The organism is Kribbella sp. NPDC056861 (assembly GCF_040687575.1).
Taxonomy (GTDB): Bacteria; Actinomycetota; Actinomycetes; order Propionibacteriales; family Kribbellaceae; genus Kribbella.
In genome coordinates this window covers 278,370-333,261 of sequence record NZ_JBFBNQ010000006.1, presented here as the reverse complement: position 1 = coordinate 333,261, position 54,892 = coordinate 278,370, and the positions used below count along the sequence as shown (strand labels likewise).

The window sequence follows — 54,892 nt, the reverse complement described above, 5'->3', positions numbered from 1 at the left end:
CGTCGTCTCGATGCTGCCGGCCTCTTGCCAGCCACAGGTCCCGCCGAGCTTCACCGCAGCGTTGGGCGCCGGCGTGATTGGCCCGGTAGGGATCGTCTCCGGCGCTGAGGACTGACTCGGCGGTGGTTTGTCGTTGCTCGCTTGGTCACCGTCGAGGGTCAGTACTGCGATCACAGCGGCCGCCGCCACGATGACGACACCGGACACGGTCAGTACGACGGCCCGGCGTCTCCTCGGAGCAGGCGAGGAACTCGCGGGAGCCGCCGAGAGACTCCCCGAACTGGGCGATGGGTTCGGTGAACCTGTCGGTGACGTCTGCGGCGAGGGCTCGATGCTCGCCGCCGGGTGATCTGGTGAAGCAGGTCGTTCGGCGCGGGCCGCGGACGGCGCGGGCGGAGGTGCGGCAGGTGTTTCTGCACGGGCCGCATATGGCTTGGGGAGTGGGGGGAGTTGGTCGAAGACCTCGATCGGCTCGCCGTCGCGGGTGAGTGCCGGGAGGTTCAACGGCTCTGCCAGCAGCGGTGCCAGCTCCGCCAATGCCTCGTCGGCGGAGCTGGTTCGGTCGGTGGCCTCCGGGCGTAGTAGGCCTTCGATGACCTGCCAGACAAGGCTTTCGCGGGGTGCGTGCAGAGGGCGGGTCGGTGGCGGGCCGGAGGCTGGGGGTTCGTCACCGGTCAGGAGTTGCCAGCCTGTGACCCCGGCGGCGTACAGGTCCTGGCTGATGGACGGCGGTTCGCCGGCAAGTGCTTCGGGGGCGACGTAGCCCGGCGTACCGACTACGGCGCCGTGTTGGGTGAGACGTGGTTCGCCCAGCGACAGGGCGATACCGAAGTCGCTCAGCCGGAGTACGGGGCGCTCGGTGCCGGTGGTTTCGAGCAGGAGGTTGGCCGGCTTGACGTCACGGTGCACCAGCCCGGCTGCGTGGACGTAGCTGAGTGCGCCCAGAAGTTGTGCGAGGAGCTCGGCTGCGTACCGCTCCGGCAATGCGCCGAAGTCGGCAACCAGACTGCTGACCGAACCGCCGCCGACGAGATCCATCGCCAGCAGTGCTTGGTCGTCTTCAGCTACCCAACCGTAGGGACTCAGCACATGCGGGTAATCCAGCCGCAGCCCTTGCTCGCGGACGAACCGCAGCAACGCCCCCGCATGCCGCTGCCGGAGGACCTTCGCAGCACAGAACCGCTGCAGGCGGCGATCCCAAGCCCGCCAGACCATGCTGTTGCCACCCGCACCGACAGGATCGATGAGCTCGTACCGCCCGGCGAACACGTCAGCCACAACGACCCTCCTCTCACCTGGTCCGGAGCACCCTGACGATAGAGCCAACAAACCCCACCGAGGAAACCGCGACCCGCGAATGGTGATCGGGATGGGGCGCCCGGCGGCAGCTTCCCGTGATGAGCGAGGAGAGGCTGCGCGAGGCAGGCTCGACTGGCGCGGCGCAGGAGCGCAGGTCTAGGTCGCTCGGGGCGACACGATGGGCCGGGGGCAGTCGCTGGCCGCCGGCCACGCGCTACTGGTCGGGGGGCAGCTGTCACAACCGCGACGCGGGGTGGCGGCGGCGCCGGGCGCGACCTGGGTGACGTCGAAAGAGAAACAGTCACAACCCGCGCAACGCAGGAGCAACCACCACAGTTCGGGTGGGTGGGAGCAGCCAGAGCCGCAGCGACGGAGGAGCGAAGGCGCCGGCGGCGACGGGCGCGACGCTTTAGCTGGCGATGGTTTTGAGCAGGCTACGGAGGTCTGAGCCAGACACCAGCACGCCTTCGCGAAGCCAGGTGCTCATGACCGGGTCGCCGATAGCGAGATGTTCGTGAAGTTCGCCAACAGACAGGTCGTGGGTCCGGAGCGTGTTGCCGGTCCAGCGAAAGACCTGGGCGGTGAGCGACGCAACCTGCTGCGACCACTCCGGCGAGGACTCCTCATGGATCAGCAGCAGATCGACGACGCTCTCCAGGTCTCCATCGCCCCGGGCGGCCGCGCCGAAGAGGCTGGCATGCACCGCCCGCACCGACCAACCGGTCTCGATCACATCCTGCAGTCGCCGAACAAGAGCCTGGCGCAGGTCGGTCAGCTCGATCACCGCGCCGGCAGCCAGGTGGTCGCGGTTCAGCGAGTACTGGATGCTTGAGCCAACCTCGGTCGCGATCACCAGCCCGGTGGCGGCCAACCGCGTGAGCACCTTGCGGGTGCCGCTCTCGCTCCCAGTCCCGGCGAGCTGATGAACCTTCCGGCCGGTCAGCGGCGCCCCGGCCCGGACCAGCACCCCCAGCACGGGTCCGTCCAACGTCGAGATTGCAGTGCTAATCGGCCTGCTGAGGTCCATAATCCCCACTATAGTGCGATCATCCCCACTATAGTGAGCAGGCCAGCACTATAGTGGGGATTAGTTGCTGTGAGGCAGCACCGTCGCGGCGGCGATCGCGCTGTTCACAATGGCGGCGGTGATAGTCCGAGTAACAGCCTCAGCAGCCGCCCCGGCACCCCAGTTACCCCGCTTGAATTCCTCCGCCCGCGCGATCACCGCGGAGTTCCAAGGGATCTCACGATGGAACTGCGGCAGCGTCCCGCTCCCCGAGATCAGCGCCGCCAACGCAGCGACCCGCGCGGTCGGCTCGACGCCATCCACCAACGCAGCCCGTACTGCGGCCAGCAGCTCGCCCCTCCGCCCAGTGCTGCCCTCGCTCAGCGCCTTCGTGGTGAACACGATCAGCGTCTTGCGCTCGACCTGCACAAGGTCGCCGCGGTCGATCAACCGCTGCAGCATCGGCTCGCGCAACTTAGGCCCGATGGCGGCAAGCACGGTCTGCACCCGACGAGGCTTCTCCGCGATGTAATCCCAGGCCGAGCGAAGGCTGTCGTCGACGGGGACCTCGGTCCCGACCGTCGCCAGCTTGTTCCCAGAGCCCTCGTTGACGGTCACCTGCCCATGCAACGCAAGGTCAGCAAGCACCGCACCACCGAGGGCGTAGAACAGGGTGTTCTCGCCCGCGATAGTGCCGGAAGCCGGCTGGAAGAGCAGGAGCAGCAGGTCCTCTGCCAGGGTCGGTACGTCGTACTGCGCCACGGTTGTCCTCCAGATAGCCGGAAAGCAAAGGCTAGGACCTGGCGCGGTACAAATCGCGAAGGAGGGCAATCTCGGCGCCGTGATGAAGCAACTCGCGCTGAACATGCAAAACGATCGACGCAGTGCTCCACCCGTCGTACGCGGGCTCATCCGGGTAAGCGGGCAGGGTCAGGCCCTCAGTACCCAGAGACTCCACCCCCTCGCTCCACACCCGATAAGCCTCGTCGAGTTGGGTCAGGGCGGTCGCGGCGGTTCCGGCGTACGGGAAGGTGCTGAAGTCGACGGCTGGTCCGCCGAAGCGGGGGAGCGCTCGCATGCCGAGCATGACCACGATCAGATGGCCGAGTCGCCAGGCGATGGTCGTCACGGGAGCCGGCTCCGGCGGCGGAACGGTGAAGTCGACCATGAAGCCGTCGTCCTTCGGTCGCACGTTCCACGCGCCGGGCGCCGGCTCCCAGAAGTACTCGTCGTCGGTCAGCCCTTCCAGGCGGGGCCGCAGCTGGGCGGACCAGTGGGTCTCCAGCTGCGCGCGGATCTGGCTGTTCCAGTCGAAATTCATCCGCCCACCCTCTGAGCTGCGGCAGAGCCGGTCAACTCGATTAGCGCACCAGCCGCAGATGGATGTCCGCCACTCCCACCTCCAGCCGCTGACCCCAGCCGATGCTCAAGCTGTCGGCTTCGATCCCGTCGCCGAAGACGACCAGATCGGCCTCGGCGGTGATCGTCAGGTGATCAGCAGCAGTCAGCAACCCCTCCGTGCAACTGGTGCCGGTCGCCGGTGACGGCCAGGCCTCGCGGACGAACCAGCACAAGGCTGCTTCCGACGGCGATGGCAAGCGCAGCAGGCTTCCGCGTTCCTGCCAGGCCGAGCGGCACCACCCCGTGGAACCTGTTCCGGTGCCGACCAGCAAGCCTGATGACGACTGCCGTTCCTCCAACCCCTCCGGTGACGCCAGCCGGTAGCGCGCCGACTGGTGGGTCCGGTTGCCGATGTAAACCTCGTTCAGAGCAAGGAGTTTCTGCCCGTCATCGGTGCTTGCGGCAACCATCGTGCGTTCCTCCACCGTCCGCCGGACCAGCAGATCCGGTACTGCGGAAGGCTCGTGCGGCACCAGTACGCCGGGGTTCCAGCCGGGCTCCGGGTTGACCCCGATCACCGGCTGGCCGTCCAGGTACTTCGCCACGTTGGCGACCAGACCGTCCTGCCCGACCGCGATCACCACATCCTCGGGACCGAACACGAACCGGTCGAGATCGTTGCGCTCGGCAACGGCTCGCCGCCAGTCCAGCGGGATCGCGGCCGACACCGTGGCCAGCGCCTTCTGCTGCGCCTCGTGCCGGTCCTCGAGCGAATCCAGCGACCGGCCGCGACTCGACAGGAAGAACCCGGCCTGTTGCCGGGTGCCGTGCCGGGCGACCAGCTCGGTGAGCTCGGTCGCCCGGTGGACCACGACTGCCCGGGGAGGCAGGCTCATGCGTTGCTCCCGGACGTCAGCTTGGTCAGCAGCGGAGTGAGCAGGTCCGGCGTCAGGTTGAGCGTGCCGATCTCCGGCAGCGCACCCTGCTTGATCGCCATCGCCAGGATCGTCCCCTGGTCTAGATCGGCGTACGCGTCCAGCATCGCCTTCTCGGCCGCAGCCTCCGCCGCGCCGAGCACCCGCTTGGCGTCGGCGTCAGCGTCGGCCATCAACCGCCGGCGCCCAGCCGCTGCCTCGCCCTCGATCCGGCCGGCCGCAGCCGCCTCGGTCGCACGCTGACGCTCGTTCTGACCCTTCTGGGTCACCAACTGCTCTTCCCGCCGGGCAAGCTCGATCTGGTTCTGCAGCTCGTTCTCCGCGATCGAGCGTTCCCGCTCGACAGCCATCGCCCGCCGCTCGTACGTCGCCTTGTCGGCCGCCTGTTGCACCATCTCCCGAGTGGGAGTCTGCAACGCCCGCTCGACATCCGACTCAGCCCGTACTGCGACCACGCGCACGTCCTCGACGCCGATCCCCAGCCCGGTCAGCCGCTGGTCGTCACGCAGCCCGCTGCTCATCGCGAGCCGCAGTGACGCCATCCCCTCGGACAACGCCTGGGTCAAGCTCAAGCCGGCCAGCAGATCCAAAGCCGTCTGCTGAGCAAGCTCGGTCAGCAACCCGCCGAGCTGCTCCAGCGGAGTCGCCCGCCACAACCCCGTGTCGGGGTCGATCCCGAAGTCGAGCCGGGTCGACGCCAGTGCCGGGTCGGTCACCCGGTAGGTGACGGTCGCCTGGACGACGACGTCCTGGAAGTCGAGTGTCCGGCCGTGGAACAGCAGCGGCTGCTCGCGGTCGTCGATCGGCACCTCGCTGAGCGAGGAGTTGAGGGCCCGGAACCAGAACGCCTGCCCCGCGCCGTCGTGCGCCACCTTGCCGTTGCGCAGGTGCCGGACGTGCGTGGTCGGGTTCGCCCGCAGGTGGCTGATGAACCGGAACCGGGTGATGTCTGCCATCTCGTTCTCCTTCGCCCACCGGTTCTGCCCGGCGGGACTCTCTAGCTCTTGTCGTCACTTTGACGATAAGGCCTGAGGTGGCTTTTCGTCAAGATGACGATTAGAGTCCGTCGACATGGACTACGAGCCGCTGGGGGTAGCTGCCGACCTGGTGATCCTGACCGTGCGAGACGGGTCGCTGCAGGTGCTGCTGATCAGCCGCGGCATCCCGCCGTACCAGGGTCGGTGGGCGTTGCCGGGCGGATTCGTGCGCCCCAAGGAAGACCTGGAGGCGACCGCGCGACGCGAGCTGGCGGAGGAGACCGGGCTGGTCTCCGACCGGATCCACCTCGAGCAGGTCGCGACGTACGGCGAACCAGGGCGCGACCCACGCGGCCGGGTGGTCAGCGTCGCGTACCTCGCCCTGGTGCCGGACCTGCCGACGCCGGTGGCCGGCACGGACGCCGCCTCCGCGGAATGGGTCGCGGTAGCGGAGCTGCTCGACGACGCGCGCCGGCTCGCCTTCGACCATCACCGGATCCTCACGGACGCGGTCGAGCGGGCCCGGGCCAAGCTGGAGTACTCACCGCTCGCGGCGGCCTTCTGCCCCGACGAGTTCACGATCTCGGAGCTGCGGGGGATCTACGAGGCGGTCTGGGGCGTGCAGCTCGATCCGCGCAACTTCCACCGCAAGGCCACCAAGACCGACGGCTTCGTCATCCCGCTCGGCGCCACCACCACTCGCGACGGCGGTCGTCCGGCGCAACTCTTCCGCCGCGGTCCAGCAGCGACCCTGCACCCACCACTGGCGCGAGCCTGAGCTAACGGTTGAGCAGCATCAATTGTTCGGCGGTAATGAGATCGGTGTGGGTACCGCGAGACCCGCAGGCCCAGGCGCCGGCGATCGTCCCCGCCGTGGCAGCTTCGTAGTACGAGCGACCGTCGAGCCAGGTGGTCAGGAAAGCCGCCACATAGGCATCCCCGGCTCCGTTGGTGTCGACTACCGGCCGGCCCGGGATCTCGACGGCCGGGATGTGCACAGGCGCATCGCCGCGAACATGCAGGTAGCTGCCGTCGGCGCCGGCCATCGCGACGACGACCTCCGCCCGCCCGCTGGCGAAGATCCAGTCGACCGCCTTGTCGCGCAGCGCGCTGGTCGACACGAACACGACGTCCGCGCACTGCGCGAAGTCCCGGTGGTACTCGTTGTCGCCGTCCCAGTCGTGCAGATCCGTCGACAGCGTGCACCCGGCAGCCAGTACGTCGGGAAGCGCGAGGCGCGCGAAATCCATGATCGACACGTGCACGTGGCGCGCCCGGTCCACCCGCCGGCGCCAGAGATTGGGATCGACTCGCATGCCCGCCGGGTGGCGGCCGTCGTACAGGGAGACCCGGCTGCCGTCAGGCGACACCAGGTTGACGCTGCGCCTCGTGCCGCTCGGGTGGTAGGCGACTTCGAGCGGCAGGCCGAGCTGCTCGTACGTCGAACGGATCCACCAACCCTCGGCGTCGTCGCCGATCACGTCGGCGAGCCCGGGATGCAGCCCGAGCTGGTGACAACCCAGTACTACGCCGTGCCCGGTCTGGCCGACGTACGCCTCGACGGGCGGGACCGGGATGGTCTCCTGGTCCGCCAACGGCAGGCCGGGGACGCGCACGATGGTATCGATTCCCACGCCGCCGATCACGAACACATCCAGGTCCATGCGGTCCATCCTCACCGAGCCGAACAAGCGGCAAGCGTGAAGGGTAGCCAGCAACAGCAGTCGGCGACAGAGGTCACGCGGGGCGGTCGACACATGGTCATCGGACGACCACTCTTCGCCGCCGCACCGCGCGACCCGAAGGCCCGGATCAGTAGCCGGGGAAGATCTCGAGCAGGGTGTCCACCGTGACCGGACCGGTCAATTCGACGGCCTTGTCCTGGGCCGGGTCGAGCCGCCCGGAGACCAGCCGGAGCCACGCCTCGCCGGTCAGGGTGAGGGTGCCGTCGGCCTTGGCGGCCGGGGCGAGCTCGATGCTGACCGGGTCGGTCAGGTGCAGGGTCAGTTCGGTGGCCGGCTCGGTCGTGGTGACCGCCAGGTCGACGGACTGACCGTTGAGAGCGGCCGGCTTGGAGATCCAGGCCAGCAGGTCGCCCGAGCTCTGCAGCAGCTCCGGCACCGCCTCGGGAGCGAGCGCGGCCTGCGGGTCGAGGGCCTTCCGCACATCCCACGAGTGCAGGGTGAACTCGCTGAGACGGCCTCTCGCGATGGTTGCCACGTCCACAGGCTCGGGCAGGTAGCTCAGGGTGAGGCGAAGATCTTCTCGCTGCCCGGCGTCCAGGGACTCGAACAGCGCGACCAGGTCCTCGTTCTTCTCGAGGAAGCCGACCGCCTGCTCGCGGCGCGTCGATCCGTCCCAGCGGGCCCAGACGGACTGGTTGAAGTCCCCGTCCGGGGCCGGCGTGCCGTCGATCGCGGACCGCACCGTGGCGGTCATGATCTCGGCGCCGCTGCCCAGGTGGCTCAGCACCTGCGCGAGGTCCCACTCGGTCGCGGCCGACTGCTGGGCCAGATCCTCGTCGTTGAACTTCTTCACCAGGTCCGCGAGCCCGTCGTACCCGGTACGAAGGGCGGCGATGACCGAATCGGCGTTGCTCAAGTGGTTCCTCCAGAAAGACGACCCCGCACAGCGATTTGTTCAGGGTTCAACCAGGCCAGTCTGCCCGTCATTCCTGATCCGCGGCGCCAATCACAGCTCGGAGGTACTGCGCGCTCGCCCGGCCGAGGGTGTTGTGGAGCTCCCACAGCAACTCGGAGACCGCCGGATCACTGCGGTTCTCCCCGACCGTCCCGGCAGCTGCTCCCTCGTCCACCGGCAGGCCGCCGACGAGCGCCCGGAGCTGCGCGACCGGGAGCGGATCGACGGCCTCGGCGACAGTTTCCTCGGTGACGAACTGGACCAGCTCGGCAACGTCCTCCTGCAGCACGACGATCGGAGCGGAGAGGTCGAGCTGTCCGTCACGGGCCGCGTTGCGCACGATCTGCTCGGAGCGGCGCCGGAGTACCGTCCAGAGCTCGGGCCAACCGGGCTGGTCGATGTCCGAGCTCAGCGCCTCGGGGGCTTCGTGGCCGACAGCGCCGAAGGCGGCATCCAAGTCGATCGAGGGCGGCTTCGCGCGGCTCTCTTCCTCGGCGACGGCCGCAGCGACCCAGGCTGGAACGTGCTCCGGGCTCCGCGGGTAGAGCTCGAGGTCGCGAGCGAATTCCTTCGCTGTCGGCCCTTCGTCGAAGAGCTCCCAATGGGTGTAGGGAGCGCCCGGCAAGGAGTGCCAGTAGAGCCGGTCGTCGTAGTGGAAGTGGAAGGAGGAGGTGCCGTTCCGGGCGACCTCCACGTCGACGGCCCACCAGGCGCCGCGCTCCGGATCGGCCATCGCCGCGCGCAGTTCGGATAAGCCCTCCGGGTTGCGGAACGGGGGAAGGTTGACGGCCTTCCCCTCCGCGTCCAGGACCCACTGCCACAGGGTGTTCCGGCCGTCGACCTCGGACCAGGTGACCTTGACGGTCGCCCACTCCTGGCCGCGTGGGCTCGCGATCTTCTCGACGGACTCCACGAGCTGCCGGGCGATGTCCTGCTGCTGGGGGAGGCTCACTGCTTGATCGGCGCCCCGGTCTTCTCCTGCAGTTCGTCGAAGCTGACGCCCTCGGCCAGCTCGACCAGCTGCAGCCCGTCGTCGGTGATGTCGAGGACGGCCAGATCGGTGATGATCCGGTTGACCACGCCGCGGCCGGTGTAGGGCAGGTCGCACTCGGCCAGGATCTTGTGCGAGCCGTCCTTGGCGACGTGCTCCATCAGCACGATCACCTTCTTGGCGCCGTGCACCAGGTCCATCGCGCCGCCCATGCCCTTGACCATCTTGCCCGGGATCATCCAGTTCGACAGGTCGCCGGTGGCCGAGACCTGCATCGCGCCCAGGATGGCCGCGTCGATCGCGCCGCCGCGGATCATCCCGAAGGACAGCGACGAGTCGAAGAAGGATGCCCCCGGCAACGTCGTGACGGTCTCCTTGCCGGCGTTGATCAGGTCCGGGTCCTCGTCGCCGTCGAGCGGGTACGGGCCGACGCCGAGGATGCCGTTCTCACTCTGCAGGACGACGGTGACGCCCTCGGGGATGTAGTTCGGGACCAGCGTCGGCAGGCCGATGCCGAGGTTGACGTAGGAGCCGTCCTCCAGCTCGGCGGCGGCGCGGGCGGCCATCTGCTCACGGGTGAGTGGCATTGCTCAGGCCTCCTTGGGCTGCACGGTGCGCTTTTCGATCCGCTTCTCGATGTCCTTGCCAACAGCAACAACGCGCTGGACGTAGACGCCGGGCAGGTGGATCTCGTCCGGGTTCAGCTCGCCAGGCTGAACCAGTTCCTCGACGGTGGCGATGGTGATCTTCCCGGCCATCGCGGCCAGCGGGTTGAAGTTGCGCGCGCTCCGGTCGAAGACCAGGTTGCCGTGGGTGTCGCCCTTCAGCGCGTGCACCAGGCCGAAGTCGGTGGTGATCGACTCCTCCAGCACGTACGTCGTACCGCCGATCTCGCGGGTCTCCTTGGGCTCCGAGGCCTTCGCCACCGACCCGTCGGTGTTGTACTTCTGCGGCAGTCCGCCGTCGGCGACCTGGGTGCCGACACCGGCCAGCGTGAAGAACGCCGCGATCCCGCAACCGCCGGCCCGCAGCTTCTCGGCCAGCGTGCCCTGCGGGGTCAGCTCGACCTCCAGCTCGCCGGACAGGAACTGCCGGGCGAACTCCTTGTTCTCCCCGACGTACGACGAGGTCATCTTGGCGATCCGCTTGTCGGCCAGCAGGATGCCCAGCCCCCAGTCGTCGACGCCGCAGTTGTTCGAAACGACGCTGAGACCGCTCACGCCCTTGGCGTGCAGGGCGCTGATCAGCTGCATCGGATTGCCGCACAGCCCGAAGCCGCCGACCGCGAGGCTCGCGCCGTCGCCGATGTCGTCGACCGCGGCCTGCGGTGAGTCGTACGTCTTGTCCATCAGGCTGCTCCATTGCAGGTCGGTGTCCGCCCCGACTCTAACCAGCAGCCGCTGATCCGGCGAGGGTCACCCACTGTGGCCAGAGCCACAGCCCGACGAGGCGCTACAGACCCGCTGGGCGGTACTGCTCTGACACCAGACCTGCCTTGAGTCGCCACGAGTGGGCCTCGTCCGGGCGGCCCGCCGCGGCTGCGATCGCGGCCAGCTCGCCCAGGGCCTCGGTCATGGCCAGATCGGCGTCGTCCCAGTCTTCCGGGCAGCGCGACAGGGCTACCAGGGCCAACTCCTGCGCCTTCGCCAGGTCGCCGCCGTACCGAGCTGCCCTGGCTAGGCCGAGCCGGGCAGCAGCAGAGGTGTCCAGGACGCCGACGCGGTTCGCCCGGACCAGTGCCTGGCGGTAGTCGTCACTGGCCGTGTGGAGGTCGCGCAGCCGCAGGCGGAGGTCAGCACGGCGGCACAGCAGCGACGCGGCCTCCTCCTCGTTGCCCAACCCACCAGCGATCACCAGGGCCTCGCTGATCAGCTCAGCAGACCGTTCGTACTGCGTAGCCCAGGCTGCCTGCTCAGCCAGCGCGCTGAGCGCCAGCGAGCTGCCCCACCGGTCACCGACCAGCTGGAACCCGGCGTACGCCGACTCCAGGGTCGCCTCGGAGCCGGTAGTCAGGCCGGGGTACGCATGGCAGATCTGTAGCGCCGCCAGCGTCCAGGGATCGGTACTGCGCTCGTTGCGGGCCAGTACCTCGTCAACCAGCTCAGGTGACGTGAACGGGCCGAGGACCATCGACCAGAGCAGCACCGTCACCGGCCGCCGGAACGGCTCGCTGGTCTGCAGCACGATCGCCTGGGCCTGCTCGACCTGGTCTGCTCGCGCATCGGCGGCAGCGTGCAGTACTGCGAGCAGGTACTCCTCGGCGAGGCCGTCAGGCACCTCTGCGCCCAGCGCGTCGAGCAGACGGCTCGCTGCCTGTGCCGCCTCGTTCCGGAGCCCGTGCATCCACCAGTACGTCGACAGGCCGGCTACCAGCTCGAGTGCGAGCCGCTGATCCTGGCTGGTCGCCCAGTCGATCGCATCGTCGAGGGCGTCGCGTTCCTGCCGCAGTACCGTTGCCCAGTGCAACTGATCGGGGCCGCGCAGATGCTGGTCGGCCTCCGTGACCACCTGCAGCAGGTCCGTCGCGTGCCGCGCCTGCCTGCCGATGTCCACGTCACTCATTGTCACCCCGCCCGGGGACGTACCTCGGGCGGGGTGACAGCGTGTCGGCTCCGTGATCAGCTGATCACGCGGAATCCGCGTCTCTTGCCCAGCTTCTCCAGGCTCTTCATGCCGGGAATCCCGTCGAACGGCGGCGGCACGGTCGCCTTCTGCCACAGCGCGTAGGCCTTGCGGAAGTCCTTGCCGGCGAACCCGTCGACGTTCATCGGGTCCTTCAGGCCCTGTTTGAGCAGCGCTCGCTCGACGATCACGATGTCGCTCTCGTGCAGCCCCTGGCCCGGCGGCCGGAACTGGTCCTTGGCGGCCGCCTCGCGGACGTTGCTGAGATCGACGGCGGGCAGCGTGTCCATCGCGCCCGGACGCCAGATCCGGACTCCGTTGATGTCCTCGCTCCAGCCCTTGTAGGTCTTGCCCCACAGCCGGGTGATCTTCGAGATCGGCACCTTGTCGACCTTCCCGGTCCGCAGGATGTCGCTGCTGAAGCAGTTCCCGTCGCCGGTGCTGATCGCGACGTGCCCGTGCGGCGCGCCGGTCCACCAGAGCGGGACCCCGAGCGGCGGCGTACCGCCGGTGCCGTGCTTGAACTTCGCCGCCTGGTAGCCGGCTGCCGCGTCCGGAGCGGCCGGTCCGACGTTGAAGCACATCCGGACGAAGATCAGGCAGATCCCGGTCCAGTCCCTGGTCGCGTTGCTGGCCTGGGCGGCGGCGAAATCGACCGCGGCCTTGCCCATCCGGGCTGCCATCTCACTCACCCACCGTTCCGGGCTCCTCGTCGGGCCCGAGCGGCTCGGTGTCCTCGATCGGGTCCTGGAACGGCGCCGCGTCGGCCGGATCGTCCAGCTCCGGATCGTCGCCCTGGATGCCCGGCGAGTCGGTCAGCGGCACCAGCGTCGACTCGTCCAGCACCTCCGTCAGCTCAGACGTGTCCTCTGGATCACTCATAACTCCCCCTGTTGGTCGCAACGTGAGCCGTCGCCAATCCGCCCCCAGTCCGGCGACAGCCGTCACTGGCAGTTTGGCACCGGCTCGCCGCTGCGACCAGAGGTCATTCGAACCGGAGTACGCCCCACTGGTCGGGCTTGTGCATGTCCAGCACGTACTGCGGCGACCAGACCCAGAAGTCCTGCTGCTTGCCCTTGCGGTACTCGCCGTCGACCACCTCGTGGTCCCACTCGATCCGCATCAGGTTCATCCGCCACTCGTCACCGGGGGCCGGGGGAGTCTGGTTGCGGTTGTACTTCGCCAGGTCGGCCCAGGGGAACGCCGCCTCGACGGTCCAGCCGGTGTCGGTGTCGGCCGGATCGTTGAGGGTGCCGTCGATGTGCAGCGCGGTGCGCAGGCCCGGCAGGTTGTCCGGGTCGACCGGCACGCCGCCCTCGGAGTACGGCTTGGGGAGGGAGAGCTCCCAGATGGTGCCGAGCGGATTGATCTCGAACTCGTAGTAGTTCTGGCCGTCGCCGTCCGGGTCGAGGAACAGCTCGAAGTTGTTCTCCTCGTACAGCCAGGTGTTCGGCTCGGTCATCGTCGACCAGACGTGCGGCTCCTCGAGTTGGCCGCCGACGTACAGGTACTGGTCGTCGTACAGGAGCTTGGCCCTGGTCCGGAACCTCGGTGTGGTCGCGTCCGGCCCGATGATGTCGACGAAGTCGCTGGTCCACGGCGCCTGCTCCCACGCGGGGTGCGTCAGGGTGCCGTCGAGAGGGAGAGGGGTGGTGGTGCGGTGGCAGGGGTAGCGGGGCAGTTCAGGCATCGGCTCGCTCCAACCGTCCGGCGATCAGGTGTGCGACTAGGAAGGTGACAGCGGTGAGCACCGGGACGATCACCAGCGTCCAGGTGGAGAACAGGTCGTTCGACAAGAACCCGAGCACGATCAGCAGCATGAACCCGACCCCGAGGAACGCCACCAGCTTGTGGTTGGGCATCGCGAGCCGCTTGAGCGCGATCGCCCCGAACACGACGGTGATCACCACGGCGAGCACCAGCAGTGGGAATCCGGCGGAGCCGCAGTTGGGCGACCCGCGGAGCTGATCGCAGCCGCGCTCGCTGACCCAGACCAGGGCGACGGCAACGAACCCGGCCAGCAGGCCGACCAGAGCGAGAATCAGCAGCGGTGGCAGCGGCGGTACTTCGAACCGCGGGCGGTCGGCTTCGGCCTCGTCGTCCTCAGCCTCGTCCTCGAACTCGGCCTCTGCTTCGTCAGGCTCGTCTGCCGGCTCACCGTCGACCTCGGTGTCAGCGGCCTCCGCGAGATCGGTCTCCTCGAGCTCGACCTCTGTCGCGTCGTCCTCGGCGCCCGGCTTGTCGTCGGTCATGGGCGCAGGTTATCCGTTGCGGTGGCGTCCAGGCTGGTGCCCGCCGGGGAATGACGAAGGCGGTGGCTCCGAAGAGCCACCGCCTTCTCCTGTCGGGCTGACAGGATTTGAACCTGCGACCTCGTCGTCCCGAACGACGCGCGCTACCAAGCTGCGCCACAGCCCGAATTCGGCGTTAGCTTACATGTGCCCACGGCCAGGACGAAATCGACTTATCCGACACCGTCGCCGACCCGCGGAACGAGCGTGATCAAGGTCGCTTCCGGGCGGCAGGCGAACCGCACCGGGGCGTACGGCGAGGTGCCCAGACCGGCCGAGACGTGCAGTGCCGCCTGACGGCCTTCATAGCCCCAGGTGGACAAACCCTTCACCCGGGACGCGTCCAGGTCGCAGTTGGTCACCAGCGCGCCGTAGAACGGAACCGCGAGCTGCCCGCCGTGAGTGTGGCCGGCCAGCACAAGCGGGTAGCCGTCGCCGACGAACCCGTTCAGCACCCGCTGGTACGGCGCGTGCGTCACGCCGATCGACAGGTCGGCCGTCGGGTCCACCTCGCCCGCCACCTCGTCGTACCGGTCGCGCTTGATGTGCGGGTCGTCGGTGCCGGCGAAGTCGAGGCGCAGACCGTTCACCTTGAGACTGGAGCGTGCGTTGTTCAGGTCGACCCACCCCGCGCTGGTGAACGAGGCGCGCATCTCCTCGTACGGCAGATCCGGGCCGTGCGGCTTGTGCCGCTGCTTGTCCGCCGGCAACAGGTACTTCGCCGGGTTCTTGAAGTGCGGCTTCCAGTAGTCGTTGGAGCCGAACACGAACACCCCCGGTACGTCGAGCAGCGCGCCGTACGCCCGCAGCAGCGGCAGCACCGAGTCGGGATGCGAGATGTTGTCACCGGTGTTCACGATCAGATCCGGCTCCAGCCCGGCCAACTCGTTCACCCAGCGAATCTTCTTCTCGTGGTTCGGCATCAGGTGCAGGTCCGACAGGTGCAGCACCTTCAACGGCGCCGTACCGACCGGCAGCACCGGCACTGTCACCCTGCGCAGCGCGAACCACCGCACCTCGACAGCCGCCGCATACGCAACGCAGGCAGCGCCCACACCGGCGATAACAGCCGCGGACTTCAGAGTCGTTGTGGCAAGCCCCCGAATACTCATTGCTCCAGCCTGCCACAATCGTGGGTATGTCCAACTCCGAACTGAAGCAGCGCCTGCACGACGACATGACCGCCGCCCTGAAGGCGCGCGACGATCTCCGCAAGTCGGTCCTGCGGATGGCGCTCACCGCCGTGACCAAGCAGGAGGTGGCCGGTAAGGAGGCCCGCGAGCTGTCCGACGCGGAGGTTCTCGAGGTGCTCACCGCCGAGGCGAAGAAGCGCCGCGAGTCGGTCGTGGCGTACCGCGACGCGGGCCGCGAGGAGCTGGCGGTCAAGGAGCAGGCCGAGGCCGAGATCCTCGCCGAGTACCTGCCCGAGCAGCTCACCCTCGAGGAGATCACCGCCCTGGTCACCGAAAGCATCGCCGCCACCGGCGCCGCCGAACTCGGCCCGCGCGGCATCGGCAAGGTGATGGGCGCCCTCCAGCCCAAGGTCAAGGGCAAAGCCGACGGCGGCACCGTCTCCGCCGAGGTCAAACGCCAACTCGGCGCCTGAATCCGTAAACCAAGAAGGGCCCCGTCCGGGTGGACGGGGCCCTTTCTGGTGTCGGCCTGGAGCTAGCGGCCGCCGCAGTTCGGGTACTTCGGGTGCCACGGCGGGCAGCCTGGGGTGATCGGACCGCCGCCGGGCTTGCCGGTGTTCGGTGGGTTCGGCGGCTTGGGGATGCCCGGGGTGGCGGGCGGTGGCTGGGTGGTTTGGCCCTTGCTGCCGTCGGAGACGAAGATCGTGACCTTCGAGCCCTCCGGGGCGCCGTCGGCCTGCCGGGGACCGGTGTAGGCGACAGTTCCCGCGGCCTCGGCCGAGGGGACCTGGCCGGGAGCGATCTCGGCCTCAAAGCCCATCGAGCGGAGCCGGTTGGCAGCCTCTTCGGGGTTCATCCCGTTCACGAACGGAAGGTCCTTCACGTCGCCGCGCCGGGTCTTGTCGGTGGGGGCAGTGAACTTGGTCGTCGGCAACCCCGCGAGCGCGCCTTGCATAGCGGTCTCCCAGAGCGGACCGGCGGTGCCGGAACCCGAGGCGTCGTACATCTTCTTGCCGTTGAGGGTTTGCCCGATCAGGTTCTTGTACGGCGGTGAAGCATCCGCCACCACGGCCGCGCTGGCGAGCTTGCTGGAGTATCCGGCGAACCACACGGCCTTGTTGTCCTGGATGGTTCCGGTCTTGCCGGCCAGGTCACTGCTGCCGAACTTCAGCGAGGCGCCGGTGCCGCCCGACTCCATCACCTGGTGCAGCACCTCGTTGACGCCGTCGGCGACCTCGGCGGTGAGCACCTGCTTGCAGTTGGCGCCGTTGTTGACCAAGGTCTTGCTGTTGTAGCTCTTGACCGTCGTGATCAGCAGTGGCGTGCAGTACTTGCCGCGGGCCGCGAAGGACGCGTAAGCGTTCGAGAGCTGCAGCGGGGTCACGTTCCCGACACCGAGGGTCATCGACGGGACCTGCTTGAGCGGCTCGTTCTGGTTGGCGTCGTACATCCCGAGCTTGGCGGCGATGGTCGCGATCGGGCAGAGCCCGGTCCGCTGCGAAAGCTGCAGGAAGTAGGTGTTGGTCGACGCGCGGGCCGCGTCGATCATCGTGATGTCACCGGACACCTTGGTCGAGTTCTTCGGGATGTAGGTGCCGTAGGCCTTGGTCGTCCCGTTGCAGGTGCTGAACTTCGCGTCCGACATGTCCAGCTGCATCGGAGAGTTGATCCGGTAGGTGAGCGGGAAGCCCTTCGAGATCGCGGCGGCGATGGTGAACGCCTTCATCGTCGAACCGTTCTGGAATCCGCCGTACCCACCGGCGTAGGCCTTCTCGACGTTGTAGTTGTACGCCGTCTGGTTCTTGCCGCTGCCGTAGGGCCTGCTCTGCACCATCGCCTTCACCACGCCGGTGCCCGGTTCGACGATCGTGATCGCCGCGACCGACGAGTCGGTCGGCTTGGAGTGCTTGTCGATCGACTTCTGCGCGGCCTTCTGGATCTTCGGGTCCAGAGTGGTCTGGATCGTCAGGCCGGCCGTCTTCACGTAGTGGTCGCGGGCCTTGTCGGTCTTGCCGAAGGCCGGGTTCTCGACCAGCTTCGAGACGACGTACTCGCAGTAGAACGGGTACGGCGAGTTGGCGCAGCCGTTCGGGACCTTCAGGACCGGGCCGGACAGCACCGGGGTCTTGATCGCGTCGTTGGCCTGCTTGGCGCTGATCACGTTCAGCTCGGCCATCCGGCGCAGGACGACGTCGCGGCGCTCCTTGGCGCGCTTGGGGTAGTTCGTCGGGTCGTAGCCGGTGGGGTTCTTCACCAGACCGGCCAGCATCGCGGACTGCGCCAGCGTCAGCTTCGCCGCGTGCACCCGGAAGTAGTGCATCGACGCCGCCTCGACGCCGAACGCGCCGTCACCGAAGTTCGCCAGGTTCAGGTACTTGAGCAGGATCTCCTCTTTGGAGAACTCCTTCTCGATCGCGATCGCGTAGCGCAGTTCGGCGATCTTGCGCTCGTAGGTGTCGGCCGTCGCGTCCGCGATCGCCTCGGTGTCGTTGGCCGCGTTGGCCTTCTCCACCAGGCTCAGCTTCACGTACTGCTGGGTGATGCTGGAACCACCCTGCTGGACGCCACCGCTGTTCTGGTTGCGGATCAGCGCCCGCAGGGTGCCTTTGGCGTCGAGGGCACCGTGCTCGAAGTACCGGTCGTCCTCGATCGCGACGATCGCCTTCTGCATGATCGGGCTGATCTGCGCCAGCGACGTCAGCGGCACCCGGTTCTGCTCGTAGAGCTCGGCGATCCGGCTACCGTCGGCGGCCAGGATCGTGCTGCGTCGGGTCAGCGGGACGGTCTTCAGTTCCTGTGGCAGGTCCTGGAACGTCTCCGCGGTCTTCTCGGTACTGAAGCCCGCCAGACCCGCGAACGGGATCGCCAGACCCGCTGCCAGCGCGCCCGACAGGACGCTCACCCCTAAGAACAGAACCACCGACTGGACGACGCCTCGATCGTCTTTATCCCTTACGCGCATGCACTAGAGCCTACGGGATCACAGCGCCACGCCAATTCCTCAAATGTGTTTTATGTCACGTCAACCTGAGCGTGAATCAGAGCGTCTACAACGGGATAAACGACAACCGGCGAGACCCCGTAGAAGGGTCCCGCCGGTTGTCGAGAGCAGGTCAGGCAGCGAACTGCCGGGCGTCCACCTGGGCCGGCTCGAGGGCCAGTTCCAGTACTTCGCGGACGTCGCTGACCGGGTGGACCGTCAGCTCCGACAGCACCGACTCGGGCACGTCTTCCAGGTCCGGCTCGTTGCGCTTCGGGATCAGGATGGTGGTCAACCCGGCCCGGTGGGCGGCGAGCAGCTTCTGCTTCACGCCACCGATCGGCAGCACCCGGCCGGTCAGCGAGACCTCGCCGGTCATCGCGACCTCGGAGCGCACCGGTCGGCCCGACAGCAGCGACGCGAGCGCCGTCGTCATCGTGACACCGGCCGACGGTCCATCCTTCGGTACTGCGCCCGCCGGCACGTGGATGTGGGTGTTCCGCTCAGCGAGATCGCCGACTGGCAGACCCAGTTCCGCGCCGTGTGACCGCAGGTAGGACAGCGCGATCTGCGCCGACTCCTTCATCACGTCGCCGAGCTGTCCCGTCAACGTGACTCCGGTCGGGCCGGTCTCCTTGTCCGCCAGCGACGCCTCGATGAAGAGCACGTCACCACCGGCGCCCGTGACCGCCAGTCCAGTGGCCACACCGGGTAGTGCCGTCCGCTCCGCCGAGTCCGGCGTGAACTTCGGCGACCCCAGATAGGCCTTGAGCTCAGCAGCACTGATGGTCAGCGCACCCAGCTCCTCGCCCATCGCCAGCTTGGCCGTGACCTTCCGCAGTACGCGGGAGATCGACCGCTCCAGCTGCCGTACGCCGGCCTCACGCGTGTACTCGCCGGCCAGCAGCCGCAGCGCCGAGTCGTCGATGGCGACCTCCTCGACGGACAGACCGGCCCGGTCCAGCTGACGCGGGAGCAGGTGGTCGCGGGCGATGGTGACCTTCTCGTCCTCGGTGTAGCCGTCCAGCTGGACGAGCTCCATCCGGTCGAGCAGCGGCGCCGGGATCGAGTCGAGCACGTTGGCCGTGGCCAGGAAGACCACGTCCGACAGGTCCAGCTCGACCTCCAGGTAGTGGTCCCGGAAGGTGTGGTTCTGCGCCGGGTCGAGGACCTCCAGCAGCGCGGCCGTCGGGTCGCCCCGGTAGTCCGCACCCACCTTGTCGATCTCGTCCAGCAGCACGACCGGGTTCATCGAACCCGCCTCGGTGATCGCCCTGACGATCCGCCCGGGCAGTGCCCCGACGTACGTCCGGCGGTGACCGCGGATCTCGGCCTCGTCCCGTACGCCGCCCAGTGCGACCCGGACGAACTTCCGGCCCATCGCACGAGCCACGGACTCACCCAGCGAGGTCTTACCCACACCAGGAGGACCCACCAGCGCCAGTACTGCGCCACTGCGGCGTCCACCGACCACTCCCAGCCCACGGTCCGCCCTGCGGCGGCGTACAGCCAGGTACTCGGTGATGCGCTCCTTGACGTCGTCCAGGCCCGCGTGGTCCGCGTCCAGGATCGCCCTGGCCTCACGGAGGTCGTAGCCGTCCTCGGTCCGCTCGTTCCACGGCAGCTCGAGCACGGTGTCCAGCCAGGTCCGGATCCAGCCGACCTCGGGAGACTGCTCCGCAGTACGTTCCAGCTTGTCGACCTCGGCGAGCGCGGCCTTGCGGACGTGCTCGGGCAGGTCGGGGGCCTCGACGCGGGCGCGGTAGTCCTCTTCCTCGGACTCGGCCTTGCCGTCCAACTCGGCCAGCTCCTTGCGTACTGCGGCCAACTGCTGGCGCAGCAGGAACTCGCGCTGCTGCTTCTCCATCCCCTCCTGGACGTCCTTCTGGATCGTCTCGGAGACCTCGAGCTCGGCCAGGTGGTCCTTGACCCAGCCGATCAGCTTGGTCAGCCGCTCGGACACCTCAGGGGTCTCCAGCAGCCAGCTCTTCTGCTCATCGGTCAGGTACGACGCGTAGCCGGCCAGGTCGGCCAGCTCCGCGGGGCTCGTCACCTGCTTGATCGAGTTGATCACCTGGTAGGCCTCGCGGCGCTCCAGCACGGTGGTGACCAGGGCCTTGTAGTCGCGGGCCAGCTCGGCCGACTTGCTGTCGGTGATCTCGTCCAGGACCGTCGCGCCGACCCACAGGGCCGCACCGGGACCAGTGGTCCCCGCGCCGATCCGGACCCGGGCCACACCCCGGATGACGGCTGCCTGGGCTCCGCCCGGCAACCTGCCGATCTGCTCGATCTCGCCGAGCGTCCCGGCCTTGGCATATTTTCCGTCCAGCCGCGGCACCAGGAGGACCTGGTCGTGCCCGGAGGCCTGTGCGGCGTCGATGGCGGCGCGTGCCTCGGTGTCGGCCAGCCGGACCGGCACGACCATTCCCGGCAGGACCACGACGTCGTCGAGCGGCAGTACAGGAAGATTCAACGTCTCAGTCACGCTGTCACACCCTCTGTTGAAGATTGAGTCTGACAGGCTCAACCAGGGCCCTCGCCTGCTCATTCCCAGAGTTGAGCGACGTTCGCTCAGGGTGAAACAGCTCACTTCAGGCGGTCAGCAGGTCACCGATCGCACGCAGCCCGGACAGGTCGTGGACGTCGTCGGCCAGGGCCGGTACGTCGACGGTGGCGATCGAGCGGTGGCCGCGACGGAACCGCTCGGCGCGCTTGCGGTCGCTGACCACCTGCTGCATCCGGTCGGCGTGCAAGCGCAATACGGCGGCTGTCAGCGGTGACTTGTCCGCTGACTCCAGCTTCTCGGCCGCGGCCAGCGACTGCTCGGCGGACAACTCCGGGACGTGAGTGGTCGTCACCCGGTTGAGGACGACGCCGGCCAGCGGCATGTTCTCCTGCCGCAACCGCTCGGTGAAGTACGACGCCTCGCGCAGCGCGTCGTTCTGCGGGGCCGCCACCACCAGGAACGCCGTGTGCGGCTCCCGGAGCAGCGCGACCGTCTTGTCGGCCCGGTCCCGGAACCCGCCGAAGAGCGTGTCGAAGGCCGCCGCGAAGGTCTGCACATCGGTCAGCACCTGCGCGCCGAGCACCTTGTTCATCACCGACATCGCCAGGTTCACGCCCGCCGACATCAGCTTGAACGGCCCGCGGGCCGGTGCGAGCAGCAGCCGTAGGAACCGCCCTTCGAGCAGCGAGGAGAGCCGCTCCGGGGCGTCCAGGAAGTCCAGTGCCGACCGCGACGGCGGGGTGTCGACGACGATCAGGTCCCACTCGCCGGTCCGCTCGGACTGCTTGTACAGCTGCCCGAGCTTCTCCATCGCCATGTACTCCTGCGTCCCCGCGAACGAGGACGAAAGCGCCACGTAGAAGGGATTCGCGAGGATCTGCTCGGCCTTCTCCGGCGTCGCGTGCGAGAGCACCACCTCGTCGAAGGTGCGCTTCATGTCCAGCATCATCGCGTCCAGCCGGCCGCCGTTCGCGCCGTCCACGTCGGCGACCGCCCGAGGAGTGTTGTCCAGCTCGGTCAGCCCGAGTGCCTGCGCCAGCCGGCGAGCCGGATCGATCGTCAGTACGACGACCTTCCGCCCGCGCTCGGCGGCCCGCAGCCCGAGGGCGGCGGCGGTCGTCGTCTTGCCGACCCCGCCGGAGCCACAGGTCACGATGATCCGGGTGCCCGGGTCGTCGATCAGCGCATCCAGATCCAGGGCGGTCATGTGCGCAACTCCTCGGCCAGGTCGAACAGGGCGCCGTGGTCGATCCCGTCCGGCAGCAACGCCAGCTCGGTCACTTGCTTGCCCAGGGCATCGATTCGGTCGCGGTTCTCGCGCTCCAGCCCGACCCGTACGGCGTGGTCGTGGGCCTCTCGTGCGAGCGCCGCGTTCAACTCCTTGGTGGCGGTCAGCCCGGCCGCCTTCAGCCCCCGGGTGAGCTCGGCGGCGGGCAGTTTCTCCTTCACCGCAAGGGCCAGCGAGTCGTCGTCGAGCGGGCTGTGCCGGACCATGTTGACCACGATCGAGCCGACCTTGAGGTCCAGCGCCTCGAGCTGCTCGACCGCGTCCAGGGTCTCCTGGACCGGCATCTCCTCCAGCAGCGTGACCAGGTGGATCCGGGTCACGTCCGAGCGCAGCATGCCCATGATCGCGTCGGCCTGGTTGCGGATCGGCCCGACCTTGGCCAGCCCGGCGACCTCGTGGTTGACGTTCAGGAACCGCCCGACCCGGCCGGTGGGCGGCGCGTCCAGCACGACGGCGTCGTACGCGAGCCGGCCGTGCGCCTTGCGGCGGGTGGCCTCGTAGACCTTGCCGGTGAGCAGCACGTCGCGCAGGCCCGGCGCGATGGTGGTGACGAAGTCGACGGCGCCCACCTTGTCCAGCGCCTTCCCGGCGCGGCCCAGGTGGTAGTACATGTCCAGGTACTCGAGCAGAGCCGCCTCGGCGTCCACCGCGAGCGCGTAGACCTCGCCGCCGGCCGGGCCGACGGCGATCTTGCGTTCGACGTACGGGAGCGGCGGTACGTCGAAGAGCTGGGCCAGCCCCTGCCGCCCCTCCACCTCGACCAGCAGCACCCGCTTCCCCCGGTCGGCGAGCGCCAGTGCCATCGCGGCAGCCACCGTCGTCTTGCCGGTCCCGCCCTTGCCGGTGACCACATGCAGCCTCGCCATGCTCCCCAGACTAGGTCGTGGCCCACATCACCCTCGGGAGGCCGCCCGTTAGAGTCCATCCCATGAAGAAGTTCGAGTACTCCACCGTGCCGCTCCTTGTCCACGCGACCAAGGAGATCCTTGACAGCTGGGGTCAGGACGGCTGGGAGCTGGTCCAGGTCGTCCCGGGCCTCAACCCGGAGAACCTGGTCGCCTACCTGAAGCGGGAGATCACCCAGTCATGAGCCACCCCGAGGAGAAGCTGGCCGAGCTCGGCCTGAAGCTGCCCGAGGTCGCCAAGCCGGTCGCCGCGTACATCCCCGCGGTGCGCACCGGCAACCTCGTCTACACCTCCGGCCAGCTGCCGCTGCGCGACGGCGCCCTGATCGCCACCGGCAAGGTCGGCGCCGAGGTCACTGCCGAGGTCGCCGCCGAGTGCGCGCAGCAGTGCGCGCTGAACGCTTTGGCCGCGGTCAAGGCCGAGATCGGAGATCTGGCGAACATCAAGCGGATCGTCAAGGCGGTGGCGTTCATCGCCTCCACCCCCGACTTCACCGGTCAGCCGCAGGTCGCCAACGGAGCCTCCGAGCTGTTCGGCCAGGTCTTCGGCGACGCCGGCCAGCACGCCCGCTCCGCCGTCGGTGTCCCGGTGCTGCCGCTGGACGCCCCGGTCGAGGTAGAGCTCATCGTCGAGGTCAGCTGACGGTCTGCCGGCGATGGCCCTGGATCTGAAGTCACAACTCATGTCCGGCCGGATGGCCGATGCGGCGCTCTCGTTCGTGCGAGAGCGCCGTACGCCGGTCGAGGCGCGTCCGGCGTCCACTGTGATCCTGCTGCGCGACACCGCGGCCGGGCCTGAGGTCTACCTGCTGCGACGCCAGCAGTCGATGGCATTCGCCGCTGGGATGACGGTGTTCCCCGGCGGACGAGTGGACGCCACCGACTCGTCGATTGCCGACTCCTGGTCCGGGCCGTCGCCTGAGTGGTTCGGCGAGCGCATGGGGTGCTCTGCCGAGACTGCTGCGGCGTACGTGGCTGCCGCAGTACGGGAGACGTTCGAGGAGTCCGGTGTGCTGCTTGCCGGTCCCGACACCGAGTCTGTGGTCGGTGACACCACCGGCGACGACTGGGAGGCCGACCGGGTCGCCCTGGAGTCGCGGGACCTCGGTTTCGCCGACTTCCTGCACCGCCGAGGCCTGGTACTCCGTGCCGACCTGCTCGGCGTCTGGACGCACTGGATCACCCCTGAGTTCGAGCCCCGCCGCTACGACACCCGCTTCTTTGTCGCCGCGCTCCCGGCCGGTCAGGTGACTCGTGACGTGACCAGCGAGTCCGACCAGGTCGCCTGGCTGCCCCCTGCCGAGGCAGTGCGAGTCGTGGAGGCCAGCGAGATGCTCATGCTCCCGCCCACCTACCTCTGCTGCCGAGACCTGATCCCGTACGCCGCTGTTGCCGACGTACTGGCTGCGTCGGCCGACCGGGAGATCCGCCCGATCCAGCCGACTGTTCGGATCGAGAACGACCAGGCCTACCTGGAGACGCCATGACAGCCGAGCAGGTCACCCACTACGCCTCCCGGGTACTCGCGGCCAACCCTGGCCCGATGACGCTCGACGGCACCAACACCTGGATCCTGCGGGCTCCTGGCGCCGACACAGCCGTAGTGGTCGACCCGGGACCGCTGCTGACCGACCACCTGCAGGCGGTGCTCGACGTAGTCGCGGAGTACGGGTGCAGGGTGTCGACGGTGCTGCTGACCCACGGGCACTTCGACCACTCCGAGGGCGCAGCGTGGTTCGCCTCGCAGGCCAATGCCCCGGTGCGCTCGGTGGACCCGACGTTCCGGATCCCGACCGACCATGCGCACGGGCTGGCTGAGGGCGACGTGATCACCTCAGGGGACCTGCGGATCGAAGTACTGCCGACTCCTGGCCACACCATGGATTCGGTCTGCTTCTGGCTCCCGCAGGACGGCTCACTGCTGACCGGCGACACCGTCCTCGGCCGCGGCACATCGGTAGTGGCCCACCCGGACGGCGAGCTGGGTCCGTACCTGGACTCCCTGGAGAGCCTGCGAGCCTTCGCCAACTCCCCGGCAGGCGTGCAACGCCTGCTGCCAGGGCATGGGCCGGTCATCGACGATCCCGGCGCAGTACTGACCTACTACCTCAAGCACCGCCAGGAACGCCTTAACCAGGTCCGTACTGCGGTCGCTGACGGCCACACCACCGCCGGGGCGATCGTCCAGCACGTCTACGCCGACGTCGACCCGATCCTGTGGCCGGCAGCTGAGCGCTCGGTGCGCGCCCAGCTGGACTACCTCAACTCCTAGTTACCGGGCGCGCTTCTGCAGCCGGTCCAGGTCGAGCAGCACGACCGAGCGCGGCTCCAGCCGGACCCAGCCGCGGGAGGCGAAGTCGGCGAGGGCCTTGTTGACGGTCTCGCGGGAGGCGCCGACCAGCTGGGCCAGCTCCTCCTGGGTCAGGTCGTGGTGGACGTGCACGCCGTCGTCCGCGGTCCGGCCGAAGCGGCTGGCCAGGTCGAGCAGCGCCTTGGCCACCCGGCCCGGCACGTCGGAGAAGACCAGGTCGGCGACCACGTCGGAGACCTTGCGGAGCCGGGAGGCGAGCTGCAGCAGCAGGCCGCGGGCCACCTCGGGGCGGCCGGCCAGCCAGCGGAGCAGCTCGTCGTGGGTCAGTGCCATCAGCGAGGCGTCGGTGACGGCGGTGACGGTCGACTGGCGCGGTCCCGGGTCGAACAGGGACAGCTCGCCGAACATCTGGCCCGGGCCGAGCACGGCCAGCAGGTTCTCGCGGCCGTCGGCGGAGGTGCGGCCGAGCTTGACCTTGCCCTCGACAACGACGAACAGCCGGTCACCGGAGTCGCCTTCGTGGAACAGCACCTGGCCGCGGCGCAGCCTGCTCTCCGTCATGGAGGCGGTCAGCGCTTCGGCTGCCTCCTCGTCGAGCTGGCTGAAAAGCGGTGCTTGTCGGAGCACTGCGGCGTCCACGAATGGGCCTCCTTGGACCTGAACTGCAAGCTTCGAAGAGGCTGCGAGCCCCCTCGGCGCCAGGCGGATCGCACCCGGTCGCACCAAAACCGTAGCCCCTCCCCGTGGGGAACCGCCACGTAGGCCCGCCGGGGCGCGCCGGAAGCTCCCCCTGGCGGCGCTCCCAGTGGTGAGGATGAGGGATGTTCGAATGGCTCAGGAAGCGTCGCGCCCGTGCTCGGGCCAAGGCGCCCGCGGTGTACCGGGACGAGCCCGCCCAGAAGGCCTGGCTGCTGGCCAAACAGGGCTACCTCGACGACGCCTCCGCCGTACTGCGCGCCAGCGACGACCCGCGGCACGAGGGGATGCTGGCCCTCCTGCTGCGCGAGTACGGCCGCTTGGACGACGCGATCGAGGTCCTGCAGGCCAGCGCTGACCCAGCGGCGATCCCCAAGCTGGAGCAGTTCCGCCGGGAGCGCGGCGGCCAATTGGCACAGCTCACGCTGATCCGCTCGCTCGACGGCAATCCGCCCGAGCGCACCCATGAAGTGGACCGGCTGCTCGAAGACGGCCGCCTGGACGAGGCGATCGACCAGTTGAAGGGCAGCCACCTACCCGCCGACCGCACCAGGCTGCAGGCCCTGCTCCGCGAGCTAGGCCGCACCGACGAGCTCCGCGACCTCGCGAACCACTCGATCCGGCTCGCGACGCTCCGGGCCGAGGGGCGGCTGGACGAGCTGCGATCCCGTGCCGATGCCGGTGACCGCGAAGCCAGGACGCTGCTGGACGAGGCCCTGGCCGAGCAGGAGCCCGCCACCGTCTTCGACCCGTACGTCGATGACAAGGCCCTCGACGAGCTGATCAAGCAAGGCCTGGTCGACGAGGCAGCCGCCACGCTGGCCACCCGGCCGGGAGCCTCCGACGACGTCCGCTACCAGGTAGTGAAGCTGTATGTCGATCAAGGCCGGCCCGAGGAGGCGATCGCCATCCTGCGTAGCCGTCGCTTGCTCGCACCGGACCTGCTGGCCGAGCTGCTGGTCGAGACCGGGCAGGTGGCTGAGGCCATCGCAGTACTGGATGCCTCGACGCAGCGCGGGGCACAGCGGCAAGCTGCCCGGCTCCGGGCGGAGTACGGCTACCTGGACGAGTTGCGGGTCCGTGCAGATGCCGGTGAGCGACTGTCGGCAGAGCAACTCGCTGACTACCTCGCAGTGCACGACGAACTCGATGAGCTGCGTGCCAGAGCGGCCGCGGGGGACGCTGTCTTCCAGCTACAGCTCATCCGCGTACTGAGCCGGCTCGGCCACCTGGACGAGTTGGCAGCGCTGGTTGCGAGTGTTCCCGCTGCAGGTCCTATGTGGTGGGCAACGATGCTGGCGACAGCCGATCCTGACGCTGCCTTGGCCGAGCACGACGACAAGGCAAGCTGGTACGCCGGGGAGAACGCGACGGGCGCTGTCATCAATCTGCTGGTCGAGAGGCGCCGCATCGGCCCGGCTATTGCGTTCGCAGAAGCCCGAGTGGCCGCTGGCGACGAGTGGGCCGGTCGGTGGGTACCTCGGCCGCCGCAGCCTCGCTTCCCGCGGGAACAGGTCGCCATGTGGCAACTCCTGACCACCAAAGTCATCGACGCAGTACCGGAGCTGCTGCCGGCCAGCAGCACGACGGTGAGCATCGCCGACGCCGACTACGCCCTGTACGCCGACGTACGGGTCGCCTTGCTGTCACCTGATCGCGCCAAGATCTCCCTGGCCTGTTGGACCGTCTACACCGACGCTGCCCGCTACTTCGGCGACCACCCACCCGAGGACGCTGAGCAGAGGCTGGACCCGGAGGGCACCGCGCTCCCGGAGCTGGACCTCACTGTCGGGGTCATCGACGACCTCGCCGTCCGCCTGAAGTCTCGCGACCTCCCCCAACCACACCCCGGTGGCCGCCACCTGACGGTCACCGTCCCGCTACCCCTGGCCTGAGGTCAGTCGGTGAGCCAATTGCCGTGGAAACCGAAGGGCACCCGAACAGGGAGCTCAATGGTCGCCACCGGCGGCGCTGCCAGATCTGTGGCGTCGAGGATGACCAGGTCACTGGTGTCGGTGGCGGCGTTGTGCACGTAGGTCATCAGCCAGCCGTCGCCACCCGGGCGATCATCAGCCGGGGCAAACGCGGCCTCGCCAGGGACGCGGCCCGGACCGAACTCGTGGGAAGTCACCAGGCCATCGCGTAGGTCGTAGCGAACCAGCGCGCCGGTGTCGGGACCACTGGACGGAGTACGGGACACAGTGGCGTGGCCGTAGCGCGCCGCAAGGCCGGCCAGCCGGTCGTCGATCCGGGGGAACTCAGCAGGCCGGTCATGCAACTGCTCTTCCCGTACGACGCCTGCCGTCAGGTCGATGGTCCAGCGCCACAGTGTTGCCTGCTGGGGATCGCTGCTGCCCTTGCGCCACAGCTCCGGGTAGCGCATGACGTGCAGGACGATCTGGTCCTGGCCCTGGTCGTGGGCATTGAGGGTGTGGAACACGTAGCAGGGATCGATCTCGAACCAGCGGACCGCGCCCTGCGGGTCGTCGCGCCGCAGTACGCCGAGCCGGGCGCCGTAGCCGTCGCTCCAGGCGAAGGGCATCTTGCCGGTCTTGGCGGTCTCCAGGTCGAAGACGACCGGCAGGTCCATGAAGACGACATGGCTGGCAGACAGCATGAAGTCGTGGTTCATCGTGGCAGCTGGCACGTCGATCGGGCGGCTGACCACCAACTCCCCGGTCGCGTCGGCGCGGTGGTAGGTCAGGTACGGCGGGGCCAGGCTGTAGCCGAAGAAGTGCAGCTCGCCGGTGCTGGGGCAGGTCTTCGGGTGCGCGGTCATCGCGGTCTGCAGCCGCCCGTCGAAGTCGTACGGCCCGATCGTGTCCAGTTCGCTGGTGAGCTCGTAGGGGAAGGACGACTCGACCAGGGCCAGCGTGCGACCGGCGTGCCGGACGATGTGGGTGTTGGCGGCCCCCGCGGTCAGGTCCACGGATCCGTCGGCGCCGTAGATCTGCGCGCCGTCGGTGAAGGTCGACGTACGGACCCAGCGGTTGCGGTAGGAGGTCGCGCGGCCTCCCTCGAGCCGGACACCGTGCACCATGCCGTCGCCGAAGAACCAGTTGGCGGAGGCGGCGTCGTGCGGATTCGGGCCGTTGCGGAGGTACCAACCGGTCAGCTCGGGCGGAATCTGGCCGGTCACCGGCAGCTCGTGGGTGGTGAGTTCCTGGTCGACCGGGGCGTAGTTGCCGGCCAGATGCGGCGCGGGCTTCACCGGGCGGCCTTGGCGCGCGTGCGTGCGACGTACCGGACGGTGAAGACCATCGGTACGACGAAGCCGGCCACCTGCACCGGGATCCGGATCGCCGGGCTGCTGTCGGCCAGCAGGGCGAGGACCACGGCGGACACCGCGAAGCTCGCGGTCCAGACGGCGGTGATGATCACGTTCGTCCGGATGAACAGCGGCCGGTCCCAGAACTCGCGAGGGGTCGACTGCTTGGCGATCCCGAGCGTGAACGGCTTGCGCAGCGCCAACGAGGCGCCCGCGATCAGCGCGAGGGCTGCGGCCGACAGGGCCGGCGTGTAGGGATGCAGGCCGCTGTTGGGATCCGCGAAGGCCACGACGGTGATGACCGCGAAGAAGACGGCCGAGCCGAGCTCGATGATCAGCGCGTCGAGGCTCCGGCCGGAGCGGGTCTGCTGGGCGATCAGGCCGACGGACAGCAGCAGCGCGATCAGCGCGGCCCAGTTCCAGTGCGCCGAGGGAATCACGGCGTAGACGATCCAGGGGGCGAAGGTCCGGAGGTAAGACATCAGGGTGCTCCTCAACTGACATTCCAAAACTGACATGTCGAAAGTAGAACGTCGCCTATCGACATGTCAAGAGTGGAAGGTAAGCTCCCCGGTATGAGCCTGCGACACGCCCTCCTCGGGCTGTTGGTGGAGCACCCCGCCAGCGGCTACGACCTGCTGAAGACCTTCAGTACCTCGTTGGCCAACGTCTGGCCGGCCACCCAGAGCCAGATCTACGGCGAACTGACCAAGCTCGCCGACAGCGGCCTGGTGGTGGTCTCTGACCAGGGTCCGCGCGGCCGGAAGGAGTACACGCTGACCGATGCCGGTTTGGCCGAGCTGCGGCACTGGCTGGCCGAGACCGAGCCGCAGCGCAGTACGCGCAGCGAAGTACTGCTCCGGGTTTTCTTCCTCGGGGTCCTCACGCCCGAGCAGGCCCGCGGCTACCTGGAGAGTCTGGCCGGGCATGCGACGGCCACGCACGCCGAGCTGGCAGCGCTGCACGACGCGGTCGACTGGGACGACGACAATCTGTCCGTCTACGGCCGGATCGCGCTGGAGTACGGGCTGCGCTTCACCGCGATGCAGCAGGAGTGGGCGGAGTGGGCTCGCACGCAGGTGCGCACCAGTTGATCGCCGGTGGGCAGTTGGGAGGGGGTTGTCGGAGCCCGGACGTAGGCTGGCCTGCATGCCGACCCAGCACGTCGAGGCCTCCGCCTCCGTTGATTCCGCTCTCCAGGTGCCGCTGAAGCTGCCGCGGAAGGCGCCCGTCTTCGCCGACGAGACGCACACCCAGCTGGTCCGGCGGGCCCGCAAGATGCACAAGGTGCTCACCGACACCTACCCGGACGCGCACTGCGAGCTGGACTTCACCAGTCCGCTGGAGCTGCTGGTCGCCACCATCCTGTCGGCGCAGACCACCGACGTGATGGTCAACAAGGTGACCCCGACGCTGTTCGCGAAGTACCCGGACGCGGCGGCGTACGCGGAGGCCGATCGGGAGGAGATGGAGACGATCCTCAAGCCGACCGGCTTCTTCCGGGCCAAGACGAACAGCCTGATGAAGCTCGGCCAGGTGCTGGTCGACGAGTACGACGGGGTGGTGCCCGGCAAGCTGGAGGAGCTGGTCAAGCTCCCCGGCACCGGCCGCAAGACGGCGAACGTCGTCCTGGGCAACGCTTTCGGGGTGCCCGGGATCACCGTCGACACCCACTTCGGCCGGCTGGTCCGCCGGTTCGGCTGGACCACCGAGGAGGACCCGGTCAAGGTCGAGCACCTGATCGGCGAGCTATTCGGAAAGAAGGACTGGACGATGCTGTCGCACCGGCTGATCTTCCACGGCCGCCGCCGCTGCCACGCCAAGAAGCCGGCTTGTGGTGCCTGCCCGATCGCCCAGTGGTGCCCGTCCTTCGGCGCCGGCCCGGTCGACCCGGACCTAGCCGCAAAACTGGTGAAGACCCCAGCGTGAGCGGCGGCGGGCGTTGGGTTGCTCTGTTGGGCGCTGTTGTTGCTCTGGGGTTGCTGTCGGCCTGTGGTGACGACAAGCCAGGCAGCGTCGCCAAGGAGCCGGACGGGACCGTGGCCGGCGCCGACCAACTGCAGGCCTGCCCGAGCGTCCAGTCGCGACAACCGGCCCCCAAAGGATTACCCGAGATCAGCCTTCCCTGCCTGGGAAAAGGCCCCGACACCCGCCTGTCCGACCTCCGCGGCCCGCTGGTGATCAACGTCTGGGCCCAATGGTGCGGCCCCTGCCGCGAGGAAGCGCCGTACCTGGCCGCGCTGCAGCGCAAGGCCGGCGACAAGCTCGAGCTGATCGGGATCGACTACATCGACACCCGCCCCGACCTCGCGGTCAAGTTCGCGCTCGACCACGACTGGGACTACCCGCACCTGGTCGACACCGACAAGCTGACCCAGCAGTCGCTCCGGATCGCCGGACCGCCGGTGACCGCGTTCATCGACCGGCAAGGCGTTCTCGTCTACGTTCACCAAGGCGCGCTCAGGTCGCAGCAGCAGCTGGAGCAGCTCGTCGAGGACAAGCTGGGAGTCAGCCTGTGAGGACCAGTACGACGTACGACGTGCAGCTGCCCGAGTTCCTGCACCGGTTGCGGACGGCATCGAAAGAGGTCGACCCGACCGAGCTGTCGCGTTTCCTCCCGCCCGAGAACGACCCCGGCGTGCGCGGTTCCGCCGTACTGATTCTGCTTGCCGATGGCAACGATGCTGAAGGCCCCGACGTGCTGCTGACCGAGCGGTCCTGGACGTTGCGCAGTCACGCCGGCCAGATGGCGTTCCCCGGCGGCCGCGTCGACCCCGAGGACGGCACCGGCGTCCAGGGCCTGATCCGTACCGCGCTGCGCGAGGCCGAGGAGGAGACCGGGCTCGACCCGGCCGGCGTCGAGGTGTTCGCGGTCTGGCCCTCACTGTGGGTGCCGGTCAGCAACTTCGCCGTCTCGCCGGTGCTCGGCTGGTGGCGGGAGCCGTCGCCGGTCGCGGTGGTCGACCCGGCCGAGGTCGCCTCGGTGCACCGGGTCTCGATCCAGGCGCTGACCGACCCGGCCAACCGGATCAGCTGCCTGCATCCGTCCGGTTTCACCGGTCCCGCGTTCACCGTGGACGACCTCTACATCTGGGGTTTCACCGCCGGTCTGCTCGACAAGTTACTGAAGCTCGGCGGCTGGGCGCGCGACTGGGACCCCACCCACGTCGTACCGTTGCCCGACCGGCTGGTCGAGGCGGCCTGGCGGAGTGAGGGGCAGCAGCCGGCAGATGTGCGGCGGCTGACGGCCATCGAGCACGACCTGGGGCATCCGGAGGGTGTGGAGTGAGCGGTCTCGATATCGCGCTGCTGGTGGTGACCGCGCTGGTGGCGATCTCGGGCTACATCGAGGGATTCATCCTCGGCGCCTGCGCGACGCTCGGTCTGCTGGCGGGCGCGGCGATCGGCGTGTACGGCGTACCGCGGGTGCTGGACAACTTCTCGCCCAGTGTCGAGGTGTCGTTCGCGGCGCTCGTGCTGGTCGTGTTGCTGGCCTCGATCGGGCGGACCATCGGCGCCCTGCTCGGCTCCAAGCTACGCAACAAGATCTCCTGGAAACCGGTCAAAGCCGTCGATGCGCTCGGCGGCGCAGTACTGGCTGCCGCGTCGGTGCTGGTCGTCTCGTGGGTGCTCGGCGTCGCGGTGAGCGGCGCCCGGATCCCCAGCGTCACGTCGGCCGTCCGCGGCTCGCAGGTGCTGGCCAAGGTCGACGAGGCGCTTCCGGGCGGCGCGGATCGCGCGCTGCAGGCCTTCAACGACGTGGTGAACACCGATCTGTTCCCGCGCTTCCTCGACCCGTTCGTACCGGAGCGGATCCGCGAGACGCAGCCGCCGGACGGCACCATCTCGCGCAACCCGACCGTGCGGCTGGCCTACACCCGGATCGCCAAGGTGACCGGGGTCGCGAACTGCTCACGTGGTCTCGAGGGCAGTGGTTTCGTCTACGCCCCGCAGCGGGTGATGACGAACGCGCACGTGGTGGCCGGGGTCAGCTCGCCGAAGGTCGAGGTGAACGGCAAGAAGTACGACGCCAAGGTGGTGCTGTTCGACTCGTCGGTCGACATCGCCGTGCTGTACGTGCCCGAGCTCAAGGCGACCCCGCTGGCGTTCGACAACGACGGCAAGGCGGACGCGACCGCGGTCGTCCTCGGCTACCCGGAGAACGGCCCGTTCGACTCCGAGCCGGCCAGGATCCGGTCCGAGGAGCGGCTCCGCGGCCCGGACATCTACGGCGACAAGACCGTCACCCGGCGAGCCTTCTCGATCTGGGCGCAGGTCCGCCCCGGCAACTCGGGCGGCCCGCTGATCTCGGCGAAGGGCACCGTGTACGGCGTGGTCTTCGCGGCCTCCGTCGAGGACAACCGCACCGGGTACGTGCTGACCGCCGAGCAGGTCGCCGACGACGCCGCAGCCGGCGCCAAAGCGACGCAAGAGGTCTCCACCCACAGCTGCACCTGATTCCCGCTCAACAGATCGGGGCGCCCGCCGCGTTGAAGGGGTGTGACGGTAACGAGCGGGGACACCGAGCGGCTGACGTTCGACGAGGTGGTGGCGTCGAGCGAACGGCGGCTGCTGCGCCTCGCGCTGATGCTGTCCGGTGGCGCACACAGCGCTGAAGACCTCGTCCAGACCGTACTGACGCGCGCCCATCGCCGCTGGGATCGGATCGGTGCCCTCGACCGGCCGGACGCCTATCTGAGCAAGATGGTCGTCAACGAGTTCCTGAGCTGGCGCCGCCTGCGCAAGAACCAGGAACTGCCCCTGGCCGAGCTGCCCGACGCGCCGGCCGGTGACGACGTCAGCACCCGCCACGCCCAGCGGGATGCCGCCTGGCGCCTCCTCGCCGACCTGCCGCGGCAGCAACGTGCAGTACTGGTGCTGCGGTTCTACGAGGACCTCCCGGACGACGAGATCGCCACCATCCTCGGCTGCTCGGCCGGCACCGTCCGCTCGCACGCGTCCCGCGGCCTGGCCACTCTCCGCACCAACCTCCCGACCTCCGAGAAGGACCACTGAAATGCCCAGACTGACGGACGAAGAGGTCGGCCAACTCCTCCGCGAAACCTTTACCGAGAAGGAGCAACTGCTCGATCGGTTGCCGGTAGCAACCACTCGGCCGGTACGCCGGTGGCGCACGCCGCTGGTTGCCGCGGCTGCCGTGATCGCCGTGCTCGGCGGCCCGGTCTCCACCGTGCAGCTTGCGCACCAAGGCGAGGACCCGCCGATGAGTGTCGTGGGTGCGGGCAAGGAGCAGACGAACGCCAAGGTCAGTGTCACCGCGGCCATCACCGGCGCCGCGATCGCCGAGCTGGTGAAGCACGACCGGCCGGCGGTGATCAGGGTGCTGGACTCGCCGTACCGGAGCGCCGGCAACCCGGCCGGCGCCGGCATCAGCCTCGGGGTGTTCACCGCGGCGGACCGGCGAGTGATCGTGCAAGGTGCGGGCGTCGCGATCGAGTGGGTGAACAGCCGCCCCAAGGGCTGCGGCAAGACCGACGGCACGCCGTACGTCACGGCTGGTCAGGTCGTCATCGAGAACGGCTCGACGGCCACCATCGGCATGAGCAAGTGGACGGGCTGCCTGGGCGGTCTCTGGCTGACCTATCGCCTGAAGAACGGTTCAGGCTGGCATGTGACCGGCACCGTCGGCCCGCAGACCGTCTCCTGAGCGGGGCAACCAGTCCAGGAGGAGCGAGTTGAACAGCTCCGGGGTCTCCTCGTGGGGGAAATGCCCTGCAGTGGTCAGTACTTCGTGCTGCAGCGGCCCGGTCAGCAGTTCGGCGGGTGTGGTGAAGGCAGCCTTGCTGACAGCGCCGTCCTGGGCTCCATGCACCTGCAGCACCGGTACTGCGACCGGGGTGCGCATGCGAGCGGAGTACCGGCGGCCGTCGGAGCGTAGGCGCGAGCGGACGAACCAGCGGTGATACTCCAGCGCGCAGTGCGGCGCAGGCCAGACCTGGAGGGCCGCGCGGTAGCGGCGGGACGCCTCGGCGTCCGGGAAGCTGCTGCCGGGAGCGGACCAGGCGCGGAGGAGTTGCTCGATGTGGATGCCGTCCTGGGCGAGCAGGCGGCGCTCGGGGAGGATCGGCAGTTGGAACCAGCCGACCTGAGCCACCGACCTCAGCTGCCCCGACCGCATCAGCTGCAGTGGGTGTGGCGCTGACACAGCCACCAGAGCTCGCACCTGCTTGGGCGCCAGTACTGCGGCCGACCAAGCGGCGAACCCACCCCAGCCGTGGCCGACCACCACGGCATCAGTCGCGCCCAGCGACCTGATCACGCCAGAGACGTCTGCCGAGACCGTGAAGGGGTCATAGCCGCGCGGAGTCTTGTCGCTGGCGCCGTAGCCACGCAGGTCCATGGCGACCGCCCTGAACCCCGCTGCGGCCACTGCCGGCAGTTGGTGGCGCCAGGCCCACCAGAACTCCGGGAAGCCGTGCAGGAACAGCACCAGCGGATCGTCCGCGCCGCCACACTCGGCCACGTGAAACCTCGCCCCGTTGGCCGCGACCAGCGAATGCGACCACGGCCCGTCGACGAGCAGATCGGAGACCCCAGCGGGACTCAGTGGTCAGCTCGCGACGATCGTCCGGCGCTGACCACTAGTCGCCCTTGCCGATCGCCTTGAGCGCCTCGACCGACTCCTTCGAGGTCTCGATCGCGCGCTGCGGGCCCTTCGCCTTGCTGAGCAGGTTCTTGCCGACCAGCACCAGCACGGCCGCGATCAGAAGGTAGACCACGGCAACGATCAGGAACGCGAGCGCCGGGTGCAGGCCGAGCGCGTGCACGCCGTACGCCGCGGCGATGGACAGCAGGATGACCGCCAGCAGCCCGAGGAAGCCGGCGGCGCCGAACAGGCCCGCGCCGGTGCCGGCCTTGACCGCGGTCGACTTCAGCTCCGACTTGGCCAGCTCGAGTTCGCTGCGGACCAAGCTGGACAGATCCTTGCTGGCGTTGGCGACAAGTTGCCCGACAGTGGGCTCATCATCGGTCTGCCCCATCGACATGGCGCTCCTTCCACACGGGTCCGGTGCCCCGACACTAGCCTGTACCCGCCGCTCATTCCTCGGCGTACGCGCGGTTGCGACGCAACAGCAGTGCGGCAGCGATCAGCGCGGACAGCAGTGACGCCACCAGGACCGCGGCTTTGGCGCGTTCGATCTGGGCCACGTCGTCGCCGAAGGCGAGCTGGGCGATCAGCAACGCGACCGTGAATCCGATCCCGGCCAGCACCGAGACCGCGCCGACGTCGCGCCAGGCGAGGTCGGAGTTCAGCTCGGCCTTGGTGAACCGCGCGGTCAGCCAGGAGCCGCCGAAGACGCCGATCACCTTGCCGGCCATCAGCCCGGCGACCACGCCGATCGCGACCGGGTCGGTCAGCATCGCGCGCAACGCGTCGCCGCCCAGCGTCACGCCGGCGGCGAACAGCGCGAACACCGGTACCGCGACGCCGGCCGACCACGGCCGCAGCCGATGCTCCAGCCGCTCGGCCGGCGACCTCTCCTCGCCCGGATCCGGCAGCACCCGCGTCATCAGCCCCATCGCGACACCGGCGATCGTGGCGTGGATGCCCGACTCGTGCATGAACCACCAGGCCGCCAGGACGACCGGCACGTACAGCAGCGGCGTACGGAATCTGAGGCGTTGCAGGAGGTAGAACGCCGCGATCAGGGCGAGTGCGGCCAGCAGCGCGAGCAGGTTGAGGCCGTGCGAGAAGAACGCGGCGATCACCAGGATCGCGCCGAAGTCGTCGACCACCGCCAGGGTGAGCAGGAACGCCCTGAGTGCGCTGGGCAACGACCGGCCGACGATCGCCAGCACTGCCAGGGCGAACGCGATATCCGTTGCCGTCGGCACCGCCCAGCCGTGCGGCTTGCCGTTGTCGGCCGTCAGGTTGATGACGGCGTAGATCAGGGCCGGCGCCGCCATCCCGCAGAACGCCGCGACCACCGGTACGACGGCCTCGCTGATCTTCGACAGGGTGCCGACCACGAGTTCGCGCTTGAGCTCGACCCCGGCCAGGTAGAAAAACAGGGTCAGTGCGCCGTCGGTGGCCCACTGCTCGACCGTCAACGGGCCGAGCTGGGCGTCGCGCAGGTGGTGGTAGCCGTCCTGCCAGGGCGAGTTGGCCCAGACCAGCGCGATGATCGCGGCGCCGACCAGGACCAGGCCGCCGGTCGTCTCGGCGCGCAGGGTGTCGGCCAGGAAGGCGCGCTCGGACCCCAGGATGCGGGGAAAAGCTCGTCGTTTCTGCAGCAGCCGCACAGGGCTGCTCCTTTCGGTCGGGGCGTGATCGGACCAATCGCCGACCAGACTTCCCGGCACACCAAGCGCGGAGCGGGCCCCGGCTATCGGTCGATTCTAGCCGTCATCACGCTCTGTAGGTCGTGCATATCGTCAAAGTTACCTGGGTACTGCGAAGATGATTACTGGCCGACCTGGGGTGCCGGACAGTACTGTCGGCATTAGTAGTGGTCTAGTAGAAAACTTTCAGGAGCACGACGTGGCTCGCGACCCCCGGCAACCGGTTTGCCGGGCACATTCCCAGGGATACTGACGTCATGGCCCGCCCAAGGAACAACCCCGGTGACCTCGCCGAACTCCCTACGGAGCTACGGACCGACCGGCCGAAGGGTGACCAGATCCGCGAGATTCTGGAGACCCTCACCCGCAGTCTCACGGCCGGCACGGTGCTGCCGTCCGAGCGTGTTCTGGCCGAGCGCTTCGGCGTCGCCCGGATGACGGTCCGCCAGGAGGTGGACCGGGTGGTGGCCGAAGGTCTGGCCGCCCGCCGGCCAGGCGGAGGCACGTTCGTCGCCGAGCCACGGCCGGCCCGGATGCTGACCTCGTCGTTCAGCCAGGACATGCGCGCCCGCGGCATCACGCCCGGCGCCAAGGTGCTGGAGCACACCGTCGGTACTGCGGACGAGGCGCTCGCTGCCGAGCTCGAAGAGCCCGTCGGCACACCGGTGCTGCACCTGGTCAGGCTGCGCACCGCTGACGGCGAGCCGATGGCCATCGAGCGCACGTCACTGTCGCTGCGTCGCTATCCCGGCCTGGACGAGCTGAACCTCGAAGAGGTCTCCCTCTACGACTCGTTGGCGACTCGCTGGGGGGTCACGCTCGGCATGGTCTCCGCCTCGATCGTGGCCGCGCCGCCGGACGCTGCCGACTCCGAGATTCTCGGAATCGACTCCAGCATCCCGTGCCTGATCATCACCTCCGCTCCGCGCACCGCGTCGGGCGAAGTGATCGAATTCGGCCGCTCGGTCTACCGATCCGACCGCTACGACATCACCGTCGCCTACCGCGCCACCTGAGCCGGCTCAGGCGTTCAAGCTCCGCAGTACGTCGGGCGTGTGGCCGCGCCCGGCGAGCAAGCTGACGACCTCGACGGTGAGCGCCTGCGCGAGCAGCGCGCCCACAACGGTCGAGGTCGATCCGGTCTTCTCCGGACTGCCGTCGATCTCGATCAACGCGTCACCAGGCACCCCACAGTTGTCGATGACAACATCCGCGAGCTCGAACAACCGCAGCCCCGACGGCGCCCGCGACTCCACCGCTGCGCTGTGCGCCATCGAGGTCAACGCGATCACCTTCGCCCCGACCTCCCGCGCCCCCTGCGCGAACTCCACCGGTACTGCGTTCCGCCCGGAGTTCGACGCCACCAGCACGACATCACCGGCCGCGATCTCGTTCACCTGCAGCAACACCTCGGCCAACCCACCGAGCCGCTCCAGCAACGAACTCTTCCGCAGCCCCTCGTGCAGCATCAGCCCCGGCTCCAGCACCGCCCGCACACTCGCCAGCCCACCAGCCCGCCCGTACAACTCCTCGGCGATCAGATGACTGTGCCCGGTCCCGAACACCCAGAACGTCTTCCCGCCGACCAATGCGTCGGCCACCAGCCCGGCGGCAATGCGCACTGCCCCCACCTGTGACCGCGCTGCCTCGGCAGCCAACGCCAACGCCTTCTCCAAGTACTCCTCAGCCGCACCCATGCCAAGAACCTATCGGTCCGCGACGCCTCCACCGGAAACCCAAGTAGACCAATTACGTCCTATTTCGGCAGCTCGATCTCCTGCGTGTAGTCCGTGCCGCCGGAGGGCGGAATGTCGAAGGCGGTCGCCAGCAGCTTCCCGTCCTGAACAACCGCCGACGTGATCCCCTGCCGCCCAGGGCCAGTACTGCGCTTGTCGGGCAGAGGCAGCCGTGTCCAGGCGCGTCCGTCTCGGCTGAACCAGACAGCAGCATCGATCTGGTCGTTGAGTCCTTGATAGCCAAGGGCAACCACACCGTTGGGCACCGGGACCAAGGTATGGGCGAACGCGCTGCTTGGTTCGGCGACCGGGCCGGCCGACCAGGTGAGACCGCCGTCCTTCGAAGTCCAACTGGTCCAGCCGCTTTCGACATCGCCCACCGACCGGTGGTACTCGCCGATCGCGACCAGGGTGTTGCCGATCCTCTCCAACGCCCGGACGTTCGCCGAGTACGCCTTCTTGGGGAGTGGCAGCAGTACCAGAGACGACCAGTTGTCGCCGTCGGCCGACAACCAGACCGCTGGGCCGTTGGCTCCCGCCCGGCCGCCTGCGACGAATCTCGAACCGACAGCGAGAACGCTGGTCATTTCTGCGATCGCGCCCTCCGAACTGCGCAGATTCTGTGCCGGCGTCCGACGGGTGTCGGAATCCTTCTCCGGTGGCAGCACCCGGCCGCCGCGACCTTCGGTCCAGGTCTTGCCGTCCTTCGAGCGCATCGACCAGGCGTCGTAGTGGCCGTCCCCGTCGTGACGCTGCCCGACGACCACCCAGCCGCCCGGACCGACCGCGACCGCCTGCGGACTCGGCCCGCCGTACGACGAGCCGGCCAAGGTCCCGAAGATCGGCGATTCGCTCTCGACCCAGCGGCCCGCCAGGTCGCGAACCCAGACCGCGGCGCGCTCCCCGATGGTCGGGTACTTCGTGCCGACGGCGACTACCCGGCCGTCAGTGGTCGGCGCGGCGTCGGCCAGGCGCAGCTCCACACCGTTCTTGCGGCCCGGCAGAGTGCTTGCCTGCCACTCGCCGGTTGTCCGGGTCCAAGCGGTCGGAGCGTCGGAGATGTCACCGACGACGACGAGTTCCTTGCCGGTGCTCAGGATGCGATGGAGGGAGGTCGAGGGCCGGCCTGCTGACGCCTCGGCCGGCAGGCTGGTGGGGAGGACCGCGCCGTCGTGATAGCGCCAGGCCCTGGGCTCGATGCTCCCGCTCCGGTCGCTCGACCCGACCAGGACGACATCGGCGCCTACCGCAACGGAATCGGTGACGATCTGGCTACCCCGGCTGTGTTGGCTCTCGGTGTCGGTGCGATCAGTGAGTAGCCCCCAATTCGATCCGGCGGCCACTGTGACGTCTACCGTGGCGGCCTTTGTCTGGCTCGTCGCCACCCAGTCCTGGCCTGCCTTGGTCAAAGTTCCGGGAGAATCGTCGTAGTCCGAGCCGAGCAGCCACGGTTTCGCGGCGACTCGCCAGGAGCTTCCGGACGGCCCACCCTCCAGGACGATGCCGTCCCAGGAGCCGTCGTCGGCGTACCCGTCGCCTTGGACGAGTGCGACGAACTTCCCGTCGCCGGCCGCGAGCACGTTGTTGTACACCACTGACGCGGTCGCCACCTCGCCCTGGACGGATGAGCTTCGGAAGCTCGCTCCGGCATCGGTCGAGAACCAGAACTGCAGCCGGTCCGTCTGCTTGGCGTCGCCCGGCGTGGACAGGTTTCCGCTGATCACCACCGTCTTGCCGACGGCAACGATCTGCGCCGCGGACACGTCTCCGTTGACGGTCGGCTTGAGGCCGATGGCCGGTCCGGTTGCGCGGCGCCAGGACAACCCGTCGGTGGACTGCCAGTAGATCAGGTGGTCGTCGTAGCCTGCTGCCGGGAGCGGGCTGTCGCCGACGATCGCGAACCCGGTCTTGGTCGCGGTGATCGCGGTCAGTTGGTCGGTGGCAGTGAAGACCTTCCGGTCGAGCATCTGCCGCTGCCACGAATCGCCGTCCTTGCTGTGCCAGAGCACCGGCCGATTGTTCGAGGAGCCGATGGCCACGAAGCCACTCGGTCCGGCCGCGACGTCGGTCGCGCTCTCGAAGGTGCCTGACCTGTCGGTCGACTCCTTGTCCAGGTCGCGTCTGGTCCAGCTACCTCCGGCGTCCGCGCTGGACAGGAACAGTGGACGGCTGACCTTCGCGGACAGATCGGTTCCGACCGCCACCACCGCTCGGCCCCGGACCGCAACAGCTTCCAGCGTCTGGTTGGTCCGGTCGCCAGGCGCCTGCGTCCTGTCCGCCTCTTGCGGTGTTTTCGGCACGTCGAAAACGATCGGTTGCGCCGATGTCACGCTGGTCAGGGACTTCCTTCCGTTGCCCGACGTGCAGCCGGCGGCGGCGAGACCGAGCGCGAGTACCAGACCTGTGGTGACGATGCGGAGCCCCAGACGCTTCATGCCCGGAAGTCTAGGGAAATCGCACCTGGTCGCGTCGGCGTCGTCAGCCGGCCTGTGGATAACTACGCGTCAGAGCTGCGAGGCCAGGACGCCGAGGGCGAAGGCGGTGCCGGCCAGGCTGAGCATGATGGTGGCCAGGGTGATCAGTTGGCGTTGCAGGGCTGGGCGTTCTGCTTCGGTGGCGAAGATGCGGCGGGGCCAGTGGCGCCAGGAGACGAACCAGAAGATGGCTGTTGCGGCCAGCAGCAGAACGGCTTTCAGGGCGTGGATCCACCAGTGCCGGTGGTCCAGCAGGAGCAGGACGATGCCGGAGACAGCGATCACGCCGATCAGGGCGAGGACCTTGTAGCGGTTGCCTGAGGCAATTACTGCGGTGAGGCGCTCGCGGTCCTCGTCGCGGCCGGCGAAGTACTTCTTCAGCTTCGGCTGGACGACGAAGAGCGAGTAGGCCATCCCGCCCACCCAGGCGGCGGCCAGGCCGGCGTGGATGATGGCGATCAGGGCGGTCACGCGGTGATCATGCCACGGCTACCTGTTGCGGGGGTGGTTCTTGCCCATCCGCTCGTTGCCGCGTTTGTAGTTGCCGGTCCAGCGGGCCATCACTTCCTGCGGGTCGTCGTCGACCTCGGCGAGGAACTCGGCGGCGCGGGCGCCGCGCAGTACGGTGGCCGGCTTGCCGTGGTGGGTGATCCGGACCGTCCCGTCGGGGCGGGCCAGGTAGTCGAATCCGTTGGGTGCCGGCACCGGGCCATTCCAGCAGGAGTGGCCCGGTGCGGCAACCGCATTAACGGCTAGTCGTCGTCGGACTTGCCGGCGTCGAGGTTGGTCTTGATCAGGTCCATCACGGTGCTGTCGGCCAGCGTGGTGACGTCGCCGACCTCGCGGTTCTCGGCCACGTCGCGGAGCAGTCGGCGCATGATCTTGCCGGAGCGGGTCTTCGGCAGCTCGGCCACGATCATGATCTGGCGGGGCTTGGCGATCGGGCCGATCTCCTTGGCGACGTGGTTGCGGAGCTCCTGGACCACGTCCGGGCCGCCGTCGCCGGCCTCGGTGCGGAGGATGACGAAGGCCGCGATCGCCTGGCCGGTGGTCGGGTCGGAGGCGCCCACCACGGCGGCCTCGGCGACCTTCGGGTGGGAGACCAGGGCGGACTCGATCTCGGTGGTGGAGAGCCGGTGACCGGACACGTTCATCACGTCGTCCACCCGGCCGAGCAGCCAGATGTCGCCGTCCTCGTCCTTCTTGGCGCCGTCGCCCGCGAAGTACACGTTCGGCCAGCGCGACCAGTACGTGTCCTTGTACCGCTGGTCGTCGCCCCACAGGGTGCGCAGCATCGCCGGCCACGGCTTGTCGATGATCAGGTAACCGCCGGAGCCGTTCGGGACCGACTCGCCCGCGTCGTCGACGACATCCACGCTGACGCCCGGGATCGCCTTCATCGCCGCGCCCGGCTTGCCGGCGGTGACGCCCGGCAGCGGCGAGATCATGTGCATCCCGGTCTCGGTCTGCCACCAGGTGTCGACCACCGGCGCCTTGTTGCCGCCGATGTTCTCCCGGTACCAGATGTAGGCCTCGGGGTTGATCGGCTCGCCGACCGACCCGATCACGCGCAGGGTGGAGAGGTCGAACTTCTCCGGGATCTCCTTGCCCCACTTCATGAAGGTGCGGATCGCCGTCGGCGCGCAGTACAGGATGGAGACCTTGTACTTCTGGATGATCTCCCACCAGCGGCCCTGGTGAGGGGTGTCCGGGGTGCCTTCGTAGAGCACCGAGGTGGTCGCGTTCGCCAGGGCGCCGTAGACGATGTAGCTGTGGCCGGTGACCCAGCCGATGTCGGCGGCGGTCCAGTAGACGTCCGTGTCGGGCTTGAGGTCGAAGACGGCCCACTGCGTGTACGACGTCCCCACCAGGTAGCCGCCGGTGGTGTGCAGGATGCCCTTCGGCTTGCCGGTGCTGCCCGAGGTGTACATCACGTACAGCGGGTGCTCGGCGTCGAACGCCTCCGGCGTGTGCTCGGTGGACTGCTTGCCGACGAAGTCGTCCCACCACAGGTCGCGGTTCTCGACCATCGCGGTGTCCTGGCCGGTGCGCTTGGCAACGATCACGTTGCGGACGTCCGGGCAGTCGACCAGCGCGGCGTCGACGGCCGGCTTCAGCGCGGCCGGGGCACCACGGCGGTAGCCGCCGTCGGAGGTGATCACGACCCGGGCGTCGCAGTCCAGGATCCGGCCCTTGAGCGCGTCGGCGGAGAAGCCGCCGAAGATCACCGTGTGCGGCGCGCCGATCCGGGCGCAGGCCAGCATCGCGATCACGGTCTCGGGAATCATCGGCATGTAGATGGCGACCACGTCGCCGGCCTGGACGTTCAGCTCGAGCAGCGCGTTGGCCGCCTTGCTGACCTCGTCCTTGAGCTGGCTGTAGGTGATCTCGCGGGTGTCGCCGGGCTCACCCTCGAAGTAGTAGGCGACCCGGTCGCCGAGCCCGTTCTCGACGTGCCGGTCGACACAGTTGTACGCCGCGTTGAGCTTGCCGTCGGCGTACCACTTGGCGAACGGCGCGTTGCTCCAGTCCAGCGTCTCGGTGGGCTCGACCGCCCAGCTGATCCGCTTGGCCTGCTCCGCCCAGAAGCCCTCGTAGTCGGCGTCGGCTGCCGCGTAGGCGTCCGCCTTGACGTTCGCGTTCGCGGCGAGCTCGGCGGGCGGATCGAAGCGGCGCTCCTCGTGCATCAGGTTCGACAGGGCATCGGAGGGGTTGGACTCGGAACTGGTCACGGCGCGGACTCCTCGTTGAGAGCTGCAAGACAGACGGAACGGCACAGCGCTCCAGGCCCCCTTTCTACCAACGCCGGACCACCCGCGGTACTGGTGCCTCGCCCAGCAGGCCGCTATCTGCGCCGAACGGCCGGTACTGCGCCCGCCGTCACGGGTACAGGACCGGCCGCCGGAGCAACAGGGTCAGCCGGCGTCAGCAGTCGCCGAGGCGCTTGCGGGCCAGGTCGCGGATCTTGGTGATGAACAGGTCCGGCAGCGTGGTGGCCGGGCCGGTGCACAGGATGGTGCCCTCCTCGGGGGAGGTGAAGGCCGAGAAGTACAGGGTGTGTGACTTCCAGCCGATCGGCACGCTCGGGTACGGGTAGCGCTGGCACTCGGTGTAGGAGTCGAGACCGCTGACCTCCTGGACACCGCGGTACAGGCCGTAGTACCCGGGCTGGTTGAAGCTCCACGACATCGTGGTGGTGTGGCTGGTGCTCTTCGAGCCGGTGGTGACCACGCTGTAGTTGTAGCTCGCCTTGACCGAGGCCGAGACCTTGGCGAAGATCGCGCCGGCCTCGGCCGACGCGGTCACCTCGACGCCGACCGAGTTGGTCACCGCGCGGGTCACGGTTTCCACCTCCGTCAGGGTGTCGGTCCGGGTGCCGGTGGTGCCGGGCGCGATGTTGATCGCGATCTGGTCGGTGACGACCGGCTTGAGGTTGATGGTCGGGCCGTTGAAGCCCCAGACCTTCTGGCCGATCTGACTGGCGCTACAGGGGGCGCCGTCGATCGGGTAGGGGTCGGCCTGAGCGCTGTTGACCAGCGATACGGACAACAGCACGCCGGCGACCAGGGTGGCGGCGCCGGCACGGGCGATCCGGGGGAATCGGGACATGGGTGGACTTCTCTCAACGAGTGGGGCGGGGGGCGGGAGGGTGGGTCAGCAGTCGCCGAGGCGCTTGCGGGCCAGATCGCGGATCTTGGTGATGAAGATGTCCGGCAGCGTGGTGGCCGGGCCGGTGCAGAGGATGGTGCCCTCCTCCGGGGAGGTGAACATGTTGAAGTTCAGCGTCCGGACCTTCCAGCCGATCGGCACGCTGGGGTACGGGTAGCGGATGCACTCGGTGTACTGGTCGTAGCCGCTGACCTGCTGGACGCCGCGGTACAGGCCGTAGTACCCGGGCTGGTTGAAGTTCCAGGTCACCGCGGTGGTCTTCGAGGTGGACTTCGAGCCGGTGGTGACGACGGTGTAGTTGTACGTCGCCTTGACCGAGGTCGAGACCTTGGCGAAGATCACGCCGGCCTCGGCGGAGGCGGAGACCTCGACGCCGACCGAGTTCGTCACCGCCCGGGTCACCGTCTCGACCTCGGTCAGGGTGTCGGTCCGGGTGCCGGTGGTGCCGGGCGCGATGTTGATCGCGACCTGGTCGGTGATCACCGGCTTGATGTTGATCTGCGGACCGGAGTAGCTCCAGACCTTCTGGCCGAGCTGGCTCGAGCTGCACGACGCTCCGTCGATCGGCGGCGGATCGGCGGAGGCGGCGACGGTCAGGACGGTGGACAGCAGCAAGCCGCCGGCCAGTGCGGCGACGGCAGCGCGCGCGGCCTTGGTGACTGATGACATGGGCGGTGTCTCCTCGTGAGGTCCGATCGGGCGTGGCGAAACGCCTTGGATCGAGAAGGGGGCGGGCGGCGTCGAGAGACGCCAGCGCGGAGTCAAGCAGTCGCTGTTGGTAGCGGCAAGAACTTGCACAAGTTCGGCAAGAACTGGGCCGAAAGGTAAGGGTTTCACTTCGATTCGACGGGAACCGTTGGTGCCCGCCGCGCATCTGAGCTGATGTGTCGTTCGAAGGAGTCGGTATGTACCAGCAGGCTGAGACGGTCGCAGCACAACCGGTCCAGTGGCGTCGGCCGTCCCGAGCCGCCCGCCGTCGGGTGCACGCTCGCGAGCACCGGGTCCGCCGGACCCAGCGCGCCGCTCGCGCGCTGCTGCCGACCTGGTGAGGTCAGTGCTGGTGGTGTCGTAACACCTTGCCGAGCAACTCGGCGAGCTGGTCCCGCTCCGAGGGGGTGAGCGGGGCGAACAGCTCATCCTGGGCGGCCCGGACCAGGGTGTCGAGCCGCTCGCGCTGCTGCTCGCCGGCCGGTGTCAGGGTGATGATGTTGCGCCTGCCGTCGGCCGGATCGGGTGAGCGTACGACGTACCGGAGATCGGCCAGCTCGTTGATCGCCGCCACCACGTCGCTGCGATCGATCCCGGTTCGCCGGCCGAGCGAGGCCTGACTGGCCGGCCCGTACTCCGACAAGGTCGCGAGCAGCCGGTAGTGGTACCCACGCGCGTTGCCCGCGGCGAACGTCTCGGCGATGATCCGCTGCGCGTGCAGCGCACTCTGCGTGAGCAACCAGCTGGGCATGGCCGCCAGGTCGCTCGGTCCCGCTTCTTCACCGATCGCCACCCGCGGAGTCTATATTCCGGCCGACGTTTGCAGGTTCCTGCAAACCACCGGTCTCTGGCCGCCGTCGAGCCCGGAACCATGTCACGATGCGCATTCGGTCGTGACGGGGGTGGTCGGATGGAGCAGGAAACCCTGCAGCTGTTGGTCGGCATGCACCGGGTGGTGCGTCATCTGCGCCGGACGAGGGTGACCAGCGTTCTGCACCCGACCCAGTTCATCGCGCTGCTGGTGATCGGCGACGAGCAGCCGATCCGGATCGGCGAGCTCGCGCACCGGGTGCCGTGTTCGCAGCCGACGGCGACCACCACCGTCGCCGGGCTGGAGGCGGCCGGGCTGGCGAACCGCCGGCCCGATCTGCAGGACGGTCGCGCCACCACCGTCGTACTGACTCCGCAGGGCGACGAGGTGGTCAAGGCCGTCGGGCGGGACGCGGTCGAGGACCTCACCAAGCTGCTCGACCGGCTCTCCGAGGACGACAAGGCGCTGGTGCTGTCGGCCGGCGCAGTGCTGTCCCGGATGGCCGACGACATCTGATCACTTGAGACCCGGCACCACCGACACCGTGTACGGCGGAGTGCCGGGCGCGGCGTCGAGCTGACTGTTCACCCAGAGCAGGCGGCCGCCGTCCCGCGCGATCGTGGTCGGCGTCGCATTTGTTGCCCCTGGCATCGAATCGGCGCGGATCTCGGCCGTCGTCCAGTCCCGGTCGAGGACCGCCAGCCGGGTCACGTACTTGCCACCGCCCGCGTTGTAGACGGCGTACAGGCGGCGTCCTTCGAGCAGGTAGCCGTCGCCGGACAGGATGCCGTTCGCGCCGGTGATCTCCAGCGTGCGCACGGCTTTGGTGCGCAGGTCGACCCGGTAGGTGACGTCCTGGCCCTGCTCTCCGACGAGCAGGTAGCGGCCGTCGGAGACGATGCCGTTCAGGAAGTACGGCGTCGGCTGGATCTTGTCGCGGGTCAGCCAGGGCTTCAGCTGGCCGATCCCGTCCTCGGTCAGGGCGGCCCGCCAGATCTGGTTGTGCGCCGAGTCGGTGACGTAGACGGCGTCCTCGGTGAAGGCGAAGTCGTTGAGGAAAGCGCCCTGTGAGGCCGGCCGGATCGCGAGTATCCGGCCGCGGGCGTCGTACATGTAGAGCTTGGAGGTGCCGGCCCCGGCGATCAGGACGCGACCCCAGCGGTCCACGTGGACGCCGGTTGCCGCAGTACGGCCGTCGCTTCCGGCGGGGAGGAACACTCGGAGCCTCGGGTTGCGGACCGTACCGCGGTAGACGGCGCCGGTGCCGACACTGGTCACATAGATGGTGCCGTTGCGGGTCACCTCGATGCCCTCCGGAGTGTCGCCTGGGGTGGTCGAGACGACGTAGGTCTCCGGGCGCGGATGCTGCTCCTGATGGGTTTGGCGCGCTGGGCGGGCCTGGGCGCCAGGCGGTGCGGTCACGGCGATGAAGGGAGCGGCCAGCAGGGCAGTGGTGGCGGTGCGTCTGCGGATCATGGGATCAGGGTGGCCGCCGGGCGAGGGGGCGTTCGACCGGTTTCGGTCTGGGCCGAAGGACTAACGCGGCGCGGTCGCCACCGGCGGCAGGCACAATCGGAGTATGTACCGGATCCACTTCACCCCGGCGGACCTGGCCCGAGTGACGTTCCCGGCCGAGCCGGATCCGCTCTGGGAGGCGGCGCTGGCGGCCCGGGCGCTCGGCGACCAGACGATCCCGTCGGTCGGACGCCGGTGGCGGCGAGAGGCGGCGCCGCTGCTCCGGCCGTCGATGAAGCCGCTCTTCAAGCTGATCAGCCCGTCCGGCTGGATCCCCGACTTCCTCACGCCCGAAGTACCGGCGACCGGACTGGACTCCGGCCTGGCGGTGCTGATGGACACCCCCGCCGACGTGATCCGCGACGAGCTCGGCCCGCACCTGCCGCCGGACATCGACCTGTTCATGCGCGGCCTGCTGGCCGGCGCCGCCGAGTCGCGACTGGCGCTCGGCAATGCCGTCCGCGAGTTCCACTCCGAAGTACTGACGCCCTCCGGACTCGAGCTCGAACGCCGCTACGGCGCCGACCTCGCACTCCGCTCCCGGGCGCTGCTGCAAGGCGGCGTCGAAGGCCTCCTGGCCGGGCTGCATCCCGACATCGAGTGGAACGCGCCGATCCTGGACGCCCACGGCCTCGGCCCCGGAAAGGTCTACAACCTCAACCTGGCAGGCCGCGGCCTGCTGCTCTACCCGTCCTCGCTTACCGCCGAGTTCCTGGTCCTGGACGTTCCCGGCCGCCGCCCGGTCCTGACTTACCCAGCCGCCGACCTCGCCTTCGACGACGAGATCGAAGCCGACGCCCTCGCCGACCTCCTCGGCCGCACCCGAGCCGCAGTACTCCGAGCCCTGCTCAGCGGCGCCAGCACCACCCAACTCTCCCGCCGCACCGGCATCTCGCTGGCCTCAGCCAGCGAACACGCCCGAGTACTCCGCAACGCCGGCCTCATCACCACCCACCGCACCGGCGGCACCGCGCACCACTCGCTCACGCTGACCGCGCATCGCTTGCTGACCACCGGGCAGCTGCGGGGCGTCTTGGGGCAGATCAAGAACCTGAAAGACATCACCAGCAACACCAGGTAAAGTAGCCAATGCCTGGGACAAGAGTCCTTCGGAAGTGAACCCGGCAGCTCACCGGACGGTGGACGAGCCGGGTTTTGCGCGTTCAGAGGTCTTTCACCTCACAGAGGCCCTGGATCATCCGCCGCCACTCCCCGCCGCGCATCCAGCACCAGGCGACTGCATCGGGCACCCACAACAGCGGATCCGCCTTGGCAGCGAGCAGATCCCACCGCAGCTTCCCGTGACATCCGAACCGATGCGTTGCCGCATTCAGCACCTTGCCGTCAGTGCCGTAGGTCGACTCGTCCCGCTCTACCACCAGACGCTCGGCCGTCGCGGCGTTGTCCCGGACGATCGCCTCCAGACATCGCTGCCGCGCCGCGGTGTTGTCCCTCTCGGCGTGGTAGATGTCGACCGTGAGTCGGAACTCCGAGATCGTCCGGACGATCTTCTTACGGTGTGGGTCGCGCTCGTGATTGAAGTGCAGGCGTTCCTGGCCTGGCAGCAGGAGGCTACGTAGAGCTTTCCGGTGCACGGCGACATCGTCTGCCTGGCAGCGCGCGGCGGCCATCAGGAGCCCGCGGGATTTGGTCTCGTCGACGAAGACATGGACTGGCATTGCTGGACTTCCCCCAGGGGCGCGGAATGCAAGATCCGAGCCTTGCAGATCCTGAGGGATTTACACGCAGCGATTGTCGGGGCATTTCGGGGCAGTTCGATCTGCCCCGGGATCTGCCCTGATGAATGCCACATCTTTGGTTTTACTGTTGTTCTGCAGGGGAGTGCGGCCGCCGGGTGAATGCACCCGGCGGCCGCGACTACCTACCAGTTAGTTGCGGACGATGGAGAACGTGCTGGTCGTGTTGCGGATGTCGACTGCGTTGTTGGACAGGGTGAGGTTGTTGAAGGTGGCGGTGCCGACGGCCGGGCCTTGGCCCGGTTCGGGCAGTTCGTTGGCCCAGATTCCGAAGCCGGATTTGGCGTCGAAGGCGTCGCCGGACTTGCGGGCGCCGGAGATCGAGACGTTGGTCAGGATCGTGTCGGCGACCGGGAACTGCGGGGAGGAGCCGACGTAGTTCGTCTGGAACATGATCCCGCTGTAGGTGGGATCGACGATGTCGACGTCGCTGATCCGGATGCCCTGGAAGACCTTCGAGGCGGAGAAGATCCAGATCCCCGGGAAGGTCTGGCCGTTCCAGAAGTGGCCGCCGGCCCGGACCACCGAGATGTTCTCCCAGCGGGTCGGTGGGGTGGCGCCGAAGCCGTTCATCGCGATGCCGAAGTCGAGCGAGCTGATCGTGATGCCGGAGTACGTCAGCATGTCCGCGACGTACAGGTTGCGGAACACGTTGTTGGTGCCGCCGTAGACCGCGAAGCCGGCCGCTCGCCAGGTCAGGGTCGCCGAGAGGTTCTCGAAGACGTTGTCCCGGACCTCGCCCCCGCCGCCGTCGACGGCGTTGAAGAGCGCGAAGCTGTCGTCACCGGTACTGCGGGCGTCGTTGTTGCTGACCGTGTTGCCGGCCGAGCCGTTGGTCATGTTGACGCCGTCGGCGAAGGTGTCGCGGATCCGCGAGTTCTTGATCGTGGAGTTGTCGGTGTTCGCACCCCAGTACAGGCAGACCATGTGCTCGACCCAGATGTTGTCGATGGTCATGTTCGCGGTGTTGGCGAAGTCGAAGACCTTGCCGGGGCCGTCGATCCGGGACGTGTAGTTGCCGAAGTAGGCGAAGCCGCTGAAGGTCGAGCCGTTCGCCGACGCCTCCGAGCGGAAGCCGACATCGGTGTTGTCCTGGGTCGTCGGCGACTGGAACCTGGTGTACCAGGGCCCGGCGCCGACCACCTTCACCGCCTTGCCGTAGACCTGGAACTTGCTCGAGGTCTGGTAGTCGCCGGCCGGCAGGAAGACGCCCTGCAGGGTGGTGCTCTGCCGGACCTGGTCGAGCGCGTTCTGCACGTCCTGCTGGCCGAAGCCGGCCGGTACGACGTACCCGGCGCCGGGGTTGGCGATCGGCGCGATCTGCTCGGTGTTGATGAAGTCGATCGCGTAGTTGGTGGTGTTCGCGGCGTCCTTCTGCAGCTTGATCTTGGTGCCGGCCGGGAAGGTCGCGTTCAGCTGGATGTTCGCCTCGTCGTAGATGTGCCGCGGCCCGGCGCCCGGGGAGTTGCCCGGGCTGGCCTCGGCGCCGTACAGCCAGGCGTACTTCGAGGTCAGCGGCAGCGCCTTGTGGAAGGTGCCGTTGACGTACACGTTGATGGTCGAGTTGATCCCGCCACCACCGGCCGAGTCCGGGATGGAGAACCGGGTGACCAGCGTGTTCGTGCTCGCCTTGGTGGTGAACTCGACGAACGAACCGGTCGAGTTCAGCGTGACCGCCTTCCGGCCGGACGCCTCACCGGCGAGGTCGCCGATGGTGCGGTTCGGGCCGACCACCAGACCGCCGCCACCGACCGAGGCGTCCTCGGCCTCCAGGTGGTCGTAGGGCATGTTCGCGCCGCGACCGACGAAGAGCGCCCGCTCGCTGGTGTTGTTGGTGCGCTTGACCGGCAGCTCGTTCGCGTCGTCGGCGAGCACGACGCGGACGGAGTACCGGCCGTTGGCCGCGACCCAGGTGCCGAGGTTGACCGGAGCCGTGGTGGCGCCGGCGGCAATCGCACCGGAGTACGAGGCGGTGAGGGTTTTGACCACCGTGCTGCCGTTCAGCACCGTCAGCGTGATGCCGTGCGCGCCGGCTGCCGAGGCGATGCTGCCCTGGTTCTTGATCGCGACCGAGAACGTCACGGTGCTGCCGGCCGTCGGGTTGCCCGGGCTCCAGCTGACCGCGGACGCGATCAGGTCCGAGCTCGCCACCGGGGTGACGACCAGCGGGCTGGCGGAGTTGCCGGTGTTGTTGGCGTCGTTCTGCTCGATGATCGTGTTCGCCTCGTCGACCTTGGCGCTGAGCGGGTAGCTGCCGGCGTCACGGGAGCCGATCGCTGCCGTCACCGTCGCGGAGGCGCCGGCGGCGAGAGCGCCGACGTTCGCCGTACCGACCTTGGTGGCGCCGAGGTAGAAGTTGACGTTGGTGGCTCCGGCTGCCGCGTTGCCGGTGTTGTTCACCCGCGCGGAGAGCGTGATCGTGTCGGTCTCGACCGGTGAGGTCGGGGTCCAGGTCACGTTGGAGACGGTGAGGTCCGGGTTCGGGGCGGGCACGCCCAGCACCTGGAACTCGGCCACCTGACCGGCGGGCGCACCGGTGTTGCCGGTGAAGTTCAGCCGTACGTCGGCCGCGCGTGCCGTCACCGGGATCGTCACGCTGTTGCCGCTGGACGGGCTGAAGTTGTACGTCGCGGACGGCACGATCGTGGTGAAGCCGGTCGCGCCCTGGTCGCGGCCGAGGATCGAGAAGGTCTGCGACCGGTTGCCCCAGGCACTGTCCGGGTTGAGCCGGACGACGACCGAGCTGAGCTCCGCGTTCGAGCCGAGCTGCACGGTCAGCGTGGCCGGGTTGGCGTTGCCCTCCCAGTAGGTCTGCACGTTGTCGTCGTTCGCGTTGGTCGCGACGAAGGTGTGCACGAAACCGGAGGCGCTGATCGGCTTGCCGAGTGCGAGGTTGCTGCCCGGCCCGCTGCTGCCGCCGCGGGTGACGGTGTTGCTGTTCGCCGACTGGTTGCCTGCGGCATCCTTCGCGCGGACGAAGTAGCTGACCGAGGCGCTGGCCGGCTGGTTGTCGGTGTAGGTCAGCACGCTGCCACCGAGGCTGGTGCGCAGCGCGCCGTTCGCGTACACGTCGTACCCGGTGACGCCGACGTTGTCGGTCGACGCGTTCCAGGTGAGCCGGATCTGGCCGGCGGCGGGCTCGGTGAAGGCCAGACTTCCCGGGGCGGTAGGAGCCTGGGTGTCACCGGTCGCCGGGCCGTAGACCTCGAGTTCGGACACCTGGCCCGCGGGCCAGCCGGTGTTGGCGGTGATCCGGATCCGGAGGTACCGCACGGTGGCGGCGCCGTAGTCGATGGTCACCGTGTTGCTCGGCGGGTTGAACGCGCGCGAGGCGGAGGCGGACAGGTCGTTGAAGTTCTGCCCGTCGCTGCTGCCCTGGACGGCGAGCGTCTGGTTGCGCGCGCCCCAGCCGTCGGTCGGCAGCTTCAGGACGACCTGGTTGGTGCTGACCGACGAGCCGAGGTCGACCTGGACCCACTGCGGGAAGGCGTTGTTGGCGCTCTCCCAGTAGGTGCCCTGGTTGCCGTCGGTCACGTTGGAGGCGACGTAGTTCTGGCTGACGCTGCTCGAGCTCGCGGACTTGCCGGCCGCGAGGTTGGGACCGGCCAGTACTGCGGCCGAGGCGGTCGCGCCGCGGCTGTGTGCGCCGGCCGCGGCGATCATCGGGCCGGCCGACAGCAACAGACTGCCGACGACCGTGGCGGCCAGCAGCCGCCACTTTCCACGTGTGGTTCTCATGGCATCCGGGGCCTCTCCGATGGGCGGGGGGTGGTGAGGGCGCAAAGGATTACGGCTGCCAAGAAAATTGCATGAGATCTTCGGAAGTTTCGTCAGATTGCAAGTTTCTTGCGCAGCGCTGGCTTATTGTTACGGCAGCGCTACGCGAGCGTCAACGGTTCGTGAAGGCTCAATCGGCCGAGGTGTCCGAGCTGAGCCAGCGGGTGGGGCGGAAGGTCAGCAGGGTGACGAGGTGCTCGGGGTCGCCGAGTTCGGCCTGGACGTAGCCCTGCGCGTGCTCCTCGGGCATGTAGCGGCCGGCGATCGCCAGCATCTGCTCGGGGGTCGGCGTGCTGACCTCGACCAGTTCGGCCTCGACCGTCACGTACGCCGGGGGCATCTGCTCGCGCTGGACCACGAAGCTGATCACGCCGGCCTCCTTGATCCGCTCGAGCCGCTTCGGCGCCCGGCGCTGGGTGCCGGTGAACATGGTCAGGTCGCCACCGGGCTCGTAGGCGTAGAACGTCGGGACGCTGGTCGGCGGCGTACCGGGCGCGCCGGCCACGCTCAGGACGCCCACGTGGGCGTCGGCCAGGAACTCTTCGCGCTGTTGCTTGCTCATCTTTGCCATGCATCAAGCTTCATAAAAGCAAGTAGAGTCTGTCAAGAGGAGTAGAGTAGGAAATATGACGACGAAGACCTACGGCCAGTACTGCGGGGTCGCCCGCGCGCTCGAACTCGCGGGGGAGCGCTGGGCGTTGCTGGTCATCCGCGACCTGCTGGTCGGGCCGAAGCGGTACACGGATCTGCGGGCGGGGTTGCCGAAGATCCCCACCAACGTGCTCGCCACCCGGTTGAAGGAACTGGAGCAGGCAGGTCTGGTCGCCCGCCGGGTCGAGCCGCGCCCGTCGCGGGCGATCGTCTACGAGCTCACGGCGTACGGGGCTGATCTGGAGGACGTCGTACTCGCGCTGGGCCGCTGGGGTGCGCGCTCGCTCGGCGAGCTGCGGCC

General features: G+C 68.5%; 58 protein-coding genes and 1 tRNA gene (2 of these 59 only partly in view). 19 read left to right on the top strand and 40 right to left on the bottom strand.

From position 1 onward, the window contains the following. From AB0P21_RS29770 to AB0P21_RS29745, 6 genes are all read right to left on the bottom strand, one after another. Positions 1-1,278, bottom strand: partial view of a serine/threonine-protein kinase gene (locus AB0P21_RS29770; RefSeq protein WP_363700550.1) — the 5' portion only. Its footprint begins 66 nt before the window's first position; only the first 1,278 of its 1,344 coding nucleotides appear in the window; it begins with the start codon at positions 1,276-1,278; its stop codon lies beyond the left edge, outside the window. Positions 1,279-1,708: 430 nt separating this feature from the next. Next, positions 1,709-2,170, bottom strand: coding sequence for a hypothetical protein (locus AB0P21_RS29765; RefSeq protein WP_363700548.1), 462 nt, complete (start codon positions 2,168-2,170; stop codon positions 1,709-1,711). 216 nt (positions 2,171-2,386) lie between these two features. Continuing rightward, complete coding sequence (locus tag AB0P21_RS29760) at positions 2,387-3,067, bottom strand: GPP34 family phosphoprotein (RefSeq protein ID WP_363700546.1); 681 nt, start codon at positions 3,065-3,067, stop codon at positions 2,387-2,389. 31 nt (positions 3,068-3,098) lie between these two features. Next, the gene (locus AB0P21_RS29755) at positions 3,099-3,626 is read right to left on the bottom strand and encodes a DinB family protein (RefSeq protein ID WP_363700544.1); all 528 of its coding nucleotides are present in this window, start codon (positions 3,624-3,626) and stop codon (positions 3,099-3,101) included. Positions 3,627-3,666: 40 nt separating this feature from the next. Next, the gene (locus AB0P21_RS29750; RefSeq protein ID WP_363700542.1) at positions 3,667-4,542 is read right to left on the bottom strand and encodes a hypothetical protein; all 876 of its coding nucleotides are present in this window, start codon (positions 4,540-4,542) and stop codon (positions 3,667-3,669) included. Continuing rightward, the gene (locus tag AB0P21_RS29745) at positions 4,539-5,537 is read right to left on the bottom strand and encodes an SPFH domain-containing protein (protein ID WP_363700540.1); all 999 of its coding nucleotides are present in this window, start codon (positions 5,535-5,537) and stop codon (positions 4,539-4,541) included. Before AB0P21_RS29745 ends, AB0P21_RS29750 begins: the two co-directional genes overlap by 4 nt. 115 nt (positions 5,538-5,652) lie before the next feature. Here AB0P21_RS29745 and AB0P21_RS29740 point away from each other — a divergent pair, with 115 nt between their 5' ends. Further along, a complete protein-coding gene (locus AB0P21_RS29740; protein ID WP_363700538.1) occupies positions 5,653-6,336 on the top strand; it encodes an NUDIX domain-containing protein in 684 nt (227 codons plus the stop codon). 1 nt (position 6,337) lies between these two features. Here the strand turns inward: AB0P21_RS29740 and AB0P21_RS29735 are convergent, their stop codons facing one another. The 12 genes from AB0P21_RS29735 to AB0P21_RS29680 form a co-directional block, all read right to left on the bottom strand. After that, positions 6,338-7,222 (bottom strand): carbohydrate kinase family protein, encoded by an 885-nt coding sequence (locus AB0P21_RS29735; RefSeq protein WP_363700537.1) that lies wholly within the window; start codon positions 7,220-7,222, stop codon positions 6,338-6,340. Positions 7,223-7,370: 148 nt separating this feature from the next. Further along, positions 7,371-8,159, bottom strand: coding sequence for a maleylpyruvate isomerase family mycothiol-dependent enzyme (locus tag AB0P21_RS29730; protein ID WP_363700536.1), 789 nt, complete (start codon positions 8,157-8,159; stop codon positions 7,371-7,373). A 67-nt stretch (positions 8,160-8,226) separates the two neighbouring features. Beyond that, a complete protein-coding gene (locus AB0P21_RS29725; RefSeq protein ID WP_363700535.1) occupies positions 8,227-9,150 on the bottom strand; it encodes a hypothetical protein in 924 nt (307 codons plus the stop codon). Continuing rightward, entirely contained in the window at positions 9,147-9,776 is a 630-nt protein-coding gene (locus AB0P21_RS29720) for a CoA transferase subunit B (protein ID WP_363700534.1), read from the bottom strand. The genes AB0P21_RS29725 and AB0P21_RS29720 overlap by 4 nt, the downstream gene beginning before the upstream one ends. A 3-nt stretch (positions 9,777-9,779) precedes the next feature. Beyond that, on the bottom strand, positions 9,780-10,538 hold the full coding sequence (locus tag AB0P21_RS29715; protein ID WP_363700533.1) for a CoA transferase subunit A: 759 nt from the start codon (positions 10,536-10,538) through the stop codon (positions 9,780-9,782). A 103-nt stretch (positions 10,539-10,641) separates the two neighbouring features. After that, complete coding sequence (locus tag AB0P21_RS29710) at positions 10,642-11,751, bottom strand: hypothetical protein (protein WP_363700532.1); 1,110 nt, start codon at positions 11,749-11,751, stop codon at positions 10,642-10,644. Positions 11,752-11,807: 56 nt separating this feature from the next. Beyond that, positions 11,808-12,503: a hypothetical protein gene (locus AB0P21_RS29705; RefSeq protein ID WP_363700531.1), complete on the bottom strand. Its 696-nt coding sequence runs from the start codon at positions 12,501-12,503 to the stop codon at positions 11,808-11,810. Further along, complete coding sequence (locus AB0P21_RS29700) at positions 12,496-12,693, bottom strand: hypothetical protein (RefSeq protein WP_363700530.1); 198 nt, start codon at positions 12,691-12,693, stop codon at positions 12,496-12,498. The genes AB0P21_RS29705 and AB0P21_RS29700 overlap by 8 nt, the downstream gene beginning before the upstream one ends. A 103-nt stretch (positions 12,694-12,796) precedes the next feature. Continuing rightward, positions 12,797-13,501, bottom strand: coding sequence for a carbohydrate-binding family 9-like protein (locus tag AB0P21_RS29695; RefSeq protein WP_363700529.1), 705 nt, complete (start codon positions 13,499-13,501; stop codon positions 12,797-12,799). Then, complete coding sequence (locus AB0P21_RS29690; protein ID WP_363700528.1) at positions 13,494-14,063, bottom strand: hypothetical protein; 570 nt, start codon at positions 14,061-14,063, stop codon at positions 13,494-13,496. Before AB0P21_RS29690 ends, AB0P21_RS29695 begins: the two co-directional genes overlap by 8 nt. Before the next feature lie 92 nt (positions 14,064-14,155). Beyond that, positions 14,156-14,229 (bottom strand) — tRNA-Pro (locus AB0P21_RS29685). 46 nt (positions 14,230-14,275) lie between these two features. Beyond that, a complete protein-coding gene (locus AB0P21_RS29680) occupies positions 14,276-15,214 on the bottom strand; it encodes a metallophosphoesterase (RefSeq protein WP_363700527.1) in 939 nt (312 codons plus the stop codon). A gap of 26 nt (positions 15,215-15,240) precedes the next feature. On the opposite strand from AB0P21_RS29680, the gene AB0P21_RS29675 reads away from it, so the two are divergent. Then, the gene (locus tag AB0P21_RS29675) at positions 15,241-15,708 is read left to right on the top strand and encodes a GatB/YqeY domain-containing protein (protein ID WP_363700526.1); all 468 of its coding nucleotides are present in this window, start codon (positions 15,241-15,243) and stop codon (positions 15,706-15,708) included. 62 nt (positions 15,709-15,770) lie between these two features. Here the strand turns inward: AB0P21_RS29675 and AB0P21_RS29670 are convergent, their stop codons facing one another. From AB0P21_RS29670 to AB0P21_RS29655, 4 genes are all read right to left on the bottom strand, one after another. Continuing rightward, positions 15,771-18,197, bottom strand: coding sequence for a transglycosylase domain-containing protein (locus tag AB0P21_RS29670; protein ID WP_363700525.1), 2,427 nt, complete (start codon positions 18,195-18,197; stop codon positions 15,771-15,773). A gap of 151 nt (positions 18,198-18,348) precedes the next feature. Continuing rightward, positions 18,349-20,700: an endopeptidase La gene (lon, locus tag AB0P21_RS29665; RefSeq protein WP_363700524.1), complete on the bottom strand. Its 2,352-nt coding sequence runs from the start codon at positions 20,698-20,700 to the stop codon at positions 18,349-18,351. 106 nt (positions 20,701-20,806) lie between these two features. Further along, complete coding sequence (locus AB0P21_RS29660) at positions 20,807-21,928, bottom strand: ArsA family ATPase (RefSeq protein WP_363700523.1); 1,122 nt, start codon at positions 21,926-21,928, stop codon at positions 20,807-20,809. Continuing rightward, positions 21,925-22,875, bottom strand: coding sequence for an ArsA-related P-loop ATPase (locus AB0P21_RS29655; RefSeq protein ID WP_363700522.1), 951 nt, complete (start codon positions 22,873-22,875; stop codon positions 21,925-21,927). The genes AB0P21_RS29660 and AB0P21_RS29655 overlap by 4 nt, the downstream gene beginning before the upstream one ends. A gap of 62 nt (positions 22,876-22,937) precedes the next feature. Between AB0P21_RS29655 and AB0P21_RS29650 the strand changes: the two genes are divergently transcribed. Genes AB0P21_RS29650 through AB0P21_RS29635 form a run of 4 tightly spaced genes read left to right on the top strand, consistent with a single transcriptional unit; the run spans position 22,938 to position 25,186 of the window. Further along, the gene (locus AB0P21_RS29650; protein ID WP_203590847.1) at positions 22,938-23,099 is read left to right on the top strand and encodes a DUF4177 domain-containing protein; all 162 of its coding nucleotides are present in this window, start codon (positions 22,938-22,940) and stop codon (positions 23,097-23,099) included. Beyond that, the gene (locus tag AB0P21_RS29645; RefSeq protein WP_363700521.1) at positions 23,096-23,557 is read left to right on the top strand and encodes a RidA family protein; all 462 of its coding nucleotides are present in this window, start codon (positions 23,096-23,098) and stop codon (positions 23,555-23,557) included. The genes AB0P21_RS29650 and AB0P21_RS29645 overlap by 4 nt, the downstream gene beginning before the upstream one ends. A 13-nt stretch (positions 23,558-23,570) precedes the next feature. Continuing rightward, complete coding sequence (locus AB0P21_RS29640; RefSeq protein WP_363700520.1) at positions 23,571-24,401, top strand: NUDIX hydrolase; 831 nt, start codon at positions 23,571-23,573, stop codon at positions 24,399-24,401. Then, entirely contained in the window at positions 24,398-25,186 is a 789-nt protein-coding gene (locus AB0P21_RS29635; RefSeq protein ID WP_363700519.1) for an MBL fold metallo-hydrolase, read from the top strand. The genes AB0P21_RS29640 and AB0P21_RS29635 overlap by 4 nt, the downstream gene beginning before the upstream one ends. Here AB0P21_RS29635 and AB0P21_RS29630 read toward each other — a convergent pair whose 3' ends face one another. Next, positions 25,187-25,864: a Crp/Fnr family transcriptional regulator gene (locus AB0P21_RS29630; RefSeq protein ID WP_363700518.1), complete on the bottom strand. Its 678-nt coding sequence runs from the start codon at positions 25,862-25,864 to the stop codon at positions 25,187-25,189. It abuts the gene before it with no gap. 182 nt (positions 25,865-26,046) lie between these two features. Here AB0P21_RS29630 and AB0P21_RS29625 point away from each other — a divergent pair, with 182 nt between their 5' ends. Beyond that, complete coding sequence (locus tag AB0P21_RS29625; RefSeq protein ID WP_363700517.1) at positions 26,047-27,816, top strand: hypothetical protein; 1,770 nt, start codon at positions 26,047-26,049, stop codon at positions 27,814-27,816. A gap of 2 nt (positions 27,817-27,818) precedes the next feature. On the opposite strand, the gene AB0P21_RS29620 is transcribed toward AB0P21_RS29625, so the two are convergent. After that, entirely contained in the window at positions 27,819-29,132 is a 1,314-nt protein-coding gene (locus AB0P21_RS29620) for a carotenoid oxygenase family protein (RefSeq protein ID WP_363700516.1), read from the bottom strand. Then, complete coding sequence (locus AB0P21_RS29615) at positions 29,129-29,671, bottom strand: hypothetical protein (RefSeq protein ID WP_363700515.1); 543 nt, start codon at positions 29,669-29,671, stop codon at positions 29,129-29,131. Before AB0P21_RS29615 ends, AB0P21_RS29620 begins: the two co-directional genes overlap by 4 nt. A gap of 93 nt (positions 29,672-29,764) precedes the next feature. On the opposite strand from AB0P21_RS29615, the gene AB0P21_RS29610 reads away from it, so the two are divergent. Genes AB0P21_RS29610 through AB0P21_RS29580 form a run of 7 tightly spaced genes read left to right on the top strand, consistent with a single transcriptional unit; the run spans position 29,765 to position 34,857 of the window. Next, positions 29,765-30,283, top strand: coding sequence for a PadR family transcriptional regulator (locus tag AB0P21_RS29610; RefSeq protein ID WP_363700514.1), 519 nt, complete (start codon positions 29,765-29,767; stop codon positions 30,281-30,283). A 55-nt stretch (positions 30,284-30,338) separates the two neighbouring features. Then, the gene (gene nth / locus AB0P21_RS29605) at positions 30,339-31,118 is read left to right on the top strand and encodes an endonuclease III (protein ID WP_363700513.1); all 780 of its coding nucleotides are present in this window, start codon (positions 30,339-30,341) and stop codon (positions 31,116-31,118) included. Between the two features lie 26 nt (positions 31,119-31,144). After that, on the top strand, positions 31,145-31,708 hold the full coding sequence (locus AB0P21_RS29600) for a TlpA disulfide reductase family protein (RefSeq protein ID WP_363700512.1): 564 nt from the start codon (positions 31,145-31,147) through the stop codon (positions 31,706-31,708). After that, a complete protein-coding gene (locus AB0P21_RS29595; RefSeq protein WP_363700511.1) occupies positions 31,705-32,478 on the top strand; it encodes a CoA pyrophosphatase in 774 nt (257 codons plus the stop codon). Before AB0P21_RS29600 ends, AB0P21_RS29595 begins: the two co-directional genes overlap by 4 nt. Further along, on the top strand, positions 32,475-33,647 hold the full coding sequence (locus AB0P21_RS29590) for a MarP family serine protease (protein ID WP_363700510.1): 1,173 nt from the start codon (positions 32,475-32,477) through the stop codon (positions 33,645-33,647). The genes AB0P21_RS29595 and AB0P21_RS29590 overlap by 4 nt, the downstream gene beginning before the upstream one ends. A gap of 42 nt (positions 33,648-33,689) precedes the next feature. Beyond that, positions 33,690-34,205: a SigE family RNA polymerase sigma factor gene (locus tag AB0P21_RS29585; protein WP_363700509.1), complete on the top strand. Its 516-nt coding sequence runs from the start codon at positions 33,690-33,692 to the stop codon at positions 34,203-34,205. 1 nt (position 34,206) lies between these two features. Beyond that, positions 34,207-34,857 (top strand): hypothetical protein, encoded by a 651-nt coding sequence (locus AB0P21_RS29580; protein ID WP_363700508.1) that lies wholly within the window; start codon positions 34,207-34,209, stop codon positions 34,855-34,857. On the opposite strand, the gene AB0P21_RS29575 is transcribed toward AB0P21_RS29580, so the two are convergent. From AB0P21_RS29575 to nhaA, 3 genes are all read right to left on the bottom strand, one after another. Next, the gene (locus AB0P21_RS29575) at positions 34,810-35,673 is read right to left on the bottom strand and encodes an alpha/beta hydrolase (RefSeq protein WP_363700507.1); all 864 of its coding nucleotides are present in this window, start codon (positions 35,671-35,673) and stop codon (positions 34,810-34,812) included. The two genes, AB0P21_RS29580 and AB0P21_RS29575, sit on opposite strands and share 48 nt — an antisense overlap. Before the next feature lie 118 nt (positions 35,674-35,791). Continuing rightward, positions 35,792-36,190 carry a phage holin family protein gene (locus AB0P21_RS29570; RefSeq protein WP_363700506.1) on the bottom strand — a complete coding sequence of 133 codons (399 nt, stop codon included), beginning with the start codon at positions 36,188-36,190 and terminating at the stop codon, positions 35,792-35,794. 58 nt (positions 36,191-36,248) lie between these two features. Next, positions 36,249-37,454: a Na+/H+ antiporter NhaA gene (nhaA, locus tag AB0P21_RS29565; protein ID WP_363700505.1), complete on the bottom strand. Its 1,206-nt coding sequence runs from the start codon at positions 37,452-37,454 to the stop codon at positions 36,249-36,251. A gap of 296 nt (positions 37,455-37,750) precedes the next feature. Here nhaA and AB0P21_RS29560 point away from each other — a divergent pair, with 296 nt between their 5' ends. Next, on the top strand, positions 37,751-38,509 hold the full coding sequence (locus AB0P21_RS29560) for a GntR family transcriptional regulator (protein WP_363700504.1): 759 nt from the start codon (positions 37,751-37,753) through the stop codon (positions 38,507-38,509). Between the two features lie 6 nt (positions 38,510-38,515). On the opposite strand, the gene AB0P21_RS29555 is transcribed toward AB0P21_RS29560, so the two are convergent. The 7 genes from AB0P21_RS29555 to AB0P21_RS29525 form a co-directional block, all read right to left on the bottom strand. Continuing rightward, positions 38,516-39,190 carry an SIS domain-containing protein gene (locus tag AB0P21_RS29555; RefSeq protein ID WP_363700503.1) on the bottom strand — a complete coding sequence of 225 codons (675 nt, stop codon included), beginning with the start codon at positions 39,188-39,190 and terminating at the stop codon, positions 38,516-38,518. A 59-nt stretch (positions 39,191-39,249) separates the two neighbouring features. Next, entirely contained in the window at positions 39,250-41,664 is a 2,415-nt protein-coding gene (locus AB0P21_RS29550) for a sialidase family protein (RefSeq protein ID WP_363700502.1), read from the bottom strand. 69 nt (positions 41,665-41,733) lie between these two features. Beyond that, positions 41,734-42,174 (bottom strand): hypothetical protein, encoded by a 441-nt coding sequence (locus tag AB0P21_RS29545; protein ID WP_363700501.1) that lies wholly within the window; start codon positions 42,172-42,174, stop codon positions 41,734-41,736. A gap of 18 nt (positions 42,175-42,192) precedes the next feature. Beyond that, positions 42,193-42,408 (bottom strand): hypothetical protein, encoded by a 216-nt coding sequence (locus AB0P21_RS29540; protein WP_363700500.1) that lies wholly within the window; start codon positions 42,406-42,408, stop codon positions 42,193-42,195. A 47-nt stretch (positions 42,409-42,455) separates the two neighbouring features. Continuing rightward, on the bottom strand, positions 42,456-44,390 hold the full coding sequence (gene acs, locus AB0P21_RS29535) for an acetate--CoA ligase (RefSeq protein ID WP_363701263.1): 1,935 nt from the start codon (positions 44,388-44,390) through the stop codon (positions 42,456-42,458). A 238-nt stretch (positions 44,391-44,628) separates the two neighbouring features. After that, positions 44,629-45,312, bottom strand: a complete 684-nt coding sequence (locus tag AB0P21_RS29530) for a hypothetical protein (RefSeq protein WP_363700499.1) — start codon at positions 45,310-45,312, stop codon at positions 44,629-44,631. Between the two features lie 45 nt (positions 45,313-45,357). Next, complete coding sequence (locus tag AB0P21_RS29525; protein ID WP_363700498.1) at positions 45,358-46,041, bottom strand: hypothetical protein; 684 nt, start codon at positions 46,039-46,041, stop codon at positions 45,358-45,360. A gap of 236 nt (positions 46,042-46,277) precedes the next feature. Between AB0P21_RS29525 and AB0P21_RS29520 the strand changes: the two genes are divergently transcribed. Next, on the top strand, positions 46,278-46,421 hold the full coding sequence (locus AB0P21_RS29520) for a hypothetical protein (RefSeq protein ID WP_363700497.1): 144 nt from the start codon (positions 46,278-46,280) through the stop codon (positions 46,419-46,421). Positions 46,422-46,423: 2 nt separating this feature from the next. Here the strand turns inward: AB0P21_RS29520 and AB0P21_RS29515 are convergent, their stop codons facing one another. Then, positions 46,424-46,873 (bottom strand): MarR family transcriptional regulator, encoded by a 450-nt coding sequence (locus tag AB0P21_RS29515; RefSeq protein WP_363700496.1) that lies wholly within the window; start codon positions 46,871-46,873, stop codon positions 46,424-46,426. 117 nt (positions 46,874-46,990) lie between these two features. On the opposite strand from AB0P21_RS29515, the gene AB0P21_RS29510 reads away from it, so the two are divergent. Beyond that, entirely contained in the window at positions 46,991-47,407 is a 417-nt protein-coding gene (locus tag AB0P21_RS29510) for a MarR family transcriptional regulator (RefSeq protein ID WP_363700495.1), read from the top strand. Here AB0P21_RS29510 and AB0P21_RS29505 read toward each other — a convergent pair whose 3' ends face one another. After that, positions 47,408-48,367: a superoxide dismutase gene (locus tag AB0P21_RS29505; RefSeq protein WP_363700494.1), complete on the bottom strand. Its 960-nt coding sequence runs from the start codon at positions 48,365-48,367 to the stop codon at positions 47,408-47,410. It abuts the gene before it with no gap. Positions 48,368-48,470: 103 nt separating this feature from the next. Here AB0P21_RS29505 and AB0P21_RS29500 point away from each other — a divergent pair, with 103 nt between their 5' ends. After that, positions 48,471-49,487 (top strand): winged helix-turn-helix domain-containing protein, encoded by a 1,017-nt coding sequence (locus AB0P21_RS29500; RefSeq protein ID WP_363700493.1) that lies wholly within the window; start codon positions 48,471-48,473, stop codon positions 49,485-49,487. Between the two features lie 82 nt (positions 49,488-49,569). On the opposite strand, the gene AB0P21_RS29495 is transcribed toward AB0P21_RS29500, so the two are convergent. The 3 genes from AB0P21_RS29495 to AB0P21_RS29485 all read right to left on the bottom strand — a co-directional run bounded on the left by AB0P21_RS29495 (position 49,570) and on the right by AB0P21_RS29485 (position 54,502). Further along, positions 49,570-50,085 carry a hypothetical protein gene (locus AB0P21_RS29495; protein ID WP_363700492.1) on the bottom strand — a complete coding sequence of 172 codons (516 nt, stop codon included), beginning with the start codon at positions 50,083-50,085 and terminating at the stop codon, positions 49,570-49,572. Positions 50,086-50,295: 210 nt separating this feature from the next. Then, entirely contained in the window at positions 50,296-53,901 is a 3,606-nt protein-coding gene (locus tag AB0P21_RS29490) for a discoidin domain-containing protein (protein WP_363700491.1), read from the bottom strand. 169 nt (positions 53,902-54,070) lie between these two features. Continuing rightward, complete coding sequence (locus tag AB0P21_RS29485) at positions 54,071-54,502, bottom strand: pyridoxamine 5'-phosphate oxidase (RefSeq protein ID WP_363700490.1); 432 nt, start codon at positions 54,500-54,502, stop codon at positions 54,071-54,073. A 64-nt stretch (positions 54,503-54,566) separates the two neighbouring features. Between AB0P21_RS29485 and AB0P21_RS29480 the strand changes: the two genes are divergently transcribed. After that, positions 54,567-54,892: the 5' portion of a helix-turn-helix domain-containing protein gene (locus AB0P21_RS29480; RefSeq protein WP_363700489.1), read on the top strand. 316 nt of this gene lie beyond the right edge of the window; 326 of the gene's 642 nt are visible here — the first part of the coding sequence; it begins with the start codon at positions 54,567-54,569; its stop codon lies beyond the right edge, outside the window.

What these genes read in the sequence shown, in the direction of transcription:
- AB0P21_RS29755 (WP_363700544.1), bottom strand. Translation starts at nt 3,626, where the DNA reads ATGAATTTCGACTGGAACAGCCAGATCCGCGCGCAGCTGGAGACCCAC.
- AB0P21_RS29750 (WP_363700542.1), bottom strand. Translation starts at nt 4,542, where the DNA reads ATGAGCCTGCCTCCCCGGGCAGTCGTGGTCCACCGGGCGACCGAGCTC.
- AB0P21_RS29745 (WP_363700540.1), bottom strand. Translation starts at nt 5,537, where the DNA reads ATGGCAGACATCACCCGGTTCCGGTTCATCAGCCACCTGCGGGCGAAC.
- AB0P21_RS29740 (WP_363700538.1), top strand. Translation starts at nt 5,653, where the DNA reads ATGGACTACGAGCCGCTGGGGGTAGCTGCCGACCTGGTGATCCTGACC.
- AB0P21_RS29735 (WP_363700537.1), bottom strand. Translation starts at nt 7,222, where the DNA reads ATGGACCTGGATGTGTTCGTGATCGGCGGCGTGGGAATCGATACCATC.
- AB0P21_RS29720 (WP_363700534.1), bottom strand. Translation starts at nt 9,776, where the DNA reads ATGCCACTCACCCGTGAGCAGATGGCCGCCCGCGCCGCCGCCGAGCTG.
- AB0P21_RS29715 (WP_363700533.1), bottom strand. Translation starts at nt 10,538, where the DNA reads ATGGACAAGACGTACGACTCACCGCAGGCCGCGGTCGACGACATCGGC.
- AB0P21_RS29710 (WP_363700532.1), bottom strand. Translation starts at nt 11,751, where the DNA reads ATGAGTGACGTGGACATCGGCAGGCAGGCGCGGCACGCGACGGACCTG.
- AB0P21_RS29700 (WP_363700530.1), bottom strand. Translation starts at nt 12,693, where the DNA reads ATGAGTGATCCAGAGGACACGTCTGAGCTGACGGAGGTGCTGGACGAG.
- AB0P21_RS29695 (WP_363700529.1), bottom strand. Translation starts at nt 13,501, where the DNA reads ATGCCTGAACTGCCCCGCTACCCCTGCCACCGCACCACCACCCCTCTC.
- AB0P21_RS29690 (WP_363700528.1), bottom strand. Translation starts at nt 14,063, where the DNA reads ATGACCGACGACAAGCCGGGCGCCGAGGACGACGCGACAGAGGTCGAG.
- AB0P21_RS29680 (WP_363700527.1), bottom strand. Translation starts at nt 15,214, where the DNA reads ATGAGTATTCGGGGGCTTGCCACAACGACTCTGAAGTCCGCGGCTGTT.
- AB0P21_RS29675 (WP_363700526.1), top strand. Translation starts at nt 15,241, where the DNA reads ATGTCCAACTCCGAACTGAAGCAGCGCCTGCACGACGACATGACCGCC.
- AB0P21_RS29670 (WP_363700525.1), bottom strand. Translation starts at nt 18,197, where the DNA reads ATGCGCGTAAGGGATAAAGACGATCGAGGCGTCGTCCAGTCGGTGGTT.
- AB0P21_RS29660 (WP_363700523.1), bottom strand. Translation starts at nt 21,928, where the DNA reads ATGACCGCCCTGGATCTGGATGCGCTGATCGACGACCCGGGCACCCGG.
- AB0P21_RS29655 (WP_363700522.1), bottom strand. Translation starts at nt 22,875, where the DNA reads ATGGCGAGGCTGCATGTGGTCACCGGCAAGGGCGGGACCGGCAAGACG.
- AB0P21_RS29650 (WP_203590847.1), top strand. Translation starts at nt 22,938, where the DNA reads ATGAAGAAGTTCGAGTACTCCACCGTGCCGCTCCTTGTCCACGCGACC.
- AB0P21_RS29645 (WP_363700521.1), top strand. Translation starts at nt 23,096, where the DNA reads ATGAGCCACCCCGAGGAGAAGCTGGCCGAGCTCGGCCTGAAGCTGCCC.
- AB0P21_RS29640 (WP_363700520.1), top strand. Translation starts at nt 23,571, where the DNA reads ATGGCCCTGGATCTGAAGTCACAACTCATGTCCGGCCGGATGGCCGAT.
- AB0P21_RS29635 (WP_363700519.1), top strand. Translation starts at nt 24,398, where the DNA reads ATGACAGCCGAGCAGGTCACCCACTACGCCTCCCGGGTACTCGCGGCC.
- AB0P21_RS29625 (WP_363700517.1), top strand. Translation starts at nt 26,047, where the DNA reads ATGTTCGAATGGCTCAGGAAGCGTCGCGCCCGTGCTCGGGCCAAGGCG.
- AB0P21_RS29615 (WP_363700515.1), bottom strand. Translation starts at nt 29,671, where the DNA reads ATGTCTTACCTCCGGACCTTCGCCCCCTGGATCGTCTACGCCGTGATT.
- AB0P21_RS29610 (WP_363700514.1), top strand. Translation starts at nt 29,765, where the DNA reads ATGAGCCTGCGACACGCCCTCCTCGGGCTGTTGGTGGAGCACCCCGCC.
- nth (WP_363700513.1), top strand. Translation starts at nt 30,339, where the DNA reads ATGCCGACCCAGCACGTCGAGGCCTCCGCCTCCGTTGATTCCGCTCTC.
- AB0P21_RS29580 (WP_363700508.1), top strand. Translation starts at nt 34,207, where the DNA reads ATGCCCAGACTGACGGACGAAGAGGTCGGCCAACTCCTCCGCGAAACC.
- AB0P21_RS29570 (WP_363700506.1), bottom strand. Translation starts at nt 36,190, where the DNA reads ATGGGGCAGACCGATGATGAGCCCACTGTCGGGCAACTTGTCGCCAAC.
- AB0P21_RS29560 (WP_363700504.1), top strand. Translation starts at nt 37,751, where the DNA reads ATGGCCCGCCCAAGGAACAACCCCGGTGACCTCGCCGAACTCCCTACG.
- AB0P21_RS29555 (WP_363700503.1), bottom strand. Translation starts at nt 39,190, where the DNA reads ATGGGTGCGGCTGAGGAGTACTTGGAGAAGGCGTTGGCGTTGGCTGCC.
- AB0P21_RS29550 (WP_363700502.1), bottom strand. Translation starts at nt 41,664, where the DNA reads ATGAAGCGTCTGGGGCTCCGCATCGTCACCACAGGTCTGGTACTCGCG.
- acs (WP_363701263.1), bottom strand. Translation starts at nt 44,390, where the DNA reads ATGCACGAGGAGCGCCGCTTCGATCCGCCCGCCGAGCTCGCCGCGAAC.
- AB0P21_RS29530 (WP_363700499.1), bottom strand. Translation starts at nt 45,312, where the DNA reads ATGTCCCGATTCCCCCGGATCGCCCGTGCCGGCGCCGCCACCCTGGTC.
- AB0P21_RS29525 (WP_363700498.1), bottom strand. Translation starts at nt 46,041, where the DNA reads ATGTCATCAGTCACCAAGGCCGCGCGCGCTGCCGTCGCCGCACTGGCC.
- AB0P21_RS29520 (WP_363700497.1), top strand. Translation starts at nt 46,278, where the DNA reads ATGTACCAGCAGGCTGAGACGGTCGCAGCACAACCGGTCCAGTGGCGT.
- AB0P21_RS29510 (WP_363700495.1), top strand. Translation starts at nt 46,991, where the DNA reads ATGGAGCAGGAAACCCTGCAGCTGTTGGTCGGCATGCACCGGGTGGTG.
- AB0P21_RS29505 (WP_363700494.1), bottom strand. Translation starts at nt 48,367, where the DNA reads ATGATCCGCAGACGCACCGCCACCACTGCCCTGCTGGCCGCTCCCTTC.
- AB0P21_RS29500 (WP_363700493.1), top strand. Translation starts at nt 48,471, where the DNA reads ATGTACCGGATCCACTTCACCCCGGCGGACCTGGCCCGAGTGACGTTC.
- AB0P21_RS29495 (WP_363700492.1), bottom strand. Translation starts at nt 50,085, where the DNA reads ATGCCAGTCCATGTCTTCGTCGACGAGACCAAATCCCGCGGGCTCCTG.
- AB0P21_RS29490 (WP_363700491.1), bottom strand. Translation starts at nt 53,901, where the DNA reads ATGAGAACCACACGTGGAAAGTGGCGGCTGCTGGCCGCCACGGTCGTC.
- AB0P21_RS29485 (WP_363700490.1), bottom strand. Translation starts at nt 54,502, where the DNA reads ATGAGCAAGCAACAGCGCGAAGAGTTCCTGGCCGACGCCCACGTGGGC.